Origin of the sequence: Collimonas sp. PA-H2, from assembly GCF_002564105.1 — a bacterium.
In the GTDB taxonomy this organism is placed as follows: domain Bacteria; phylum Pseudomonadota; class Gammaproteobacteria; order Burkholderiales; family Burkholderiaceae_D; genus Collimonas.
In genome coordinates this window covers 3153344-3211014 of the sequence record NZ_PDBX01000001.1, presented here as the reverse complement: position 1 = coordinate 3211014, position 57671 = coordinate 3153344, and the positions used below count along the sequence as shown (strand labels likewise).

Below are 57671 nucleotides of genomic sequence, written 5' to 3'. Positions count from 1 at the left end.
ACATGAGTTTGCCAAGGGTGCCGTATTCCACCTGATGGACCCGGATGTGAACCAGGAGGTGTACGGATTGCCGCAGTACCTGTCTGCCTTGCAGTCGGCCTGGCTCAATGAATCGGCCACGCTGTTCCGTCGCAAGTATTACAAGAACGGCTCTCACGCTGGTTTCATCCTCTACATGACCGACGCGGCCCAGAACATCAAGGATGTGGACAACATGCGCAATGCTTTGAAGGACAGCAAGGGGCCGGGCAATTTTCGTAACGTCTTCATGTACGCACCAGGTGGCAAGAAAGACGGCATCCAGATCCTGCCGGTGTCCGAGGTCGCGGCCAAGGATGAGTTTTTCAATATCAAGGGCGTGACCAGGGACGACCTGCTAGCCGCGCACCGCGTGCCGCCGCAGTTGATGGGGATCATGCCGAGCAATGCCGGCGGCTTCGGCGCCGTGGAGCCAGCGGCCCGCGTGTTTGCCCGTAACGAGCTGGTGCCGCTGCAATCGCAATTTTTAATGCTTAACGAATGGATGGGAGAAGAGGTCGTGAAATTTGAAGAATACACATTGGGGAACATGGAAGGGAAGACAGCATGAGCGACGTAGCCGACCGCGCCGAGTGGCGCATCGCCCAGGACATCAAGGCAGCCATGGCGCACGCACGTAAGACGCCCCAGCTGGAGGCGGACGGGCATTGCTTCTATTGCGATGACGCTGTTGCCCACGGGGCGCTGTTCTGCAATACGGATTGCCGGGACGACTACCAGAAGGAACAGGAGGCGCTCAGGCGCGCCGGACGCTGACGGCACACCTGCCCCGCTGCCATGTTGTTACGGCAGCGCCTGCGTCGTCTCAGGCCGCTTTGCGCGGCTTTTTTACGCCCTGGCATTGTTGCCTTGCCATGAAAAAGACCGTCGACCGTGACCTTTCAATCGCAGTCCCCCCACGCCTGCCCTGGAGGTTAAATGCATTGGTTTTAACGCAGTTCGCAAAAACGCCAAGTCTCCAAGCCGTGCGGGGTTCGCGGGGAAATCGGGTGCAACGGGTTAACGCAAAATGACGCATTTTGCTCCGAAATACTGGGCGCTTATAACGTAATCACTGCTTGCCGAGGTTTTTATCCAGAAATTTTTCGACACGTGACCAAAAATCGACGTTGTTTTTCTCTAGTCGCCAGCCATGTCCTTCTTCTGGGTACTCGACCCATTCCACATTCGGATTTGTCGCCTTGACCGCATCACGGAATTTTGTTCCGTGTACCAGAGGAACGCGTTCATCAGAACCACCATAGGCCAGGAGCAAAGGTTGCTTTATACGCGTTGCATTTGTCAGTGGCGATGTAGCTTTTAATTGTGCCGCATCCTTTTCTTGATCACCGACTAGAAGTGGCATGCCGTATTTCAGATATTCGTTCGAAGTATCGTTCCAGTTAACGTCATACATCAGATTGATATCGGTCACGCCAACCCATTCGAATCCGCAGCGATATAGGCTCGGGTCATTGATGAGCCCCATCAAGGTGGCATAACCGCCGTAGCTGGCGCCAGCGATACAAATGCGCTTCGGATCGGCAATTCCTTGCACAATAGCCCACTTGGTGCCATCTGCAATGTCGTCTTGCATAGCAAGTCCCCATTGCCTCCATCCTGCCTTGAAATGTTTCCAGCCGAAGCCGGTACTGCCTCGATATTCAGGTTCAAGTACGACATAGCCACGTGATGCCAGGAACTGCACCTCGCGGTTCCAGTCCCACGAGCCACCGCGCACGTAAGGACCGCCATGCACAAGCACCACCATCGGCAGATTTTTCCTCTCTGTTCCTTTGGGCATGGTCAGATAAGCTGGAATTTCCAAGCCATCGCGTGCTTTATAACGCACCATATCCTTGGTCGACATTTGTTCCGCCTTGATCTGCGGCATCGAATTTCCCAGTATCGTCAATTTTTTAGATGCGCTGTCATACAAAAAGGAAACTACAGGTTGCGCATCGGAAAATGACTGTATCAGCACAAAAGGCGTTTCAGGGTGATAGGCAACACTGATCTGATTGACCGTCGATGGCAACAAATCATTCACAGCCTTTTGTATCGCCTGCATTTCTGGGTCGAACCATTTGGTGTCATTGGCGTCGGTTTCAAAACGCACGCCTAGAATTTTCTTATCGTTGGAGACAATAGACCCAGAAAAATCATAATCCTTGAGCGACACCAGAGGCTCAGGATCAATGCTGTTTTTTTTCAGATCGTAGCGATACAAGGAAATTTTATCCGTCCCATTGCGCGAAGTAACGTATAGCGCACCGTCGGGTCCCAAAAAAGACGGCGCAAATCCTGTGCCATCATAGGCATTGAATTCGGCCAGTTTGCGCCATTTTTCCTGGCTTGAACCGCGATAGAAAACAGATTCCATATCACCGTCAATAGTGGTCGCCGCTCGTACTTCTCCCTTGCGATCTATGCCCCATCCTGTGGTCACTCCAGGGCGCTCCACCGTCGTATAGTGACCTGTTTTGGTATTGAGGCGTAGCAAATTTGCTGCCTGAATTTTCTTGTTTTTCACCCCACTATAGTTGATATCAAATTGACAGACATAAATGTCGTCAGAATCATAAATCGACGAGCAAAAAAATGTATTGGCGGGCAAAATGCTATGTACTGTGCTGCTGCGTACCGCTAATAGCTGGAAAGAGCGCTCCACAAGCTGCCGAAACTCTGTGCCGTCGCGATTGATCGCATAGAGACCTGAACCTTGATGCTGATCGCCAACACCTACAGAGCGATCACCTGCTTCAAATACCAATCGGTCATTATTTACCCAATGAAATTGACTGATATCTGCATCATCGAAACTGGCGAGCACTTTAGGCGTAGGCTGAGTAACATCCATTACGCCAAGACGCACATAACCACCTTTGGCTGGAACCAGCATCGCCACATAGCGTCCGTTCGGGGACAACTGAGCGCTGCTGAAAGCAGAATTCTCGAAGAAACTTTGAACACTAGGCGGACTGGCGGCATAAGCCACATTAGCTGTTCCAAAAACAAACACGGAAAATATAATCGCTAACGGAAAACGCCAGCTTTTTTGCATGGTACGAAAAGACATTCGCCATTCCTTTGATGAATTTCTAGTTAAAAATCCGAAATCCTTAACTACCGATTTCGCGTATACAACTAAACACTAACCGCCTCTAAATTCCATCTGTCCGCAATCGTCCCAGACTTGCTGCTAGCCTCAATCTCGCGGTTTGCCAGTTGGTCAGCGACAAGATGCGCTGCTGCTGCGCACTTGCCAGATCGCTCTGCGCCTTGAGCAATTCCAGGATGTTGCCGACGCCGGCCTTGTAGCGTCCCTTTGCCACATCGAAGGATTGGCGGGCGCTACGTAGCAGGATATCAGTGCTTCTCAGGTTCTCGGCTTCAGTGCGTAGCGCCTGATTGCTTTTCCAGACCTCCAGCATGACCTGCTGTTCAACATTCGCCAGTTCGGCTTCCTTGCTTTCGGCTTGAGCCTCCGCGCCGCGTACCTTGTATTTGGTGCTGAAGCCATCAGTCAGCGGTATGTTAAGCCGCAAACCGATGCTGCGACTGGTAATTGTTTGCTGAGACGACACTTGCGTGATCGGAGTATCGCTACGGTCGCCAGTGGCGAACAGCGACAGCGTCGGCCGTCCCTCGGCGCGGGAGGCATCGATCTGTGCTTGTGCTGCCTTCAATTGTGCTTGCGCCGCCAGGATCTTCGGATGGGTGCGCACTGTTTCGGCAATCAGATCGTCCACCGCTTGCTGCAGCAGCGGCGCATCAGCGGCATCTCCGAGCACGGCTAGCGTCAACGGTGTATTGGGGCGCAAGCCCATGACGATTGCCAGGCTGCCCAGCGCATTCTGTAGATCGCCAGCGGCTTGCGCCCGCTTCAGGCTGGCCTGGGCGTAGGACGTCTGCGCTTGCAATTTGTCGGCCAGGGTGCCGGCACCGGCCAGATATTTTGCCTCGCTGGCCTTGAAACTTTCGGCTGCGGCTTGCTCCGCTTCCGTGGTGGCTGCTAACAACGCCTGGCCGGCCTGAGCATCATAAAAACTCTGTACCGTGCTCAGGAACACCGTTTGCAAGGTGTCGTCCTGGGTGGCGTTGGCAGCGTTGAGCAGTTGCCGTGCGTTTTCCAGGTTGGCGGCGCGCAGGCCGAAGTCATACAGCACCCAACTCAGGTTCAAGTTGACGTCGCTGCTGTTGGCCTTGAGCGTTGAATCGGCTTGCGGAAAGTCGGGATACGTCGTGTGGTTGTTGGCCTTGCTCCAGGTGCCGCCGGCAGTCAACGTCGGTAGATAGGCGGCACGACTGACGCCCACGGTGGCTGCCTGCACTTTGACGTTCGCCCAGGCTTGGCGCGTCTGGGGATTGCCGCATAAAGCGCGCTCGACCGCGTCAAGCAGGGTAAGCGGACGTCGCAGTTGCGCCGCCAGTCCGCAACTGTCTATCGTCGCCGGCATTCGCGCTGGGTTGCCTGACACGTCACCCATGGTGCGCAGTGGATCTGACCAAAGTGATTCGGCATGTACTGGTGCGGATACCGTGAATATCGTGCCGAGAATCGCCACGCTCATCAGTTGTCGTATATGCCTGTTCATGCTTCGGCTTCTAGCGATTCCGTAGCCGGCGGCTGTATTGTCTTTGGAATGAGCACATCCTGGACGACCTTGCCGCCTACCAGGACCACGGCGCGGTCGGCGCTGTTGATTGTCTCGGGCCGGTGCGCCACGATCACTCGCGTGATGTTGAGGGATTTGATTGCCGCATTGACCAGATGTTCGCGTTCGATGTCGAGGTGGCTGGTGGCTTCGTCAAGGAACAAGATTCTCGGCTTCTTGTAAAGCGCACGGGCTAGCAGCACGCGCTGTTTCTGGCCACCGGAGAGGATGGTGCCCATGTCACCGACCAGGGTGTTGTAACCCATCGGCATCGCGGCGACATCCTGGTGAATGGCGGCCAGATGGGCACATTGTTGTATCCAGGCGTGATCTGCCAGCGGGTCGAAGAAACTGATATTGTCGGCAATGGAGCCAGCAAACAACACGTCATCCTGCAGCACGGTGCCAACCATCCGGCGGAGGGTATCCAGGCCGACCTGATGGACGCTCTGACCGCCGATCAAGACTTCGCCTTCCGATGGCGGCAGCACCCCCAGTAAGATATTGATCAGAGTGGTCTTGCCGCCGCCAGACGGACCGACAATAGCGACCGATTCGCCGGCGCTGATCTGTACAGAAACGCCGTCCAGTACATAGGGTTCCTGCTCGGCGTAGCGGAAGCGCAAGCCACGCACCTCCAGCGACGGCGCCAGCGACGCATCACGCTCATCCAGGTTGCGGCCATGGGTCGTTTCAGGCTGATGCAGCACGATATCGGCCAGACGCTCCCCCTGCAACTGCAGCATCTTGACGTCGACAAATTTGTCGATCAAGGAACTGACGCGGCTGTCGAACTGGCCTTTGTAGGCATTGAAGGCCATCAGCACGCCCACCGTAAAATTGCCGTCCATGACCAGCCTGGCACCGAGCCAGATAATCAGGATATTTTCGAGGCCGAACAATACGCCGTTGAGCGATTTGTAAAGCAAGCTGAGTTTCTGCGTGCGCAGGTCGGCATTGATCTGGTCCACCAGCAAAGACAGCCAGCTGGAGCGGCGCTCATCCTGGCGCTGAAATAGTTTAATTGTCTTGACGCCGCGTATAGTTTCCAGGAAGTGGCTCTGCTGCTTGGCAGCGTGAATGATCTGTTCTTCAGTGGCATGCCGCAACGGTGCGAACCAGGCCCAGCGCCCAAGACCGTACAAGGCCATGGCACCAATCGCAATCCATGTCAGCATCGGACTATAAACGAACATCAGCACCAGCGTGACAATGGTCATCACTCCGTCCAGGATCGCCTCAAGGAAGGAGGTCGTCAGGGTGTGCTGGATAATGCCCACTGAGCCAAAGCGCGAGACCACATCGCCCAGATGGCGCTTCTCGAAATAGGCTACCGGCAGCCGCAGCAAGTGCGTAAAAACATTGGCCTGCCATTGCACGTTGAGGGTAGTGCTCATGTACATCAGCACCCAGCTGCGGGCGATACTGATAGCCTGCTGCATCAGCATCAATAGGCCGAAGCCCAGCGCCAAAGTCGTCAGCAGGTCGCGGTCGGCAGACACCAATACGTTATCGATCACCCATTGCAGGAAAAACGGGCTAACGACAGCAAAGATTTCCAGCGCTGCCGACAGCAGCAAGATCTGGCCGAAAGAGCGGTACAAGCCGGTGACGCGTCCCAGCAAGCTACGCAACCGGACGGTCTGCTTTTCTTCCACCTTCTTGAAACCTGGATTCGGCCACAGCTCCAGGGCCACCCCCGTAAAAGCCTTCCCGACTTCCTCCATGGACTGCTTGCGGATGCCGAAGGCAGGATCGTAGATTGTCACCGAGCGCGTACCGACTTCTTGCAGCACGACAAAGTGATTGAAATTCCAATGCAGGATACAAGGCAACTTGAGCTGTCCCAGATCCTCAATATCGAGTTTTAGCGGACGCGTCGCCAGCTCCAACTGAGTGGCAATGCTGATCAGGTTGCCGAGGGTGGCGCCCTTGAGCGAAATGGGGAATCTGCGGCGCAAGGTCGTTAGGTCGGTGCGATAGCCGTGATAACCTGCCACCATACCGAGGCAGGCCAGACCGCATTCGGTGGCCTCGGTTTGCAGCATCAGCGGAAATTTTGCGTTAAAGCCGAACGAGAGTCTATCAAGCATGGTCAGAGTTTGCCGGTGAGGCTGTAAAGCGGCTCCAGTACCCATTCGTAGAGGTGGAGTTTTTCTTGTTGGACGTCGGCGTCGAGCAGCATGCCGGCTTGCAGCGCTTGCGGCCGCCCGTAGGCAGTGACCTGCTGAGAGGCGAGATTCACGGTAATGCGGTACATCGGCTCGGTGTTGTTGCCGCCTGCCGGTGTGCCGATGGCATTCAATTCATTATTGGGCAATGCGGTCCTGGCGACCGATTCGACCACACCTTTTTGATGGCCGAATTTCTGGTAGGGATACGCCTGGTAGCGGATCAGCACTTGGTCGCCGGGACGCACGAAACCGATGGCACGGCTGGGCGCGTATAGCTCTGCGCGTAAGGTGGCGCCAGCAGGCACGATGCTAACCAGGGGGCGATTGCCATCGACCGCCTGACCGGCGTCGGCGATCACGGCGGTGGCGATACCGGCTTCCGGGGCGGTAACGACAATGCGACGCTTGGCTTCACTTTCGGTCAATTCCTGGCCGGTGCTGGTGAGGGTACGGTCGATCTGCGCCAGCTGGTTCTGGTGCTTGAGCGACAGACCGCTCAGCTCGGTCTGTTGCGTCGACAATTCGCGCCCGACGCTGATGCGGTCGCGCTCCAGGCTCTGCTGGCGGTTTTTCTGGTCGAGCAGATCTTCTTGCTTTTGCTGAAATTGCTCTTTGGAGATGTAGTCTTGCTGCAGCAGACCCTCATAGCGTTGTAAAGTTTCCACAGCCAGCCTGACGCGGTCCTGCTGGCCGGCGATCTGATTATCCAACTTGGCGAGTTCATTAGCCAGGCCGCCAATTTTATTGTTAAGTCCGCTACGTTCTTCCAATTGCAATTGCCGGGTCTTCTGCAGTTCGTCGCGCAGGCTGGCCTGGCGCTGTTCGACTTGGCTGCTGATGGCGGCTTGTGTCGCACCTTGTGTGCTGCTTTGTCGTTCGCTCGACAGCACATACAACACGTCGCCGGCCTTGACCTGCTGGCCCTCTTTAACGTGTTGTTCGATGATGATACCGGTCTGCGGCACATAGATTTTGATCAAACCAGTATTCGGGATCAGTTGTCCGCTGACCGTACTGTGTTTGGTATAGCTGCCCCATGCCAGAAATGCGCAGACAATCGACGCCAACATAACGGCGAATGTCGTCAGGAGTGTGAAGGAAATTGGGCGTATCAGAATGATATCGCCGAGCCACTTGGTCTGTTGAGCGGCAAGAGCCTGTTCGCGGAATAAAGACATTCTTGTTTTGATCTTGGCGATGAACTTTTGCCGGGAGGCATAAAAGCCATAACGGAGCAGTCAAAACGAAATTCTCGAAATTTTCCTGAACTGACAGCCATCAAAATAGATTGATGCACTGTCAGTACCATCAATTTAACTGGCAATACACGTCAAGTGTTCAATTCAATGTGTTATCGAATTTTGACAATATTTGCTTACCAGACACCTAATTGATTATTGCAGCAGATGGAAAGTCATGCCGCCACCCAAGCAACCGCCAAACGCTCCGAGACCCATTCCCGCAAAGCCACCGAGGGAACCTGCGATTGCACCACCAATTGCGCCACTCAAACAACCGCTTCCGCTAAAACTTACGCCAACACCACCAATTAAACCACCAGATACCATTTCAACTTCTTGTGCTGTCATTGTTTGCATTTTTATTCCCTTTTAAAGTAAAAAAGACTGCCATTACAACAAAAAAAACAACTGATGAAGTAACCACATGCGACCAACCCAAAAATTGGACTTGGAAGAAATAGTTAAGAACGGATGCAATCACTGCAAAAATCACTGTAGAGATTAGAGCTTGTCGGACTATCATTTTTACCACCTATTAAAAATGTTACATCAATGACTACAAATCTCATCGAAAGAGATCTGCATACGCATTGCATGCCCAATTACATTTCCACTGTAGAACGGACCATTAACAGCGCGAGCCGATAAATATTATCGCAATTCATTATGGGCAGTAATTGCATTTTCTAAAAAATACATGTTCTCAGACGAGGTAAGCCACCTTGCTAATCAAACCATTAAAGCCCAATTAGTAAAATAAAAAATCTAACTCCGAGTGTTAAATCTCATGCTCAAACTGTAAATTTCGATGCCATTACAACATGCATTTTTAATTTTTGCACCTGTTAATTTTGACAGGTGCAATTTACTTGACTAACAGCAATTAAATGTGGAAATTTCGCTTTAATGACAAGCAAAATGAAGTACTTTCTAGAGCCAAGAGTTGGCAACAATTGGTAGTTGCAAGGTAACCCCGCTGTCAAAATCGTTTTCCCCTTATTTTCCAAGTCGGGTTATACTTTTTGCCGGTTACAAGTACAACCTGTTGTATTTCCCCACCGACAGATGAAAATATCCTGCCTCATTGCCAACTTCAACCAGCTTGCGACACCGCAGCTGCGATGGCGTCCCTAATCTAAGGTTCGTGGCACCAAGACCACACTTTGCGCCCTGTATAATCCAGGGCTAAATTAGTGTTGTCCCTCATTTTTGACCAGCGCCTAATAAACCGGATAAGTTACCGGATAAAAAACCAGGACTCGGGACGCACTACCCAACAAAATCAATGGGTTAGAACCAATATGCTACTAATGATCGACAACTACGATTCCTTCACCTATAACCTGGTGCAATACTTCGGGGAACTTGGCGAAGATGTCCGTACTTTCCGCAATGACGAAATCACACTCGATGAAATCAATGCCCTGAGACCTGATCGCATCTGCCTGTCGCCCGGCCCCTGCAGCCCGAAGGAAGCGGGGATCTGCGTCGATCTGCTGCAGCAGTTCGCCGGCAAGCTGCCCATCCTCGGCGTCTGCCTCGGCCACCAGGCCATCGGCGAAGCATTCGGCGGCAAGGTGATCCGCGCCCAGCAAGTCATGCATGGCAAGACCTCGCCGATCAACCATACCGGCGTCGGCGTCTTCAAGGATTTGCCTAACCCGTTTACCGTGATCCGCTACCACTCGCTGGCGATCGAGCGCGCTTCGATCCCTGCTTGCCTGGAAATCACCGCCTGGACCGAAGACGGCGAAATCATGGGCGTGCGCCACAAGGATTACGATATCGAGGGTGTGCAGTTTCACCCGGAATCGATCTTGTCGGAACATGGCCATGCGCTGCTGCGCAACTTCGTCCAGCGCACAGCCTGAAGCGGCGCTAGCCGCTCGCCGGCGCCTGCTCTGGCGGCGCCGTCTTTCTCATTCCCGGTAAGGACATCATGCCAATCACCGACCAAGAAGCGCTCTTGCGCTGCATCGAACACCGCGAAATCTTCCACGACGAAATGCTGTCGCTGTTCCGCCGCATCATGAAGGGCGAAATGTCGCCGCTGATGATTGCGGCGCTGACCATGGGCTTGCGCGTCAAGAAGGAAACCATAGGCGAAATCGCCGCCGCCGCGCAAGTCATGCGCGAGTTCGCCACGCCTGTACCCTGCCGCGACACCAGCAACCTGGTGGATATCGTCGGCACCGGCGGCGACGGCGCGCAAACCTTCAATATCTCCACCGCCTCCATGTTCGTGGCCGCCGCCGCCGGCGCGCGCGTCGCCAAGCATGGCGGGCGCAGCGTCTCCTCCTCGTCCGGCAGCGCCGACGTGCTGGAATCGTTCGGCGCCAATATCAACCTGACGCCGGCCCAGGTGGCGCAATCGATAGAACAGACCGGCATCGGCTTCATGTTCGCGCCCAACCACCATGCGGCGATGAAACACGCGGCACCGGTGCGCAAGGAGCTGGGCGTGCGCACCATTTTCAATATCCTGGGACCGCTCACCAACCCGGCCGGCGCGCCGAATATCCTGATGGGCGTATTCCATGCCGACTTGGTCGGTATCCAGGTGCGGGTCCTGCAGCGGCTCGGCGCGCAGCATGCAATCGTGGTCTGGGGCCGCGACAACATGGATGAAGTCTCGCTTGGCGCCGGCACCATGGTCGGCGAACTGGTCAACGGCGAAATCCGCGAATATGAAATCCATCCGGAAGATTTCGGCCTGCAGATGATCGCCAGCCGCAACCTGAAAGTATCCAACTCGGCCGAATCGAAAGAAAAAGTGCTGGAAGCGCTACAAGACCAGCCGGGCGCGGCGCGCGATATCGTCGCCATCAATGCCGGCGCCGCTTTGTATGCGGCCGGCGTCGCCAGTTCGATCGCCGATGGCCTGGAGAAAGCCCGCGCGGTAATCGCTTCCGGCGCCGCCAAAGCCAAACTCGATCAGTTCGTGCAAGCCACGCAAACCATCGCCGCCGCCGGCTGATCGTCATCATCAACAACAAGACCGTAGCAAGGGATAGGACCATGTCTGATATTTTGAACAAAATTCTCGACGTCAAAGCGGATGAAGTCGCTGCGGCAAAAAAACAGCAAGACTTCGCCAGCCTGCGGCGTGAAGTGGAATCCGACGCCGAGGCGCGCGCCGCCCTGCGCGGCTACGAAGCCGCGCTGCGTGCAAAAATCACGGCAGGACACGCCGGCGTGATCGCCGAAGTCAAGAAGGCCTCGCCTTCCAAGGGCGTGATCCGCGCCGACTTCCACCCGGCCGAGATCGCCGTCGACTACGCTGCCCATGGCGCGGCCTGCTTGTCAGTGCTTACCGACATCCAGTTTTTCCAGGGCGCGCCGGCTTACCTGCAGCAAGCACGCGCCGCCTGCAGCTTGCCGGCGCTGCGCAAGGATTTCATGATCGATCCGTATCAGGTCTACCAGGCGCGTTCCTGGGGCGCCGACGCCATCCTGCTGATTGTGGCCGCGCTGGACCATGGCTTGATGGCGGAGTTGGAAGCGGTCGCGCATGAGCTGGGCATGAGCGTGCTGGTGGAAGTGCACAACGCCGAAGAGCTGAATGCGGCCTTGAAACTGAAGACCAATCTGCTCGGCATCAACAACCGTAATCTGCGCACGTTTGAAACCTCGCTGCAGACCACGCTGGACCTGCTGCCGCACATTACCCCGGACAAGCTGGTGGTCACCGAATCCGGCATCCACAGCAAAGACGACGTCAAGCGCATGCGCGACGCCAATGTCCACGCCTTCCTGGTGGGCGAAGCCTTCATGCGGGCGGAACACCCGGGCGTCGAACTGGCTCGTCTGTTCGATAACTGAAGCTGCAAGACCAGCACTTAGAACGCCGGAATCAAGGATCCCTTGAATTCGGCTTCAATGAATTTTCGCACTTCTTCTGACTGATAAGCCTTGACCAGTTTTTTCACCCAAGGCTTATCCTTGTCTTCCGCCCGCGTGACGATCAGGTTGGCATACGGCCCCTTGGCATCTTCCACTGCAATCGCATCGCGCTGCAGCGACAGCCCCGCCTTCACCGCATAGTCGTTATTCACCGAAGCCGCAGCCAGATCGTCCAGCGAGCGCGGCAGCTGCGCCGCGTCCAGTTCCACCAGCTTGAGTTTCTTCGGATTGGCAATCACATCCAGCGGCGTCGCGTTGACGCCGTTCTCGCCGACGCCCGGCTTCAGTTTGATCAGACCGGCTTTCTGCAACAGCAGCAGCGCCCGGTTGCCGTTGGAGGGATCGTTCTGGATGCCGATGCTGGCGCCCGCCGGCAACTGATCGACCGTCTTGTATTTCTTCGAATAGATGCCCAGCGGCGCCGTGATGGTCAGGCCGACCGGCACGATCTTGTAGCCGCGCGCCTTGATCTGGCTGTCGAGGAAAGGCTTGTGCTGGAAGGCGTTGGCGTCCAGGTCGCCGGCCGCCAGCGCTTCATTCGGCTGCAGATAGTCACTAAAGGTGATCAGCTGGATCTCCAGGCCCTCGCGCGCCGCCACCTTCTTTACCACTTCAAAAGTCTGCTCGGCGTTGCCGACCGAAACGCCGATCTTGATCCTGCTCTTGTCCTGTGCATGGGCGGCGATGGCGCTGGCCGCCAGTAGTAAAACCGGTAATGTCTTGACGATGAAACGACGCATTTTTTCTCCGTAGCGATGTGGCGGCAACAAACTGAATGACGATCTTCACACATCCGCGGGCGATCGCTAAGGAACGATTTTGCATGTCGATATATCTCAACTATCGATTGATTGATACCTATTCCTGTTTGCGGCATATAATAATTTTGCCAATCAAGCAAGCCGGATCAGGCCTGCCGGCCTAAACGACAGTTACGAGCGAAGTACTTTTGGAGGTTTTCGATGCGCGCTATATACAAAGTGGTTACCGCAACCTGCTTCAGTTTGTCCATCGTAGGCGGAGGGGCAATGGCCGCCGACCCGCCCAAGCAATATTCCGTGCGCGATTTCTTCAGGAATCCCGAACAAGCCGGTTTCCAGCTTTCCCCTAACGGCAAATACGTCAGCTTCATGCAGCCGTGGCAAGGCCGCATGAACATCTTTATCAGGACCGTCGGCTCGGAGGCGCCGCCGCTGCGCATCACTTCCGAAAAAGACCGCGACATCAGCGGCTATTTCTGGAAGGGCGACGATCGCATCCTGTTCGCCAAGGATTTCGGCGGTGACGAGAATTTCCACGTGGTGTCGGTCGGCCGTGACGGCAAGGATCTCAAGGACCTGACGCCCTACCCCAAGGTGCGCGCCCAGATCGTCGACGACCTGGAAGACGACAAGGATGAGATCCTGGTCAGCCACAACAAGCGCAACGCCGAGGTGTTCGACGTCTACCGCATCAACGTCAAGACCGGCGCCGAAAAGCTGGTGGCCAAGAATCCCGGCACCATCCAGGCCTGGATCACCGACCACGACGGCAAGGTGCGCGCCGCCACCACTTCCGACGGCGTCAACACCAGCCTGCTGTACCGCGCCAGCGAAAGCGCGCCGTTCAAGACCATCCTGACCACCTCGTTCAAGGATTCGGTCAGCCCGCTGTTTTTCACCTTCGACAACAAGAAACTGTACGTCTCCTCGAACCTGGGCCGCGACAAGCAAGCCATCGTGATCTTCAATCCGGAAACCGCCAAGGAAGAAGAACTGCTGTATGAAAACCCGGAAGTCGATGTCGACGGCCTGTCCTATTCGAAGAAACGCAAGGTGCTGACGGAAATCAGCTACACCACCTGGAAGGCCGAGCAGAAATTCCTCGATCCGCAAAGTGAAGCCTTGCACAAGACCCTGCAGGAAAAACTGCCTGGCTACGAAGTCATCACGCAGTCGCACACCAAGGATGAGTCGAAGTGGATCGTAGCCGCCTACAACGACCGCACCCAGGGCAGCCGCTATCTGTTCGACAGCAAGAGCGGCAAGTTGACCAAGCTGGCCGACATCAATCCGGCCATCGCGGAAAAGGACATGGCGGAAATGAAAGCGGTGCAGTACAAGGCGCGCGACGGCTTGCTGATCAACGGCTACCTGACCCTGCCTCAGGGCAAGGATCCTAAGAACCTGCCTGTGATCATCAACCCGCACGGCGGCCCTTGGGCGCGCGATGTGTGGGGCTACAACCCGGAAGTGCAGCTGCTCGCCAACCGCGGCTATGCGGTATTACAGGTCAACTACCGCGGCTCCACCGGCTACGGCCGCAAGTTCTGGGAAGCGTCTTTCAAGCAATGGGGCAAGACCATGCAGGATGACCTTAGCGATGGCGTGCAATGGCTGGTCACGCAAGGCATAGCCGATCCCAAGCGGGTGGCGATCTATGGCGGCTCCTACGGCGGCTATGCGACGCTGGCGGGCGTCACCTTTACGCCGGAGCTGTATGCGGCGGCGGTCGACTATGTCGGCGTCTCCAACCTGTTCACTTTCATGAACACCATCCCGCCTTACTGGAAGCCCTTCCTCGACCAGATGCATGAGATGGTCGGCGATCCTGAGAAAGACAAAGCCTTGCTGAGCTCGGCCTCGCCGGCATTGCATACCGACCGCATCAAGACGCCGCTATTCGTTGCGCAAGGCGCCAACGATCCGCGCGTCAACAAGGCTGAATCGGACCAGATCGTGGAGAGCCTGCGCAAGCGCGGCGTGCCGGTGGAATACATGGTGAAGGACAATGAAGGCCACGGCTTCCACAACGAAGAAAACCGCTTCGACTTTTATACAGCGATGGAAGGCTTCCTGGCCAAGCACCTGACGCCGCAATAAACGTCAACGCATTACTTTACTTGATATGGAAAGCGCGGGCGCCGGCAGCGGCGGCCCGCTTTTTTTTCGCCACACAAGGTAACAATCAAAGCGCTGCAACATCCCCGGCAAGAATCGATACCCCGACAGACTTTAGATACTGTTTCTTCGCATATACCTATTTATAGAGCGCGGAATGACTAAGGTTTAGTACGTTTACTAAACAAATAAATCTAACAAATGTAAAATAAATCCTTATATATCAGCTAGTTATGCAAGTTTATTTAAGGAATATTTGTAAATTTCATTTTTTTACTATACATTAATACTCACAAAACATCCTTGAGCTCCGGCGGCATGAAGCACGACAGCGCGATCAGCTGGATCTCAAGCAAATGCAGGCGCCGCAGCGGCAGCCTGCAAACAAGGAGGAGAGAATGCGAGCAACGATCCGCGATATCGCACTGGCTGCCAATGTATCCATCGGCACCGTGTCGCGCGCCCTGAAAAAACAATCGGGCCTGACCGAGCAGACCCGCATCCATGTACAAAGGATCGCGTCCCAGCTTGGCTACAACGAAGCCAACCTGCGTCAGGGAAAAATCCGCCGCCTGACTTTCCTGCTGCATCGCCAGCACAATAATTTTGTTGCCAGCCCGTTTTTTTCGCATGTGCTGCACGGTGTGGAAACCGCCTGCCGCGAGCGCAGCATCGTGCCGACCGTGCTGTCGATAGGTCCGGCCGACAATGTGATGGAACAGATCCGCCTGCACGAACCCGATGCGCTGGCGGTGGCCGGCTTCATGGAACCGGAAGTGCTGGAATGGCTGACCAAGACCGGCAAGCCGGTAGTGCTGATCGATTTGTGGGCGCCCGGCTTCCGCTCCGTGAACATCGACAATCTCGGCGGCGCCCTGGCGGCGACCCGCCATCTGATGGAGCTCGGCCGCCAGCGGCTGGCCTTCATTTCCGGTCCGCTGTCGCATTACAGTATTGCGCAACGCGCGCTGGGCTACCGCCAGGCGCTGTTCGAAGCCGGCCGCTTGTTCGACCCGCGCCTGGAAATCACTTTGCAGCCAGGCCAGGAACTGCAGCAGCAGGCCGCCGCCGCAATACACACCCTGCTGCAATCGGGACCGCCGCCGGACGCCATATTCTGCTACAACGACGCCACCGCGCTGGCCGTCATGAATGCATGCCAGGCGCGCGGCTTGCGGATTCCGGAAGATATCGCGCTTGTCGGCTTCGATAATATCGATGGCGCTACCAGCGCCGCGCCGCCGCTCACTACGCTGGCGGTCGACAAGGAAGCGCTGGGGCGGATGGGCATGCAGCTATTGCTGGACGATGCGCCGGCGCAAACCGAAGTGGTGCTGCCGGTGGAGCTGATCCAGCGCGCCAGCACGCTGGGCAACGGGGCGCTCGCATGAACATGCTCGAACCGACCGCCATGCCCAAGAACGAATTCCGCCAGCCGTCCTTTCTGCTGCAGCACGTGCGCGACACCATGCGCTTCTATCATCCGCGCGCCATCGATGCCGCGGGCGGCTTCTATCACTTCTTCAAGGATGACGGCAGCGTCTACGACAGCGAAACCCGGCATCTGGTGAGCAGCACGCGCTTCATCTTCAACTATGCGATGGCCTACCGCCAGTTCGGCGACCCCACCTATCTGGATGCGGTCCGGCATGGCGTGGCCTTCCTGCGCGAAGTGCATTGGGATGCCCAGCTGCAGGGCTATGATTGGACCTTGTCCTGGAAAGACGGCCGCAAGCAAGTGCTCGATCCGACCCGCCATTGCTACGGCCTGGCGTTCGTCCTGCTGGCTTACGCCCACGCCATGATGGCGGGCGTGGCCGACGCCAAAGAATGGCTGTATCAAACCTACGACCTCCTGGAACAGCGTTTCTGGGAACCGCACGCCGGCCTGTATGCCGACGAGGCCAGCGCCGACTGGCAGCTGCAAACCTATCGCGGCCAGAACGCCAACATGCACATGACCGAGGCGCTGCTGGCGGCCTATGAAGCCAGCGGCGATAAGCTGTTCCTGGACCGCGCCGAAATGGTGGCGCGCCATATCACGGTGCGCCAGGCAGCCCTGAGCAATGGCTTGATCTGGGAACATTACCATCCGGACTGGTCGGTCGACTGGGACCACAACAAGGAAGACAGCAGCAACATCTTCCGGCCCTGGGGCTTCCAGCCCGGCCATCACACCGAATGGGCCAAGCTACTGCTGATACTGGAACGGCACCGGCCGCTGGAATGGCTGCTGCCGCGCGCCATCGAACTGTTCGACGCCGGCATGGATGCGGCCTGGGACATGGAGTGCGGCGGCATCTACTACGGCTTCGCGCCGGACGGCGTGATCTGCGACCAGGACAAATATTTCTGGGTGCAGGCAGAGAGCTTTGCCGCCGCCGCCCTGCTGGCCCAGCGCACCGGCAAGCATCGCTTCTGGGACTGGTACGACCATATCTGGCAATACAGCTGGCGGCATTTCATCGATCACCAGCATGGCGCCTGGTTCCGCATCCTGACCCGCGACAACCGCAAGTACAGCGATGAAAAGAGCCCGGCCGGCAAGACCGATTACCACACCATGGGCGCTTGTTATGAAGTGCTCGGCGTCTTGAAATAGCACAGCCGATGATGCGAATCCCGTCGAATATATCACCTGAATGCTTGTACTGAATATCTCTTGACCCGCGGCGCCGTCATGGCCCGCCCTGTCGCCAGCCGCTCTCCCGGATCTGGCCACACCAGCAAATACTGAAATGCGAATCGACTTCGTAGTGGGTAGGTGTTTCCGATTACTTTGCATAAGCAAGTAACGATTATAAGGAGGAACAATGAATAAGCAGACATGCAGGAAACTTGCAGCGAGCGCACTCGCGCTCATGTTGTTCGGCTGCGGAGATGGTTCAAATGGCATCGATGGGAAAACCGGCAGCGCCGGTGCAGCCGGCGCCAGCGGCGCAACCGGAATTGCCGGCACTAACGGCATCCCCGGCCAACCGGGAGCGACTGGCGCGACAGGAGCCGCTGGCGCAACCGGGGCCATCGGTCAGTCAGGTCCACCGGGAACCAGTACCGCGGCGCCAGTGGCCGACGCCGACAGCGCGCTCAAGCCGCTGCCCGAACTGGCGCTGACCAAGTACATCAATCCCTTCCTCGGCACCAGACAGCAACCCGGTGGCACCCATCCCGGCAACACCAGCCCGGCGGCAACCCTGCCGTTCGGCATGGTCTCCTTCGGCCCCGATACCGACATCGATCATCAGTATTATTCCAGCGGGTCCGGCTACAACTACGACAGCAACATGATCAACTATTTCAGCATGACCCGCATCAGCGGGCCGGGTTGCCGCAGCGGCGGCACCTTGCCGATCATGCCGACCATGCTGACCAGCCAGCTCGCCAGCAGCACCAATCAGGTCATGCGCAATAGCAGCAATACCTTCGACCATAAAGACGAAAGCGCCGCGCCCGGCTACTACAAGGTGAAGACCAAGGACGGTATCGTCACCGAGTTGACCGCAACCGCACGCAGCGGCTTTGCCCGCTTCACCTATCCGGATAAAACCAAGGCCATCCTGGTGATCGATGCTACCCAGAACAATTCGCAGACCGGCGTCAGCGCCCAGATCTGGCAAGATCCAGTCGACGCTAGCGGCTTCTACGGCAAGACCAGCAACAAGTTCAACTGCGGCGGCTCTTACGACGTGTATTTCTACATACAGTCCAATTCCGCCTACGCCACGGCGCCGCGTTTCATCAACAACACCGGCACCCTGATCCTGAATTTCGATCTGTCCAAGTCGGCCGGCAGCAGCGCGGCGGTCAAGGTTGGCCTGTCCTATGTCAGCCCGGCCAATGCCTTGCGCAACCTGAAAAAAGAAAACGCCGGCTTCGATTTCGACAAGACCAAAAGCCAGGCGGATGCTATATGGAACACCCGGCTCAACACCATCCAGGTGGATGCGGCCGGCGCCAGCAGCGATTCCCTGACGCAGTTCTATACAGCCTTCTACCACGCCATGTCCGGCCCGACCTTGTTCAGCGATGTCGACGGCAGCTACATCGGCCTGGACAAGCAGCGTCACCAGACCGATACCTACAAGGACAAGAACGGCGTACTGGTGCGCCGCAACCACTACACCACCTTCTCCATCTGGGATACCTACCGCTCGCTCGGCGCCATGCATGCCTGGCTGTTCCGCGACGAAGCGGCCGATATGGCGCAATCGCTGGTAAGCGACGCCACGCAATGCGGCGCCTTCCCGCACTGGGCCGACGCCAACGTCGATGATGTGCCGATGGAGGGCGACCACGCGCCTATGCTGCTAGCCAGCCTGCAAGCCTTCGGCGCCACCCGCTTCGACAGCGCCACCGCCCTGACCTACATGAAGCGCGCCGCCTTCGGCCCCAGCCCGGACTGGCCGCAATGGCCTGCTTGCAACGGCAATCCGGCTTTCGGCAGGAATGTGGCCGGCACCGCGCAAGGCAATATGCCGGATTACCTCAAACTGGGCTATGTCGCCGAGGGCAGCGACGCCAGCGGCATCCATACCGGCTCGCTGACGATCGAAGGCGCCAACCGCGATTTCGCCATCGGACGCTTCATCAGCAACCTGAACCCGGGCGACGTCTCCGCCGACGACAAGAAGAGTGCCGCCACCCTGCTCCTGCGCGGCGAGAACTGGAAGAACATTTTCAATCCAAGCACCAAAGTACTGGCGGTCAAAGACTTAGCCGGCAACTGGGCTTCGCCCTCGCAAGACGACGGTTATCACGAAGGCACGGCGGCCCAGTACCTGTGGGCGATTCCGCATGACCTGGGCAAGATCGTCACCGCCCTCGGCGGCAACGCAGCGGCCATTCAGCGCCTCGACACCTTGTTTTCCATCAGCGCCAAAGCGGGAACGCCGTCCGGGCTGACGCTGGACAGCAGCCGGCTCAATGGCGGTGAGAACTCGGATGACTTCTACATGGGCAACGAGCCCGGCTTCGCCTCGCCATGGGCCTATAACTGGACCGGCACGCCTTCGCGCGCGCAGTTCGTGCTGCCGCAGATCATGGCCGCCACCTTCTCCAGCAAACCCGAGGGCTTGCCGGGCAATGACGATGTCGGCGCCACGTCAGGCTGGTATGTGTGGGCTGCGCTGGGCTTGTATCCGATGATTCCCGGCGTGCCGGGATTGACGATGGCGACGCCGCAATTCTCCAGCGTCACGATCCAACTGGCGGACGGCAAACGCTTGCTCATCAAGCGCGACAAGAATGCCGCCTTTGTCAAAGCCCTGAAAGTGAATGGCCAGGACTGGCCCAGCACCTGGCTGCCGCTGAGCAAAGTGCAGGCCGGCGGCACGCTGGATTTCAGCGTCTCCGACAAGCCGACTTCGTGGGGCCAGGCCAGCGCGCCGCCGTCCGGCGCCGCCGGCAATTTTTCCCAGTCTCCCTGACGCAATTCAAAGGATGTGGATCGGCCATGCGGCCGGTTCGCCGGCGTTCGCCTGCCGCTGGCGCGGACCGCGTTCGCCTTTATGCAAGCACGCCAGCCTGATCCAGAAACTTGGACTTTCAAAAATAACGCAATTGGAGGAACAATGAATCTGCACTTGAATAGAAATCTTGCCATCGGAATGGCTGTCGCTGCACTTTTTGGCTGCGGCGACGGTTCGGATCAATCGTTCGCAAGCGCCAACCCTGGTACGGCTGCCGCCCCCAACAGCGTGCCCGGCAACGCCGCTCCAGTCGTTGCGCCGGCCAACGCCAGCACTCCAGCCCCAAGCAGCACGCCGGGAAATCTGACTGCTAGCACCGATACTGCTTCGAATCCCAGTCCGAATCCGGCTCCGAATACCACCCCGGCCAGCACACCCGCAGCGACCGCCGATGTCTTTGTCAAGACTGCACTGACCCAGTACGTCAATCCCTTCATCGGCACCGCGGATTCATCGGCGCCGGCCACCGACCCTGTGCCGGCTGGCGCCAGGGGCGGCACCTTCCCCGGCGCCACGACGCCGTTCGGCATGGTGCAATGGACGCCCATGACCCCCAGCAACGGCGGCCAGGACCATCCGGTGGGTTACATCTACAAGGAAAAGACCATCACCGGTTTCCCGCTGACGCAGATGAGCGGCTCCGGTTGCGACGGCAACGAAGGCGAGCTGCCGATCATGCCGACCTTCGACACCAGCTCAGTCGGCGTCAACGCCAAGGAAAATTTCGATCACAAGAATGAAACAGCGCGGCCCGGTTATTACCAGGTGACTTTGAACGACGGCATCAGCACCGAGCTGACAGCGACCACCAGAAGCGGTTTCGGCCGCTTTACCTTCCCGGCCAGGTCAGCCATCGCCAGCGCCAACAAGACTCCTTACCTGGTGTTCGACGCCACCCGCAGCAACACCATCTCGTCGACCACCGGCGTCATCAAGGCCGAGGGCAAGGATGGCTTGTCCGGTTCCACCGTGGGCGGCAAGTTTTGCGGCGCGCGGACTTATACCCTGTACTTCTACGCCAAGTTCGACCGCGACATCACGACCACCATCAGCAACGGCAAGGCTGACGTGAGCTTCGACGCCGGCAGCAAGCCGGCGGTGCTGATGAAAATCGGCCTGTCCTATGTCAGCAGCGACAATGCCCGCAAGAACCTGGAACAGGAAAACCCGAACTGGGATTTCAACGCCGTGCGCGATGCCGCCGCCGATGCCTGGAACAATCGTCTCAACGCGATCCAGGTCACCGGCGGCAGCGAGACCGAAAAACGCAAGTTCTATACCGCGCTATATCACTCGCTGCTGTCGCCCAACACCAATAGCGACGTCACCGGCGACTATCTCGGCTTCGACCAGAAAACTCACAAGGTGCAGGCCGGCCGCACCCAGTATGTCAACTATTCCAACTGGGACGTGTACCGCAGCCTGATCCCCTTGAACAGTATGCTGTTTCCCAAGGAAACCAGCGACATGATGCAATCGCTGGTCAACGACGCCGACCAGTGCGGCGCCATCCCGCGCTGGGCGCCGATCAATGTCGACGCCGGCATCATGCCGGGCGATTCCGGCGTGCCTACCATCATGGGCGGTTACGCTTTCGGCGCCACCAACTTCGATGCAAAAAAGGCGCTGGACTACATGACCCTGGTCGGCAACAAGGCCGATGTGCAATGTACCGGCGATCACGTGCGCGACAGCGTCGACCGCATGAACGACTATCTGGTGCATGGCTATGCCGCCATGGACAATGGCTGGTGGGCCGGCTCGCTGACGTTTGAATTCGGTACTGCGGACTTCGCCACCGCGCAGCTGGCCAAGGCCCTGGGCGACAACATGAACTACCAGCTATTCCTGAGCCGTTCCGCCAACTGGAAAAACCAATTCAACCCGACGCAAAAACAACTGCTGCCGCGCTATCGCAATGGCAGCTGGCTGCTGAATCCGCAGCCGAACGCCGACATGGTGGAAGGCAACGCCGAGCAATATACCTGGATGTCGGCCTACGACGCGCGCGGCCTGTTCAAGCTGGTAGGCGGCAACGCGGCCACTATAAAGCGCCTCGACGCCTTCTTCCAGAATCTCAACGCCGGCATGAACCTGCCCAACTTCTACATGGGCAATGAACCGAGCTTCGCCACGCCCTGGCTGTACAACTGGAGCGGCGCACCATGGCGCACCCAGAAGGTGGTGCGGGATGTGGCCAACACGGTGTTCTCGGACGATCCGGGCGGCTTGCCGGGCAATGACGATCTCGGTGCGGTCTCGTCCTGGTACGTGTGGGCGGCAATCGGCTTGTATCCGGAAATCCAGGCGGTCAGCGGCTTGACTGTCGGCAGCCCGATGTTCGACAAGGTGGTGATCCGCTGGGCCGACGGCAGCAAGAAACTGGTAATCAACGCCAAAGGCGCCGCCAGCAACTCGCCGTATATCCAGACCTTGGCGCTGAATGGCCAGGCGCTCGACATGCCCTGGCTGTGGCTGAAGGATTTGAAGGATAGCGCCACGCTGGACTTCACGCTGGCAGCCAGCCAGTCGCAATGGGGCCAGGATTCATCGGCCAAGATGCCGTCGTTCGGCCTCGACAGCTTTACCAGCCTGGCCGACGCCTTGAATAATCACGGCATAGGCACTGATGGCCAGAAAACCACACGCGGGCTGGAGGGCTATACCTATGACATGGGCGGCTGGAGCTATTCGTCGCAGGCGCTGGCGACAGCCGGAGTGAAGCCAGGCGGCAGCTTCAGCTTCAACGGCATCCAGTTCACCTGGCCCGACGGCAAGTCAGGACTGGACAATATGGTCAGCCAGGGGCAAACCATTACCCTGGCCAAGCCACAGGGAGCAGGCACACTCGCCTTGCTGGGCAGTTCCACCAATGCCTCCAGTGCGCCCACCGGCAAGCTGACCGTGACCTATACCGACAATACCCAGGCCAGTTTCGACCTGCGCTTCGACGACTGGACCCTGGGCGGCGGCTCCGCCAAGGTCGGCAGCTACAACCAGATTGCCCTGACCAGCGCCCATCGTGTCGATCAGAACGGCAACACCGACAACACCAAGGCTTATGTCTATTACTGGGACGCCAAGCTGGACCAGCAACGCCAGGTAAAGAGCATCACCTTGCCGTATCAGACCGACAATGGCGCAGTGATGCATGTGCTTGCGATGGAACTGAAGTAAGGTGAAAGACGCTTACGGCTCAGGCGTGCTGTAAGCGCAAGCTGCTCCCTGCGATGCGCCTAGAATTCCGCGTGCAGGCGCAGGGAGCCCACTGTCACCGGTCCGCGGTCGGCGTTGTAGGCAGGATTGTAGAAGCGCTGCACATCCGCCGTCAACGCAACCGCTTTCGACAGGCTGTAGCTGTAATAGGCTTCCATGATGCGTTCCGGCCGGTAGTTCAGCTGGCCGTCACCGATGAACACGCCCAGCCCGCCGGCCGCCAGGTATTCCTGATGCGCCTTGCTCAAACCGTTTTGTATCAGGGTGAAACCGAAGGTGTCATTGTCGCGATGCCAGCTGCTGCCCTTCACGGAAACACCCGCGGTCACAGAACGTTCGATTTCGGAGAATGAATAGGTTTCGGTCTTGCCGTCGTTGCGGCTGACACGCGCAAAGACGCCGACATCGCTGCCCAGGCTCTGCTCGAGGTTAATCCCGTAGCCGTACTTGATCCGGTCCTTGCGCACCTGCGCCACGTCTGGCGTGCCGCCGTTGAGAGCGGCATACGCCAGCGCATCGGAAAAGCTGCCCATGATCTCCTTGCTGCGGAAAGCCAGCAGGCGCACTTTGCCGGGCTGGCCGCCGATCACGTGATCGTGTTCAAGCTCGATCTGGTCGCTGTGATATTTGGTGATGCGGGTATCCAGGCGCTGGCCGTTCGACTCCAGCGGCACCATGAACCTGCCGGCGCGCACCACCCAGTCGTCATAATAATATTCCACCGCCCCGCCCCAGGTGTAGCCGCGGGTATCGCCAGCATAATCATAGGGGCCATAGGTCGACAAGGCCCAGTTCAGGAATTGCGTGCGGCCGTCATGGGCATAGGCATTGTTGTCGAAGATATCGATGATGCTGACATTGCCTAGCGTGACCACCAGGCGCCGCTTGTCGACCATGCCGGCCAGCTGGTTGGGCGCCGACTCCACTGCCTGTTTGCCGCCATCAAAGCCCCAGGTTTGCCGCAGGAACAAGCGCGCCCGATAAAAAGTAGGGTTGGGACTGCTGCCCTTCTGCTGCTCCGAATCCATCATTCCGCCCAGGCCGGTCAGGCCTGACATGGGCACGGCTTGCACCACCTCAGGATTGAAGTACAGTTCGCCGCCGGTCCAGGGCCGCAGGCCGAGGAACAAGGTGCCGGAGAAGGAATAGCCTTTTTCAGCCGCGGTGCCCAAGCTGTTGGTTCCTGAATACGCGGCGTCAAATGAGGGCTTCTTTTGCCAGACATAGGTAGCCTGTCCGTGCACGCCCCAGGTTTCTTCCGCGGTATCGTCCGCATGCGCGGCGAGCGGCGCAGTTGCCGCGGCCGTCAGCATCAGACCCAGCCAAACCCGGTTGCCCGGACTGAAGGTGAGACGATCGTTGAATATGCGCACTAGTTGTTTACGTAACATGGATTTTCAACACAGGCGCAATGCCGTGCGGGCGAGCTTGACGGAATGATGAGGATATTACAGCATCGTCGCAACGGATCCGTGGTTTAGCGCTTGGCCTTGCCCGCCTCGACCAGCGTCGCCATGGCTAGCGATTCATCGTCAGCCTGCGCACTCAACCCGGCAATCACGGTCTCCTGGTTCTGCGCCGGCTGGTTCTGGCTGACCTTCCACTTGCCGGACAAACGGGTAATCACGATTTCGATGCCGACGATGGCGCCCATCAGTTTCTCCGTGTAGTCAGGCGGCGCATCAGAGAACTGCCAGGGGGCCTCGAAAGCAGCCTCGTTATGCGCGGTCAGCGCCGCCAGGTGCGCCGGCAGCCAGCTGGCGTCGTCGATGATGCGCAGCGTGCCGTAGGCATGGGCAACGGCGTAATTCCAGGTCGGCACCACCTTGCCGGTCTCGGCCTTGGTCGCATACCAGGACGGCGTGATGTACGCTTCCGGGCCGTGGAATATCGCCAGCACTTCCACCTCCTTGCGGAAATCCTGCCAGACCGGATTGGCGCGCGCCACATGTCCGTGCAAGGTGCCGAAAGGGCCGGCTTGCGCAGACAGCAGCAAGGGGATGTGGTTGGCGTTGAGCCCGTCCGAGGACAGCGTCACCAGCGTAGACAGGGGACGTGCACGTATCAGTTCGTGCAGGACTTCGATTCTCGGCTCGTCAAAGTGCTTGGGGATATACATGGTGTGCTCGCGTGTAGTGGTGTCAGGCGATCTAAGAATTGCGCAAGGAATTACCGCTGATGTATGGCAGCAATCAGCCCGGAGCAGCGTAGGCATTCGGCGCAAAGCGTTCCATCAGCGTCTGCGGCCGGGCCGGCGCCGTGAAACCAAACCTGGCGTACAGCCCATGCGCTGTGCTGGTCGCCAGCATGAACCGCCGCAGCCCCTGCAGCCTTGGATGCGCCATGATCGCCGCCATCAGCTCGGCGCTGTGGCCTTGGCCGCGATGTTCCGCCAGCACGAAGACATCGACCAGGTAGGCAAACGTCGAATAATCGGTAACGACCCGCGCATAAGCCACTTGTGCGCTACCGGCAAACAAGCCGAAATTCAGCGAATGGCGGATAGCTTCTTCCACCATCGCCAGGGGAATGCCGCGAGCCCATGCCGATTCTTCAGACAGGAAGCGATGAATCAGCGGAACATCCAGTTCAGCCGCTTCGGTGGTGATACGCAGTTGTTCCATCGGGGATGCTTTCAGATTATTTACAGAAAACCACAGGCCTGTAAATTAGCATACTCCCGAATGAAAAACAGCGCCCTGGCGGCGCTGTATCTCAAATGCTACTCTTCAGTTTTCTCAAGCATCGCTTGCCAGGGCCTTGCGGCCGGCATCTTCATCCAGCTCGCCTTCCCACTTGGCGATCACCGAGGTCGCAATGCCGTTGCCGATCACGTTGGTGGCGGTACGGCCCATGTCGAGGAACTGGTCGATGCCGATGATCAGCAGGATGCCGGCTTCCGGCAGATGGAACATCGGCAAGATGGCGGCCACCACCACCAGCGAACCGCGCGGCACGCCAGCCATGCCCTTGCTGCTGACCATCAGCACCAGCAGCATGGTGAGCTGCTGGGCAAACGACATTTCGATGTTGTAAGCCTGGGCCACGAACAAGGCGGCGAACGCCTGGTACATCATGGAGCCATCGAGATTGAAGGAGTAGCCGAGCGGCAGCACAAAGCCAGTGATCTTGTTGTTGACGCCGAATTTCTCTAGCTGCTCCATGGTCTTCGGATAGGCGGCTTCGCTGCTGGCGGTGGAAAACGCCAGCATGATCGGCTCTTTCAGGAGGCGTAGCAAGGTGAAGATCCCGCCGCGCAGGAAGACATAGCCCATCCCGATCAGCAAGGCCCACAGCGTAGCCAGGCCGACATAGAAACCGCCGAGGAACTTGGCGTAGGTTGCCAGCACGCCAAACCCCTGCACTGTAATCACGGCGGCGATGGAAGCAAACACGCCAAGCGGAGCGAAGCGCATCACGTAATCGGTGACCTTCAGCATGACGTGCACCAGGCCATCAATCGCCGTGGTCACTGCCTTTGCCGACTCGCCTTTGACCGAAGCCAGGCCGAACCCGAAAAACAGCGAGAACACCAGAATCTGCAAGATTTCATTCTTCGCCATGGCGTCAACGAAACTGCTCGGGAACACGTGGGAAACAAAATCCTTCAGATTGAAGCCACTGGTATTCAGCTTGGTTTCGGCGCCCAGGGCCGGCAGCGGCAGGTTGAGCGCGTGACCGACCTGGAGCACGTTGACGAACAACATGCCCAGCGCCAACGACAACAGGGAGGCGATCACGAACCAGCCCAGCGCCCGGATGCCGATACGGCCGACCGAGCTGCTGTCCTTCATGCCGGCAATGCCGGAGACCAGCGTGCCGAACACCAGAGGCGCGATGATCATCTTGATCAGCCGCAAAAACACATCGGTGATGATGGAGAAATAGGCGGCGATTTCCTTCGCCGCCGCTTCGTCCGGCGCCAGATTGTGGCAGATGTAACCGACCACTATGCCTAGGACCATGCCGACCATGATCCAAGTCGTTGCCTTAATTTTCTTCATTTGCGTATCCTGCCGTTAACCATACAAAAAATACTCTTAAGCCGAGCCGGGCTCTGCAAAGGATTTGCCGCCCGTCATCTGCGCTTGTTCAGGCTGTGTTGTTTTGTGTCGACCCGCGTTTGCAGAATTGCCAAGAAGAAAGTAGCAACCCAGATTTTGCGCAAATGGCAATATCCTGCGAGTCCAAATAACCAGGCCCTCATGGCGGAGCCCTTACGAAACCTGACGTCGGCGGCAGGCTTGAAACCACCGTTGCCGTCCGCAAACAGGCCCGCATGTTACCTTACAAAACATAACGCAATCAACCAAAAACGACGGCCCTGGGAGCGAGAAGCGCTGAACATGCGCAAGCTGCGGGCAGGCTTGCCGCAAGCCGCGTTTTATCAGTGCAAAAATGAGACAAACTGGCCTCTCGGCGCCTCCCTGCAGCCTGAACCAGCACCGGCTTTTCTGTGCCTGCTGTATCCCTATCCAGCTGTAGCGAGCAGGTCGCCGTTATATTTTGAGTTTAGTGCCCTAAAAACCCGCGTTTAGCATCGCCCTGATGTATATTTCTCAACGGAAACTATAACAGTGATTCATCCAGGAGATCGCAATGCAAAACCGTAGCATGAGCAGCGTCATTTTTTGCCTTACAACATTAGGATTCAGCGCAAGCGCATTCGCTGAACTGCCGACCATTAAAATCGGCGTCATCGGCCCGATCACCGGCCCCTCGGAAGACATGGGACAAAGCATGATCGGCGGCGCCAGGGTGTTCCTGGCCGACATCAACCAGGTGGGCGGCGTCCTTGGCCGCAAGATTGAACTGGTCGAGCGCGACGATCACGCCAAGCCGGACGTCGGGGCCGCCATGGCCAAGGAAATGATCGAGAAGGACGGCGTGGTCGCGGTAGTCGGCTTCGGCAATACCGGCGTCGCCCTGCCTGCAGCGAAACTGTTCCAGGAAGCCAAGATCCCGCTGATCGTCACAGGCGCCACCGGCGCCACCATCACCAAATCCTTCATGCCGCCGGCCTATCCGGTCAGCTACATTTTCCGCACATCCGCCAGCGACGCGCTGCAGCCGATCGTGATCCTCAACGATGTGATCGACCGCCGCAAGATCGACAAGATCGCGCTGCTGCATGATGAGAGCCCCTACGGCCAGTTCGGCAAGCAAAGCATGCTGACTGAGCTGGGACGGCGCAATATCAAACCGGTCCTGGTGGAAGGCTTCAAGGTCGGCGACCAGGACATGACAGCGCAGCTGCAACACGCCCGCGACAGCGGCGCCCAGGCTGTCGTGATGTATTGCCTGGCCCCCGAAGGCGCGATGGTGGTGAAAAGCGCGGAAAAGCTGAAACTGCGGTTGCCGATCGTCGGACCGTGGGGCATGTCGCAGCAAACCTTCATCGACAAGGCCGGCCCGGGAGCGGAAGGCGTGCGCAGCTCGGTGACCTTCATCGAAAACGAACTGAGCTCGGTCAGCAACCAGTTCTCGCTGACCTATCGCAATGTGAACAAGACCAACCACATTCCTTCCGCCGTGGCCGCGGCGCAAACCTATGACGCCTTGCGCCTGATTACGCTGGCGATATTCCAGGCCAACTCGGTGGACGGCGCCAAGGTCAAGGATGCGCTGGAGAACCTGCAGGTGCACACTACCTCTACCGTGGTTTCGCGTTATTTCAAGCCGTTCTCGCCGACCGACCACGAAGCCATTGACCTGAACATGATCGTCATGGGTGAAATCCGCAACGGCAAGGTAGCGTATGCGTACAAGGAAGATGCCAGCAGCGGATCGATTGCGCGCACCAAGAAAGCCAGTAACTAAATTGCAGGCGCCGGACAGTTAGCGTTACCAGTCCGGCGCCTGCATCCCGAAGCGGTTGAAAAACCCCAGGCTAGCTGGTCCGGGATTCAGGCATCGCAGCAGAGCGAAGGCGCGAACGCCGATCTTCTTGGCGCGACTCTTGTCAATTCTTGGCAATATATCGCCGGCGCCAAGACCTCCTGACATAGGCGGCAGCTATGTTAAATTGGTCGTTTTACTGCCTACACATAGCTCATGCCACGCAATATAGAAATCAAGGCGCGCGTCGATAGCATTGAAGCGCTCGCCGCCATAGCAACTGCCCTCGGCAGCGACGGCCCCTATCACATCGAGCAGAACGACACCTTCTTCAGCTGCGCAACTGGACGCCTGAAACTGCGCTCCTTTACCGACGGCACAGGCGAGCTGATCTATTACAGCCGCGCCGATCTGCAAGGGCCGAAAGAATCGTTTTACGTAATCTCGCCAACTGCCGCGCCAGACACTTTGCGGGAATGCCTGACGCTGGCCTGCGGTCAGACCGGCCGTGTGCGGAAGCTGCGCACCTTGTTCCTGTCGGGCAGAAGCCGCATCCATCTGGATCAGGTTGCCGGTCTCGGGAATTTCATGGAGATCGAGGTGATGCTGGCAGACCACGAAGCACCCGCGGCCGGCATGCAGGAAGCGCATGAATTGATGAGCCGGCTCGGGATTCGAGCAGCACAACTGATCGAGGGCGCCTATATCGATCTTCTTTCTGCCATTCCTGACAACGAGTGACGAGATGAGCGTCAATAACACGACAAACGCAGCCGATCTGCGCCGCCAGATACGCGCTGAATTTTCTTCCATCCAGCCACTCGACACATTGGAGCAAACGCATATCGCCGAGGCCCTGGAATGGCTTGATTCTGGCGCCGAGTTATGCCGCCAGGCCAAGCCGGCAACACCGCCGCAACACCTCGTATCGTACTTTGTCGTGGTGGACGATGGCCACGCGCTGCTGGTCGATCATCGGAATGCCCAACTCTGGCTGCCGCCGGGCGGCCATGTCGAACCGGGCGAACATCCACGCACCACCGTGCTGCGCGAGCTGGAAGAAGAGCTTGGCTTCAGCGCTTCACACGCGATTCAAGCCCCTGTCCTGCTGACCGCCACCACAACCGTCGGACTCACCGCTGGCCACACTGACGTCTCGCTTTGGTATGTGGTGCGCGCCAGCCGCGCTCAGAAAATCACTTTCGACGAAAAAGAATTCAATGCTGTGCGCTGGTTCCCGTTTGCCGAGCTTCCGTTGGAGCGGAGCGATCCGCATATGGATCGCTTTCTCAGGAAATTATGCGGCGCCGAATCCGCTACTGCGTAGCGCAACTGAAACTCACAGCCAGGTTGATATCGCCCGCGCCCTTGTATTTCGGCCACGCCGGAAATTCGCACAGCGGCCGGGTGCGGCCCGGGATTCCAGCCGTATCCAAGACGATCTGCGCTACCGGCGCACTGCCCTGCTCCACCCAGCTCTCCAGAGCCGTCAGCGAATCCCAGGCGGCGTTGAAGACCGTCGACAGCGAATGGCCGTAGCCGGGGATTTCGTAGTAGCGGACGAAGCTGTCAACCGCAGCGCTGCCCATGGTCGACTGCAGGCGGCGGAAATAATCCTCGCTGGAACGGGTGCTGACCAAGGCATCCGACATGCCGTGCGCCATCAGGATTTTTCCGCCTTTGGCCATGAATGCCGACAAATCGGTCTTGTTGATGTCTTGCATGACTGTGAGCTGATCGATGCGCGCTTGCCACGCGCCAGCATGCTGCGGATCTAGCGACAGCGAATCAAATGCCGGATCACGCGTGATGAAATGCTTCGCCCATTGATCCCAGAACGTTGCCCAGTATGGCGCATCGGCCGGCATGGGTTGCGCCGGCTGGCTATCGCCCATGGCCAGCAGCCTTACCGTCTTCTGCGCCACCGAGTCGCCGGCCAGGCCGAGATCGGCACCCCATACATTGAAGCCGGGGAATTGCGTTTCGCCGCTGCCGAGAGGATGGTCGAATGTGATTGCAGTGCTATAGATCTTCAACGCGGCGATCTGCGCATCGGACAAACAATTGTCGCCCGTATCTGCGCCGCCGGCACAGCGCAATGGCGCGCCGTTCAGCATCGCACTGGCGGGATCGAAGCGGCTATTGCACGCCTGCATGTTGCTGATCAAGCCGTCCTTGACGCCATCCAGCGCATCGCAGGCTTCCATCGCCGCGTCATACAGGGTTTTGCGCTTTGCCAGGTTCAGGTAGGCATTCGGCATGGCAAAAGCGCGCGTGATGCGGCCGAACTGCAGGTCCAGGCTGGCCGCGGCCCAGGCCGGATAAAGCGCGATCACGCCGTCCCAGTCCTGCGGCCAGCGCTGCACCACAGCCAATGCTTCACGGCCGCCGGTCGACCCGCCGGCGAAGTAGGATTTTTGCGGCAGCCCGCTGGCGTAATACTGCCTGATCAGATGGATCGCCACATCACGTGTTTTCTTGAGTGCGTCGCCGGAAAAATTCTGCAAGGCTTCGTCGTTCTGTCCGAACGAACCGTCGCGGCTTCCCGTCTGGTTGGCCTGGTGCCCGGAATCACTGGCAAAGGTCGCGTAGCCTCGCGCCAGCGGCCTGGCCTTGTCGAGCGGGCCGGCGGGAACATTGCCGCTGACATCGGGAACGGTGCCGTTATACCCGCCGCCGCCGAACATCAGCGCCTTGTGATTCCAGGCGGTCGGCAGATCGAGCTGGAACTTGATTTTCGGCGCTGCTGGATCGACCGGACTGATCTCGCCCTTCACCAGGCAATACTCACCTGTCGCCGTCGCACCGCTGCCGGAGGGTGGCACGCTGTGCGCATCGGTCACGATTGCGCCGGTAGTCGGCAAGCCGATGGTTTGAGCAGAGATTGCCATGCCGTTCAACTGGGTACAGCTGAGCGGTTCAGCACCGGTTTGCAACCCGCTGCTGCATCCGGCGGATAGCAGCACCATTCCCAACAGAGCGGAACCAAGGACCTTGGAGGTCCTCAGGAATTTTCCTTCGTTCATCATGAATGATCTTCCTTTCTTTTGTTGTGGCTGCCGACTATTTTTTTGCAACGTCGATGAAACAGTAACATTTAAAGATAGAATTTTCGACATGAGTTTGAAATGCATGTTTCCAATGCGCAGATACATGAACCGCTGTAGGCGCTTTTACCCAAGAACTGAAGAACGTTGCACTTGAGCCGTCCCATAGTCCGTTTAATTAACTGACCGCCCCGATAATGAAAACACTCTTTCAATATCTCGTCATTTTTAGCACCTTGTCCTATGCCGCTACCGGTGTAGCCGTAGCCGGCGAACGCATTGTTTTCAAAGGAATGCTGGGGAAAAATACGGAAGTCGTGCTGGAACTTGAAAAAGTACCTGACGGTTATGACGGCCGTTATTTCTATATGCGTCATGGCGTCGATATTCCCCTGCACGGCATACTCGCATCGCTCACGGAAGCACTCCCCCGATATGAACACGGAGAGCCCCTGGCAGCCGACGACAACAGCGATAAGGCAATATTCATCGACCCTGCAACGGACAAGCCGCGCAGCGTCTGGCACGGAAAAATAAATGACGATACATACCGGGGCACCTGGCATGACGCCAAGACAAACAAAGATCTCGCCTTTGAATTGCAACAGGTCGGTCGCTACAATCCCGAGGCCGTTACTGCTGCAGTTACGCCAGGCATAGGCAGCAAAATCGCGCTCAAGAATGCTCCCTACGATTATCTGAAAATGCAATTCCCCTTGCAGCTTGGACCTGAAATCCTGCGCAAGAACGTCGGCTACCGCATGGCGACAGATCCGCGAACCAAGTTCGCCTACCCGCGGCTGACCCGCCATCCCAATCCCCAGATACTTGCAAGCGTCAATCAGATTCTTGAGCAGCGCCACTGGCAGATGAGCCTTGCCGCGCTAGAGTGCAAGGCAACGCTCTACACCATGGACGGACCTGCCGCCGGAACCTTGGGAGACTATGACTCGGAAGCAATCGGGGTGCGCTATTTGTCGGACACATTGATGAGCGTCGTCGAATCGGGAAGCACCTTTTGCGGGGGAGCGCATCCGAACAACCATTACGATCCGTTTACGCTTGACCTGATTCAGGGTGGCTATCTGGACTTTAACCGCCTGTTCCCGGTCCGGAGAAGAGACAAAGACCGGTCCGACATCGATCCTGTTCTTGCAAACTTTATCAGCAAGAAAGTGAAGTCGGCAAACAAGCGCGCCGATTCTGATTCTGACACTGACTGCAGCGATGTATTACCGCAATACCTGGATTTCGAATTTGATGAACCGGACAAGATTTCCTTTGTCGTTTCCGGCATCGGCCACGCCATGGGCGTATGCCTGGGGCCTCAGCTCGTTATGCCGATACGCGCGTTGCAGCCGATCCTCAAGCCGGCAGCAAAGGCGTATTTCTGATTTGATAAAGATTGCGGCCACGCAAGCCGCAATCCTCAAATACACACTTGGCCGCATGCAGTGCTGCCTGCTATTGCGCACTTACCTTCTGCACAGTGCGGTCATCGTCGCTGTGGAAAAATTCCTTCAGCAGACCGAAATACGCATCCGTTTCTTCCACCCATGGCCGGTGTCCGCTGCGTTCAAAGACCATCATCCTGCTGCTGGCGGCAGGCAGCGCTGCCTTGATTTCACTGGCGATCTTGGGCGTGCCGACGCGGTCGTAACGTCCTGCGGCGACCAGGGTCGGGACCGTGAACGCTTGCATGCGCGCACGCGGATCGTAACGCTTCATGGTGCCGCCCACCAGCCACTCCGGATCCTGGCCGATGAAACTGAGGTAGACATCGGAATTGGCGGCGTCGGCCGGATCGCCTGAACTATACAACTTGCTTTCCATATCCGGATCGCGCCAGTAGATGTCCAGCTCTGTCTCTCCATACAGCTTTCCATATTCAGGTGCGCTCGAGTTGACGCCGTGTGCGCGCAGCTGCATCAGTTGCTGCCATATCTCGGGAAACTGGTTACGCGCAGTGAAATTGACGCTGTCGATATTCTGCTGCCAGCTGTGGGCATTAAGCATCGTGCTGGACAGCACAAGCTTGGCGACATGCTGCGGATACTTCAGCGCATAGGCGAGCGCAGGCATGCCGCCGTATGAATGGCCGAGCAGCGAGATGCGCTCGTAGCCCAGCGCGATGCGCAATGCTTCGATGTCTTCGGCATCGCGTTCCACCGTATATTCCGAAGCGCGCTTCGGATCCAGCCTGTCCGAGCGGCCTCTGCCGATATTATCCAGGTAGACGACGGTATGTTCCGCGGCGAGCCTGGAAAACCACGGATGGAACGACGCATGGCTTGAGCCCGGGCCGCCGGCGATCAGGAAGACCGGCGAACCGGAGCCCTCGGTTTCATAATAGATTTTGCCGTACCTTGAGGGAGCAAACTGCCCTTTGCCATGCATCTCTATACCTGTCTTGGCGGACGCCTCGGGGCTGGCCTGTGTCTGCGCGCTGGCGGGAAGCCAAGAAAACATCGCGGCGGTCAATGCAAGTGCAGCGATTTTTTTAACACCGAACTGGTTGAATCTGGCTTTCATTTTCTTCTCTCTCTTATCAGAATTTGTCGAAGCGAAGCGATATTGGCGCATCACATGCAACCTGCCGCTCGTGGCAGGCCGCATGAAGGCAATTACCTTGTTAGCGTTGCGCGAGTCTCGATGAAGCTGGTGACGCGGCTGGCAATCTCTGCCGAGTCTTCTTCCAGCGCGAAGTGGCCGCTATCGAGAAGGTGCAGCTCGGCGTTCTTGATGTCCCGCAGATAAGCCTTGGCGCCGGCTTCCACGAACAAGGGGTCGTTCTTGCCCCAGACGATCAGCGTCGGCGGCTGGCTCTTGCGAAAATAAGCATGCCAGGCAGGATATTGTTCTACGTTCGTATGGTAGTCGACCAGCAGACCCATCTGGATCTTACGATTCAATGCGTTTTGCAAGCCGTCCTGGTCATGCATCCATGCATCGGGACTCAGCTGCTCGGGATTACGGGCGCCGGTCTTGTACATGAATTGCACGCCTTGCGGACTCAGCACCTGCGACATGGCTTGCTCGGTCTCGGCATTGATGCCGACGCTGAGCTGCTTGATGTCGCTTGCCACCTGGGCGGACAAGCCTTCCTTGTAGGCATTGGCGTTCTGGATGACCAGGGAGGAAATCCACTCAGGGTGTTTAGCCGCGATGCGGAAGCCAACCGGTCCGCCGAAATCCTGGACATACAGCGCAAATTTCGTGAGCCCCTTCTTTTCCACGAAACGCGTCATGACATCGGCGAGGCCGTCAAACGTCGGCGTGAACGACACACCCTCCGGCACTTCGCTGTAGCCGCTGCCCGGATAGTCAGGCGCAATCACGTGGAATTTTCCCATCAGCGCAGGAATCAAATTCCGGTACATATGCGATGACGATGGAAAGCCGTGCAGCAGCAGAATGGTCGGATTGGCCGGATTGCCTGCCTCGCGATAGAAAATCTTGATGCCATCCACGTCCTGGGTACGGTAAGCCACCTGTGTTGCTGCCTGCGCCTCAAGCGAGGAAAACAGCGCGATGCATAGTCCGATTATTGTCGATTTCATGAATCTCTCCTGAGGGAAATGAGTGTGGAGCGGCAGTTTTTCACTTCTTTTAAATATTCCATGGGAGAAATATACCTGCATCCACTAGCACTGATAAGATGGGTAATTACTGAAACAATGTCCATCATTAGTGGACAATAAACAGGTACCCAATATGGCGGATATTTCCTCAGTCAATCTCAATCGTCTGCTGGTCTTTGTCACGGTGGTGGAAGCCGGCTCGCTCACTGCCGCCGCCAATCGGCTGGGTCTGACCAAAACCATGGTCAGCACCCACATGCAGCGCCTGGAGAGCGAAATCGGCGCCAGCCTGCTGGTGCGCACCACGCGCCGCCTTAACCTGACCGACGCCGGCGAAGCCTTTTATGAAGCCAGCCGCCGCATCGTCAGCGACGCCGAGACCGCGATCTCCGCCGCCGGACACGATACGGAGGAGCCGCGCGGCACCCTGCGCATCACCGCGCCGATCGACTATGGCGCGACGGTAGTCGCGCCGGTGGCTGTCGCCCTGCAGCTGCGCTACCCGCGTCTCAAAATAGAATTGCTGGCCGGCGATCGTTTCTTCGACCTGGTCGCGGACGGCATCGACGTGGCGATACGTATAGGACGGCTGGCCGACTCAGGCCACCAGGCAGTCCGCATCGGCAACTTCGAGCACTGGCTGGTGGCTAGTCCGCAGTTTCTTGAACGGGTTGGCGTGCCGCGGACGCTGGATGATTTGAAAGACCTGCCGTTTGTGGCGCTGTCGGTATTGCCGCAGCCGCTGACCTGGACCTTCAAGAAGCAAGACGCGACCGAACAAACTGTACGCTTCAATTCGACGTTTTCCGCGAACACCGCTTATGCCGCCGGCATCACCGCGCTGGCGGGAGCCGGACTGGCGGTCTTGACGGATTTTGCGGTGGCTGAGCATGTTGCTGCTGGTCGCCTGCTGCGTGTGCTGCCGGAGTGGGAATTATCGGACGGCGGGATTCATGCGGTGTTTCCGGCGGCGCGGCATCGGCCGAAGAAGACGCGGGTGTTCATCGATGAACTAAGGAATCATGTCAACAAATCGGAAGGAACAGCCTCAAATCCAGGATGAAAGTATGTGGCCATCGAGGCGCATTGTTGCGAGCCTTTCAGATATCGGTGCTGGCAGCAGGACTTGAAGTCGCTCCCGTGATTACAAGCCCATGCCAAAAATAAACAAAATCAATGACTTGATTGTAAATTTTCTCCGCAAATCGAGAACGCACACACCGTTACAGCCTGACGCCGGTGCAGCACCACGTATTTTTGTGGAGCATAGCCAATCATTCCGTCAGCCTCGACCCAAAACGGACAGTTCCTGAATGCAACTAGATTAGTTCGAAATAACGGGTGGCTAAATTGACCAGTAAACCTACAATGAAAAGGCTTTACAGGAGTGTATCAATATCTTTGGCAGGGAAGTCATTCAAATCTCTAAGGAGACAATCGTGCGGATGCTATTGAACGTCAAATTTCCTAACACCGAATTTAACACTGCAATCAGGGACGGCTCTGCCAGCAAGAAAATGGGCCAGATTCTGGAGGAGTTAAAACCGGAGGCGGCCTATTTCACCGAACAGCATGGGCAGCGAACAGCCATCCTGATCGTCAACCTCGATGAGCCCTCGAAAATTCCTATGCTTGCCGAGCCATGGTTTCTGACTTTTAATGCCAGTGTGGAGTTAAGAGTGGTCATGACGCCAGAGGACTTAAAGAAAGCCGGACTTGAAGAGCTGGGTAGAAAATGGGCATTTTAGGGTGCCTGAAACGACTGCGTGCGCAACGCAATCCGTGAGTAGCGATACTCGCCGGGAAAAGTGGGATCAGGTCTTGCAATTGCACATATGCGAAAATCATATGGTCATTTATTTGACTCCTACGCACCCTCCCTCCTGTTGATATCAGTGTGTCATTGCAAGACCTGACCCTGACTCTCTTGCGTTCGCCTTACCTGACACCGGCTCTGCTTCGATCTGCGTGTCATCGCATTAATCGCTGGCTTGTTGAGTTTCTCGCAGAATTGCCTCACTGTTGGCTTGCATCTAAAGCTACCCCCACTTAATCAGTCAGACAGCGTCAGTTCCGCGAGCAAAGGAATTATTTTCGCTAAGACCACATAGCCGGATCACAAAAGTGGTATTTCATAGATTCAATGCGGCGGTTTTGTCTTCGTTTGGCAGTGCGTTGATTTTTACCGTAGGCGCGCAAAGGGAAAGAAAATCTCGAGTTGAATTTCATTGCCACATTGAATTAATTTGCGCTTAAAAATCCCCCTTCCGTTTTTCAAACTCCTCTTTTTTTCAAATTGGCATTCCGGATGTTTTGCAAGTGGTCTGGTTGTGCAAGAAAAAAATTTAAACCACTTGACTATCATTTTTGATGATCTCATCCTCAGTCCGGCTGCAAGTCTAAAAATGACATAAACGTATAACGAACACGACTTAGGGAATGCGTAGACGCTTGTCGGATTACGGAAAATTGACAACAGTGCAGTAGGAGACAGAAATTACAGAACAAGTTACCGCTTGTCCGCATGATGACAGCGTTAACTATCCTAGTTACGGCAAAATGCTTGCAAGTCCGCTTGCCGGAGGAAATTCTGCTTCCGTTCCGCATATTCGTTTTCATTCTTACATCCTGACTCGCCTCTCGTACATCATCATTTGATCGAGAAGAGAGGAAGTATGAAAACAAAAATATGCAGCACCGTCGTGCTGGGGCTGATCGGCGGCATGCTGGCCGGTTGCGGCAGCGGCGATTCGTCAGACGCTACGAGCGCCAGCCAGAAACAGATTGTCGCCAGCGCGAAGGCCAGCGCAGCACCAGCTTGCGCCGCCGCGTGGGACGCCACCATCGCCTATGTTGGGTCCAACATAGCCAGTTACGGTAGCGTCAATTACACGGCAAACTGGTGGACGCAAGGGAACAATCCTTCCACCAACAACGGCGCCAGCGGCAGTGGACAGCCGTGGACTTCCGACGGCACTTGCGGCACTCCTACTCCTACACCTACACCTACACCTACACCTACACCTACACCTACGCCAACACCTACTCCAACGCCAGGCGCATCCGTCCCCGGCTGGCCAGCCTACGTAGCAATGGGCGCCATCGGTGGTCCTGATACGACGACAGCCACCGCTACGTCCACCGGCGGCAACGACGACTTTGGCGGCAAGCCGGTCGATGTTGTTTTCAAATACGCTGGCGTCAACGGCAACGGCGATCCGGGCATGATCGATCCGCCGACCAATGCCTATCGCATGACGGCCGATTTCAATTCGCTGAGCACGACCAACAAGCGCGCCATACGCGTCGCCATCGTTGAATACACGGCGCAGATGAGCGGTGGCCAGAATTTCGACGACTTCACCAACGGCGCGGCCGGCCTCAGCTCTTCCAATCCGGCCGCCACCTATGTCATGGGCCGGCACTTCTCTAGCCTGGCAGCGGACGCCATCATGCTGGCGTCGAATCCGGTGCGCTACAATTCGCAGAACTACTACGGCTCGCTGCTGATGAATCCTGATTTGCTCGGCGCCATCCAGCAAAACGGCTACATCGGTTCAGTCAATGCCGCACTGCCTGCCGGCACAGTGAACAAGGCCGTGGCGCAGGCAATGTGTCTCATGACCACGTCGCGCAGCTACACCAACACGTCCAACCCGAACGGCCTCGGCTCGGCCCCCTACCTCAACAAGACCTACAGCGGCACACCCGTGCAGATCCTGACAGCGCTGCTGGCCGACGGTTACCCGGAGTGGAGCATTGACGGCCAAGGCGATCCGTTCTGGAACACCAGCGTCAACAACAGCACCGGCAGTGCCTACAGCCAGGTCGGCGCATGGTTCAATGCCTGCGTCAGCAACCCGACCTACAACACCACGACCTATCCGACGCCGACCTTCCCGGCCGGTTTCGCCGGCTGGGTCCAGGCCAACAACTGGTTGATCCGCACTTTCGCGCCGAAGGGCACCGTCACGTTCGGCTGGCAAGACAACATGTGGGCCATCGGATCGGGTTTCTGGCTACACCAGAACCTGACTAGCGCGCAAATCGCTTCGACCTTTTCGACGCCGGTATCGACCTGGTTAAACACCAATGCGCCAGGCACCATATCGACGACCGGCACAAGCGCGCCCGACTTCTTCCTGTTCGACCGTTATGAAATGGACGACAGCGCCTCGCCGGGCGCCGCCACGCTATACAACGCCCGTTCGTGGGACAACTTCCTGTCGGCAATCGGCCAACTAAGCAAGGCCAACAACAACATCCCGATGATGCTGTGGCAGATCCCTGGTTCGCACATCCCGAACACCAAGGAAACCATGCCAGAGCTATTCCAAGGCACTGCCGGCTCTTACGTGTTCAGCACCGCGCCGGTGTACTTCTTAGGCGACAGCAACCTGACCTCGAACCTCTCCAATATGATCGCCGGTACGGCCAGTTCCACCAACACCAATACCGCAGTCGGCAGCTTCGCCGTGGCATGCGGCGCCACGGCCTACAACTGCCTGACGCCGAACTCCACCTACAAGCAGTATTTGACGGAGTACAACAACCTCTCCAACAACTACAACTGGAGCATCGACAACGGCAAGTTGGCCCTGGCGGCCAACAACAACGTGTTCGCGATTCTATGGGGTGGAGGCAATACCACCAACGTCATCAAGAACTTCAGCAACACCGACGACCACGGCTGGCTTGCCAACAAGCTGATCCAGTACTACACGAGCCCGACACCGGTGATCAAGCACTGAAGGGCAACTTGCCCCGCCCCTATGATTTGATCCGTAGGGGCGGACATTTACCTGTACTTCCGAAGCTGGTTTCGACACTTTTAAAGAGGAAATTGATGGGATTCCTGCTGCACAAGGCCAGTTGAGACACACGACCGCGACAACGACTGCCTGCTATGTTCGCCATCGCAGAGGGAAGCTTGTAAAACCTACAAAATAACTTTTTTCGGAACAAAAGAAAAAGGCCCATCGAACGGTGTAATGCTGTTCAGTTAGGGCAGAACGACATGGCGTAGGGTGGGCACTCCGTGCCCACGCAGTATCATGGATATTCGTGTCCCTGACATTCGTGCCCCGGCCCGTCCGCGTGGGCACGGAGTGCCCACCCTACGAGTTCCGCAAATAAAAATGCCGTTCAGTCTTAACTGAACGGCATTACACCGAACGGTGGGCCTTTTAGATATTGGTGCTGGCTGCAGGACTTGAACCCGCCGCCCCCTGATTACAAGTCCGAACCAAATCTCAATAAAAACAACTAGTTAAATTGATTTTCACTCCGCAATTCCTATTCAGCACGCGCCTGCAAAGCTCAATGCAGTGGCGAGGCGATTGAATGAGCGGCCTAGAAAGACGTTAAACTATAAAACGCCGGCTGAAATTTTTTATCAATCTGTTGCATCCACCAGTTGAATCCGCCGTCGGAAGCTGTCATTGGGCGCGTATGCGCTTTAGAACTTGCTCCGCAAAAAAAAAAGGTTCTTCACGGATTATCGGGAAGTAATCTAGAAATGGGAAAGCGGTGAAGTAAGTTTAAACTTGTTGTGCGACCAACAGTTTCTACCCAACCCCACCGCTTTCAATGACGGATAATAATCTTGACCTCCCATTCTGGGAAGGCTTTCGCGTCTGGAATTTTGACCGACGCGACGACGGCACTTGGATCAGCCTTGTGCCCACTGACGGCGCGCCAATGATTTGCTCCGGCTGTGAGCAATCTTGTTCCCAAGTTCACGAGACCTACTGGCGCACCATACGTGACATGCCGATGCTCGGCGATTCTGTGTGGCTGCAGGTGAATCTTCGGCGGCTGCGCTGCGATTCCTGTGGCACACGCACCGAGCGTGTGAAGTGGCTGGATCGGCACGCACGCATTACTCAGCGTCTGGCCCAATTCGTTGGTCTATGGTGCGAGAAGCTACCTGCGGCTCACGTCTGCAAGCTGTCCGGGCTGCACTGGGAAACGGTGCGCAAGATCGACCGACAACGCCTGGAGGGTAAATTGGCTGAGCTGCCTGACGCCCAGCCAACCAGGCTAGTGATGGATGAATTCGCGCTGTTCAAAGGACATCGCTATGCCACGGTTGTCCTCGATGCCGACACGCGCCGCGTTCTCTGGGTTGGCGAGGGTCGTAGCAGAGAGGCAATTCGCGTGTTCTTTGAATGGCTAGGGCCGGCGCGTTGCGCCGATATAAAGGCAGTGGCCATGGACATGAATACGGCTTTCGACCTCGAAGTCCAGCTGCATTGCCCGCAAGCCAGAGTGGTCTACGACCTGTTTCATGTGATTGCCAAATACGGTCGGGAGGTGATCGACAGGGTGCGCGTGGACGAGGCCAATCGCCTTAAAGGCGATCTCCCTATGAGGCGTGTCGTCAAGCGCGCCCGATGGCTGTTGTTGCGCAATCGCAGCAACGTGCCGTCCGAGCAGCAGCCGAAATTGGACGAACTGCTAGCTGCAAACAAAGCATTGATGACGGTCTACATTATGAAGGCCAGTCTGAAGGAACTATGGCAGGCCACTAGCGCTTGGCATTGGCGCAACGCCTGGCGCGCCTGGCTAAAGATGGCCCATGACAGTAGCATCGAGCCACTACAGAAATTTGCCAAAAAGCTCAAAATCTACTGGCGTGGAATCATAGCCAGGGTACGCTGGCCGATGCACACAGGGCAGCTCGAAGGAATTAACAATCGCATCAAAGTGATGAAGCGCATGGCATACGGATACCGGGATAGCGCCTTCTTCTTCCTGAAGATTAAAGCCGCCTATCCCGGTAATCCGTGAAGAACCAAAAAAAAGCCCACCGAACGGTGGGCCTTTTAGATATTGGTGCTGGCTGCAGGACTTGAACCCGCCACCCCCTGATTACAAGTCAGGTGCTCTACCAGATGAGCTAAGCCAGCTAAACTGCGAAGACCGCAATTATACCTATTTAATTCGCGTTAGGGTAGGTCTTCCACCTTTTTTTGGTGGTTCCGGATCTTTTTCCGGGTCTGTTTCAGGCGAATTCTGTTTGACATCGCTGCTTGGCGACGGTACGGAAGTCAAAATCGGCGTCACCGTGGCTAACGACTCGGCGCTGAGTTCGGGTTCGGGCGCCACGCCGCTGATATCGGACTCGGCCGGGGCCGATGGTTCGAAGGCCATACCCTGGCCGTTTTCGCGGGCATAGATGGCGATCACATTCTCGACCGGCACGGAGATGTCGCGCGATACGCCGCCGAAACGGGCGCTGAAATTGACGAACTCGTTATCCATTTTCAAGCCGCTGGTGGCTTCGAAACTGATGTTCAATACAATCTCGCCATTCTTGACGAACTGCATCGGCACGCGCGTGTGCGCATCTACCCTGGCCGCCAGATAGGGGGTGTAGCCATTGTCGGTGCACCACTCATAAATGGCGCGCAACAGATACGGTTTGGTAGAGGTTTCGGACATGGCAGCTACTTGGTTCGGTACAAATGATTGAGAAACAACTGAGCAAGGGCTGTCCTGTACCGCCAGCGGCGATACAGGACAGCGAACAGCAACATCTTAACGACGCATGACTTTTTCCGACGGCGTCAGCGCTTCGATGTAGGCCGGGCGCGAGAAAATACGCTCAGCATACTTCATCAGCGGCGCAGCCGTCTTCGACAGTTCGATGCCGTAGTGATCCAGACGCCACAGCAATGGCGCAATCGCCACGTCCAGCATCGAGAACTCGTCGCCCAGCATGTATTTGTTCTTCAGGAACAAAGGCGCCAGCGTGGTCAGACGGTCGCGGATTTCCGAGCGTGCCTTGTCATGGCTCTTTTCTGCTGCTTTGGTTTTCTCGTTTTCCAGCGTGTGCACGTGGATAAACAATTCTTTCTCAAAGTTGAACAGCATCAAACGCGCGCGGGCGCGCATCAGCGGATCGGCCGGCATCAGCTGCGGATGCGGGAAACGTTCGTCGATGTACTCATTGATGATATTGGACTCGTACAGAATCAGGTCGCGCTCGACCAGGATCGGCACTTGACCATAAGGATTCATGGTCGAGATGTCTTCCGGCTTGTTGAACAAGTCGACATCGCGAATTTCAAAGTCCATGCCTTTCTCGAACAGAACGAGACGGCAGCGTTGTGAAAATGGGCAGGTTGTACCCGAATAGAGAACCATCATTTTTATAGTTCCTTAGAAACAAAAGGGTGAGACCCATACGGCTCACCCCAAAACGCATATCCGCAAAATCGCGGATATGAACTACTTAACGTCTTTCCAGTATGACGCGTTGAGACGCCATGCCAGAACAAAGAACATGCCGAGGAACAGCAGTACCCAGACGCCCAGGCGCTTGCGGGTATTCTGAGCGGGTTCGCCCATCCATTCAAGATAGGAAACCAGGTCGGCGACTGCAACATCGTATTCGACCTTGTTCATCTTGCCTGGCTTGAGCTGCTCGAAACCGACAAACTTGTGCTCCATCTTGCCTTCTTCATGAGGATCTTTTACGTCTTCGTATTTGGCAGTACGAATGCCTTCCAGTTCCCACAGTACGTGCGGCATGCCGACGTTAGGGAAAACCATGTTGTTCCAGCCGCTTGGACGGGTGTCATCCTTGTAGAAGGTACGCAGATAAGTATACAGCCAGTCCGGACCGCTGCCGGCGCCGGATGCCTTGGCGCGGGCGATCACCGACAAATCAGGCGGTGTGGCGCCGAACCATTCCTTGCCGTCTTTCGGCGCCATGGCGATGGTCATCAGGCCGCCGACCTTGTCGCTGGTGAACAGCAGGTTGTCCTTGATCTGCTCTTCTGTCAGGCCGATATCGCGCAGGCGGTTGTAGCGCATGGATGAAGCGGAGTGGCAGTTGAGGCAGTAATTCACAAACAGCTTGGCGCCGTTCTGCAGCGCCGACAGGTTGTTGCCCTGCGGCGGCGCGGTATCCAGCGGATAACCGCCCTCTTCACTGGCAAAGGCAAGCGCCGGCAGCAGCACTAGAGTCGCCATTAATTTTTTTACCAATGCGCTTTTAAGCAATGTCATGTTCTTATCCTCTGGCTTAGTGCAGGTGCTTAGTGTGGATGATAGACAACACGGTCCGGCACCGGCTTGAAGGTACCCGCGGCGCTCCACCATGGCATCAGCAGGAAGAAGCCGAAGTAGATGAAGGTGCAGACCTTCGATACATAGCCGCCGATTGCCGATGGCGGCTGCACGCCAAGGTAACCGAGCACCACGAAGGTGATCGCAAACAGGATGTAGACATATTTATGCCAGCTCGGACGATAGCGGATCGACTTGACCTTGGAGTGGTCCAGCCAAGGCAGGCCGGCCAGGATCATGACCGAAACGCCCATCAGGACGACGCCGAAGAACTTGGCGTCGAAGATGAACATGGCGCCGATGATGGCTACGCCGACGACGGTGGCGGCAATCTTGATCATGCTGCTCAGCTTCGACTTGAACCACAGCAGCGCGACAAAGGCAACAACGCCGGCTTGCAGATAAATGATGAAGTCCGAAGTCACTGCGCGCAGGATCGAATAGTAAGGCGTGAAATACCAGACCGGTGCGATATGCGGCGGCGTCTTCAGCGAATCGGCCGGGACGAAGTTGTTGTACTCGAGGAAGTAGCCGCCCATTTCCGGGCCGAAGAACACCACGGCGCTGAAGACGATCAGGAAGACCGCAACCGCCATCACGTCATGCACCGAGTAGTATGGGTGGAAAGGCACGCCGTCCAGCGGTATACCCTTGGCATCCAGCTTTTCCTTGATTTCAACGCCGTCGGGATTGTTCGAGCCGACTTCGTGCAGGGCGATGATGTGGGCCACGACCAGGCCGATCAGCACCAGCGGGATCGCGATCACGTGGAACGAGAAGAAGCGGTTCAGGGTAGCATCCGACACCACATAGTCGCCGCGTATCCACAACGACAGATCAGGCCCGATGAATGGAATCGCACCGAACAGGTTGACGATCACCTGCGCGCCCCAATACGACATCTGGCCCCATGGCAGCAGATAGCCCATGAAGGCTTCGCCCATCAGGCACAGGAAAATGCCGACGCCGAACAACCATACCAGTTCGCGCGGTTTGCGGTAAGAGCCGTACAGCAGGCCGCGCACCATATGCAGGTAGACCACGATGAAGAAGGCCGAAGCACCAGTCGAGTGCATGTAGCGCACCAGCCAGCCCCAAGGGACGTCGCGCATGATGTATTCGACCGAGGCAAACGCCAGGGCGGCATCAGGCTTGTAATGCATGACCAGGAAAATCCCGGTGACGATCTGGATCACCAACACCAGCAGCGCCAGCGAACCGAACGCGTACCAGAAGTTGAAGTTCTTTGGCGCGTAGTATTCCGACAGATGCGCCTTCCAGGTGGAAGTCACGGGGAAACGCGCATCGACCCAGTTCAAGGCTTTCTCGGCGATGGGGGCATCGGCCGGCAGCTGTTTTTCGTGGAATGCCATGGTTTAAGCCTCACCTTTCTCGTCTTTACCAATGACGATCTTGGTATCGGACAGGTACATGTAGCGTGGCACATCGAGATTGTTTGGCGCTGGCTTGTTCTTGAAGACACGGCCGGCCAGGTCGAAGGTGGAGCCATGGCAAGGGCAGAGGAAGCCGCCTTGCCAGTCATCCGGCAGCGAAGCCTGTGCGCCTGGTGCGAATTTCGAGGATGGGGAGCAGCCCAGATGCGGACAGATACCGACCAGCACCAGGGTTTCTTCGTGGCCGACGTGGCCGCGGTTGTTCGACTTGTTCTTGCAATAGTCGGGCAAGTCCATGGTGTAGGGCTTGAGCGACTCGGGATCGGCAATTTCAGAGACTGTATGTTCCAGCCCCTTCATTTGCTCGGGGGTACGTTTCATGATCCAGACGGGCTTACCGCGCCACTCGAACACTTGCATCTCGCCTGGTTTAATGCCGGAAATATCCACTTCCACTGGCGCTCCTGCTGCTTTCGCGCGCTCGGACGGCTGGAACGTGGACACAAAAGCCCCCGCCGTGGCCAGACCGGCCACGCCACCCGCCGCGCATGTAGCGACGAGCAAACCACGCCGACCGGAATCGACCTGCTTTTCGATACTCATACCAACCCCAATCAGTCAAAATACGAAAATTGCACGGAACTTCTAGCAACCCTAGATTATATCGAAGCCGGAGACTGTTTTAAAGGAAATACGTACAGTCAAGTACAAAATCAGCTAATTGTGTGGAATCTGCCGTTAAATCTGGCACAATTCCCGTCAGAGCCTCATTCTTGCACCGCAGCAAGTCTAAACGATCGGGAAAAGATGGTGGAAAATAACAAGAATTGACAATTTTGTCCTTTTAATCCGGTCGCGATCGCAGTATCTTCCCGACTGTCAACATTAGTATGGAGAGTAAGCGATATGAGCATGATGCAAGAATTCAAGACCTTTGCACTCAAAGGCAATGTGATGGATCTGGCGGTCGGCGTCATCATCGGCGGCGCCTTCGGCAAGATCGTCGATTCATTGGTGCAGGACATCATCATGCCGGTGGTCGGCAAGATTTTCGGCGGCCTCGACTTCGCCAACCACTACTTTCCGCTGAATGGCCAGGCGGCCGGCCTGACCCTGGCCGAAGCGAAAAAGGCCGGCGCCGTGCTGGCCTATGGCAACTTCCTCACTATCGCGCTGAATTTCGTCATCCTGGCCTTCGTGATTTTCCAGATGGTGCGCATCATCAACAAGCTGCGCGGTGAAGCACCGCCCGCACCGGCGGCCGACCCCGAAAATACCGTGCTGCTGCGCGAGATCCGCGATTCCCTGAAAAAATAGCCCCGCCCTGCAGCAAGCAGCACAGCCTCAGCCAACAGCCCGCTTCCAGACAGCGGGCTTTTTTACGGTCGCCGCCTAAACCAATTGAGCAAGAAGGAATGCGATCGCCGCTTGCCGGTTGCGCCACAAGTTCCCATGCGCTAATCTGCAGATAGCGATGCTTGGTTACGCAACAACAAAATCAGGCCTCGCCAGTAATGCGAACGCAGTCCACATCAAAAGGAAGCCGAATTGCCTGCTACCGACCTGCAACCGGAACAATTGAAAATCTGGCTTGCAGCCGTCGTGCGCAAGGACGCCGCCGCTTTCCGCGCTCTGTATGACGCGACTTCTCCGAAACTGTTTGGCTTCGCGCTGCGTATACTAGTTAAGCGCGAATGGGCGGAAGAGGTGCTGCAGGAAAGCTTCATCAACATCTGGAACAACGCCGACAGCTACCAGGCCAGCCTGGCGGCGCCGATGACCTGGATGACCACTATCGTGCGCAACAAGGCCTTCGACTTCCTGCGCCGCACCGACAGCGCCGTCGAGATCGATGCCGATACATTTGACAAGGAAGTCATGAACGCAATGGAAAGCGCCGATCCGACACCGATAGAAGCGCTGCAGCTCACCGACGATGCAAAGGCGCTGGCGACATGCATGGGGCGCCTGGAGGGATTGCATCGACAGGCCATTGCCCTGTCCTTCTATCATGACCTGTCGCATAGCGAAGTCGCAGAGCAGATGCAACTGCCGATAGGCACCATCAAGACGTGGATACGGCGCGGCCTGGAGCGCCTCAAAGCCTGCCTCGGCACGCTGGGGAGCGCCTGATGGACATCCAGACCAACCCTGCCCTGGTAGACAAGCTGGCGGCCGAATATGTATTGGGTACGCTCAAGGGCGGCGCACGGCGCCGTTTCGAGAGTCTGCTGCGGCGCCACGATGTGCTGCGCCTGGCGGTAGCCGAATGGCAGGACCGGCTGCATCCGATGGCCGAGCTGGCGCCGGCAGTGCCGCCGTCGGCAGCAACCTGGCCCGCCATCGAAGCCAAACTGGGCCTGTCCACCAAGCAGCAACACAAACGCCCCTTCTGGTTCGAGCTGCGCGAAGACATCAGCTTCTGGCGCGGACTGGGCATGTTCTCGACCACCGCCGCCCTGATTCTGACCTCGCTGCTATTGACCAGGCAATTGCAGCCGCTGCCAGCGCCTGCGGCAAGCTCGTATATCGCCATGCTGAGCAACGATCAGGCGCAGCCGATTGCCGTAGTGACCGGCGATGCGCCTGGCGGCCGCCTGACCGTCAAGCTGGTGGCGCCGCAAACGATCGCCGCCGACAAGAGCCTGGAACTGTGGGCCGTGCCGAAAGAAGGCCCGCCACGTTCGCTCGGCCTGCTGGCCGCCGACGGCAGCGTCAGCCTGGCCTTGCCGGCCAACGCTACGCCGCAGTCGATACCGCTGCTGGCGGTGACGCTGGAACCGAAGGGTGGATCGCCGAATCCTGACGGCCCGACCGGACCTATCGTCTTCAAGGGCGCCTGGGTGCAAATCTAGCCGCTGACGGTTGCTGCCGATACGGGCCGCTGCAGATGATGCCGCGGCCCGTTTCATTTCCCCTGTATTATCCGGCCCACTCAAGCAGCCTTTATTCGCGGTTGCCGGTGGCGATCACCCGCATCAGCAAGCGATACAGGAAAAACGCCACGCCGTGCCAGGCGCGCGCCTGCCACGACAGATTGTCAAAGGCGTCGGCCGCAACGGCATCGCCGTCGGCAATGCCGATTTCTATCTGCCGCCGCAGCGCGCGCGAAAAATCGGCATCCCTGATCACTACGTTGGCCTCCTGGTTCACCAGCAGGCTCAAGCCGTCGAAATTGCTAGAGCCGACCGTGGCCCAATCGTCGTCGATGACAGCAACTTTGGCGTGCAAGGTCGTTTTGCGATACTCGACAATCCTGACCCCTGCCTTCATCAGTTTCGGATAGTAGGACTGGCTGACCGCGTCCTGCAGGCGATAATGGCCGACTCCCAGCAGCAAGGTGACCTGGACGCCGCGCCGTGCTGCCTCCTCCAGGCCGCGCCGCAATTTCCTGCCTGGCGCGAAATATGGGCTGGTCAGCAAGGCGCTCTGGCGCGCATGTCCCAGCGCCTGCAGGTAGGCGCGCTGGATGGTGCGGCGGTTGCGCAGGTTATCGCGCAGCACCAGGCCGGCCAGCGCCGGTCCGTGCGCGCTGCCCGGGCGGCGCGCACGGCTGCGCTTGAACTGCTGCAAGCGCGCCAGCAGTTTCATTTCGCCCAGCCGCATCCATTGCGCTTCCAGTTCGAGATGGATGGTGACCACCAGCGGGCCGCTGATGCTCACCGCGAAATCCCAGCGCGGCGCCGACAAGGGCAGGCGCAAATCGTCGTCGGAAACCATGTCGTCGATGATGTTCAAGCCGCCAATAAAGCTGATATCGCGATCGACCACGCACATCTTCCGATGCATTCTTGCCACGCCGCGCTGGAACCAGGGATTGAAAGCGCGATACATGACGCCGCCGGCCTCGAACTCCTGTTGCAGCGAGAGCGAGCGCCGGTGGCCGCTGCCGAGCCAGTCGGCGATCACGCGCACGGTGACGCCGCGCTGCGCCGCGCGCGTCAAGGCCTGCTGCACCGAGGACGCGGTGGCGTCGGCGGCGAAGATATAGGTTTCCAGGTAGATTTCGGCACGGGCGGCATCGATGGCGGCAATCAACGCCGGAAAAAAGGCAGCGCCGTTGTGCAACAGCGTGATGTGGTTGTCTGCGCTAAAGCTTACCGCGCGCATGTACTGAACAAAGCAGACAAAACGGACAAGAGGAGAAACGGCATCCTGACGGTCTTTCTGAAATCATGGTTGAAGCTGGCGCCGCCAGCCGCTTTTATTGCAATCTGAGGGTAGCCACGATAGGCGCATGATCCGACAATTTTGCCCATTCCGCGCCATGCAGGACTTCCGCTGATTCTACCGTAAAGCCACGCAGATAAATCCGGTCCAGGCGCAGCCAGGGAAAGGCGGCGGGAAAAGTGCGCGCCGGCTTCAGCTTGGGCGTACGCCCTATCAACTGCTGCAGGTAGGAACCGACGCCTTGCATCATGCCGGTGCTGGCGATGCGTTCGTCGAATATCTCGGCCACATCCAGCCGCACCCTGAGGAAATCGCTCAGGCGATTGCCCCAGTCGTTGAAATCGCCGGCGATGATCAGCGGCGCATCCGGCGGCGAAGAGCTGCGCACCGCTTCGATCAGGGCCGCGGTCTGGCGGCGGCGGCCGCCGCCGAACAAGCCCAGATGCACCACATAGCAGTGAACATCGGCGGTCGGGGTTTTCAGGACGCAGTGCAGGATGCCGCGCGCCTCGTAAGCATGGTCGGACACATCCTGGTTGCTTTGCGAGGCGATTTCGAAGCGGCTCAGCAAGGCGTTGCCATGGTGGCCATGGTCGTAGACGGCGTTCATGCCGTAGGCTGCATGATGCGAATCGCCGGCCAGGAAATCGTGCTGCGGCTGGTCCGGCCAATGCGCCGCGTGGCGCGCCGCCAGCAAGTCGTGCCGCCCCTGCACTTCCTGCAGGAAGAAGACGTCCGCCTGCATCCGCGCCAGCGCCTGCTTCAGGGCATGCACGCGCGGCCGGCTGCCGAGCGAGGAAACGCCCTTGTGTATGTTGTAGGTGGCAATGCGCAGTTTCATGGAGGGTACGGCTTACTGTCGTTTAAAGTGATGCGGCAACTGCAGGATCGCCTCGGCATTCGACGGCGAAAAGCAGGCATCGGCAGCCTCGCGGTAAGGCAGCCACTTGTATTGCAAATGCTCGCGCGGCGCCAGCGTGACCGGGACGCCGGCCGGCACCAGCAGGCCGAACACGTGCTCGGTGTTCTTTGTAATCCCCGGTGCATAGCGATGGCGCCACACCGGATAAATCTCGTAGACGTTAGCCACCCGCCAGTCGTTCAGATTGGAGGGCGGCACGCTGCCGCCCTCGGCGGCGACCACGATGCCGGTTTCCTCCTGCACTTCACGCATCGCCGTTACTTCCAGCGCTTCGTCAGGAAAGTCCTTGGAACCGGTCACCGATTGCCAGTAATCGGGTTTATCGGCACGCTCCATCAACAACACCTGCAAGTCTTCCGTGTAAATAACCACCAATACCGATTCGGGAATTTTATACATGCAAATAAGCAAAAAATGAGGTTGCGTTAGCGTAATCCGGCAAGCGCAAGATCAGGTAAACCATGCTACACCATCAGCGGCCGGAACTGAGCGGGCAGCCGTACTTAGCTTGCCGGGCGAGATTGCGCCGTACTGAGCCCGACTACGCAAAGCACTACTATAAACCGGTTTCGACGGGCGTAAAAAAAGCGCGGAAAACCGCGCTTTTTTGATTGCTGCTTTTTATCTGAATTTTATCTAAAATCAGACGACTTTCGCTTCCGGCATGCGCAGGCGGATATGCAATTCTTTCAATTGCTTTTCGTCGACTTCCGACGGCGCCTGCGTCAGCAGACATTGCGCGCGCTGGGTTTTCGGGAAGGCGATGACGTCGCGGATCGACTCGGCGCCGCACATCATGGTGACGATGCGATCCAGGCCGAAAGCCAGGCCGCCGTGCGGAGGCGCGCCGTATTGCAGGGCGTCGAGCAGGAAGCCGAACTTGAGTTGCGCTTCTTCGGCGTCGATCTTCAGAGCACGGAACACCTTGCTCTGTACTTCCGCGCGGTGGATACGGATCGAACCGCCGCCCAGTTCCCAACCGTTGAGAACCATGTCGTAGGCCTTGGCGATGGCCTTGCCTGGATCAGTCTCGATGAAATCTTCGTGGCCGTCTTTCGGCGATGTGAACGGATGATGCAAGGCGTTCCAGCGGTCGCCGTCTTCATCGTATTCGAACATCGGGAAGTCAACCACCCACAGCGGACGCCAAGTGTCGTCGAACAAGCCAGCCTTCTTGCCGAACTCGCTGTGGCCGATCTTGACGCGCAGGGCGCCGATGGCATCGTTGACGACCTTGGCCTTGTCGGCGCCGAAGAAAATCAGGTCGCCGTCTTGCGCGCCGGTCTGTTCCAGGATCTGCGCCAGCGCTGCATCGTGCAGGTTCTTGACGATAGGCGATTGCAAACCGTCGCGGCCGCTGGCCTTTTCGTTGACCTTGATGTAAGCCAAGCCCTTGGCGCCGTAGATGGCGACAAACTGGGTGTAGGCATCGATTTCCGAACGCGGCATGGCGGCGCCGCCAGGTACGCGCAAGCCGACCACGCGGCCGTTGTCCATGTTGGCGGCGCCGGCGAAGACCTTGAAGTCGACGTCTTTCATGACCGCGGTGAGGTCGGTGAAGGCCAGCTTGACGCGCATGTCCGGCTTGTCCGAACCGTACAGCGCCATCGCGGTAGCGAAGTCCATCACAGGGAACGGGTTAGGCAGGTCGATGTCCAGCGCGTTCTTGAACACCAGGCGGATCATGCCTTCGAACATGTCGCGGATTTCCTGTTCCGACATGAAGGAAGTTTCGCAGTCGATCTGGGTGAATTCCGGCTGGCGGTCGGCGCGCAGGTCTTCGTCGCGGAAGCATTTGGTGATCTGGTAGTAACGGTCGAAGTTGGCCACCATCAGCAGCTGCTTGAACAATTGCGGCGATTGCGGCAGTGCGAAGAAGTGACCGGCGTTGACACGCGACGGCACCAGGTAGTCGCGCGCGCCTTCCGGGGTCGACTTGGTCAGCATCGGTGTTTCGATATCGATGAAGCCGTTGGCGTCCAGGAACTTGCGCACTTCCATCGTCACCTTGTAGCGCAGGCGCAGGTTGTTTTGCATCTGCGGACGGCGCAGGTCCAGCACGCGATGCGTCAGGCGGGTGGTTTCCGACAGGTTGTCGTCATCCAGCTGGAACGGCGGCGTGATCGATGGGTTCAGCACTTCCAGGTCGTGCGCCAGCACTTCGATCTTGCCGGACTTCAGGTTGCTGTTGCCGGTGCCGTCAGGGCGCAGGCGCACCACGCCGGTGATGCGCAGGCAGAATTCATTGCGTACCGCTTCTGCGTTCTTGAATACTTCGGCGCGGTCCGGATCGCACACGACCTGCACCAGGCCTTCGCGGTCGCGCAGGTCGATGAAAATGACGCCGCCATGATCGCGACGACGATGCACCCAGCCGCACAGGCTGACGGTTTGGCCGAGAAGTACCTCAGTAGTGAGGCCGCAGTATTGGGTTCGCATGGACATATTCAGTTTTTCGCAGTTCAGATGTTGTACGGATGTTTTAAATTAGTGTTGCTGCTTGCAGCACGGAGATCGCTGGCGCGCTGGCGGCCGCCGTCTTTCTTATGCGCCGGGCCTATTATCGCTGCCCGGCGGCGTATCGATGATCAGCTTCTTGCCGGCCAGCTGCTCCGGCGCCACCACGCCCATTGAAACAATATACTTCAGCGCCTCGTCGACGCTCATGTCGAGTTCGATAGTGTCTTCGCGCGGCAGCATCAGGAAAAAGCCCGAGGTCGGGTTCGGCGTCGTCGGCACATATACGCTGACGTAATCGCCGGCCAGATGATTCTTGACGTCGCCGCCCGGAATCCCGGTCAGGAACGCGATGGTCCACGATCCCTGGCGCGGATACTGCACCAGCAAGGCTTTGCGGAAGGCATTGCCGGAGGACGAGAACAAGGTGTCCGAGACTTGCTTGACGCTGGAATAGATCGAGCTGACCACCGGAATCCGCGTCAGCACCGCTTCCCATACCTGGACGATCTGGCGGCCGATGAAATTGCGCGTCGCCAGGCCGGTCAGGAAGATCACCAGCAAGGTCAGGATGGTGCCGAGGCCGGGAATGTCGTGCCCCAGCAAAGCCTTGGGCCGCCATTGCTCAGGCAGCAGCAGCAGCGACTGGTCCATCGTGCCAATGATCAGGTTCAGCACCCATAGCGTGATTGCCAGGGGCACTAAAACCAGTAGACCGGTGATGAAATATTTACGCATGGCTTTCTTTGTCGGACGTCAGCTGCCGTGCAGCTGCGCCGGGTTCAACTCGTTGACTAAGCGACGACCTTAGCTTGCCGCTGCCGTGCCGCCCGCGCTGGTGCTGGCTGGCGCCGGGCTGCTGGCTGCTGCCGCCGCCGGTGCTGCCGGCGTCGCCGGCGCAGTGACGACAGTACCCGCCGGCGCCGCCGCTTCTGCTGCGCCTGCCGGCGGCACTGTCGCCCCGGCGCCGCCACGGAAATCGGTGACATACCAGCCGCTGCCTTTCAGCTGGAAACCAGCTGCGGTAACCTGCTTCTTGAACGCGGCTGTGCTGCAGGACGGGCAAACCGTCAGCGGCTCATCGGACATCTTTTGCAGCACATCTTTGGCAAAACCACAGGCTTCGCAGCGATACGCATAAATCGGCATGGTGAAACTCCGCAAATATCTTACAAAACCCTGAATTATAAAGGTTTTTTTCAGTATATACGGGTCTGGCCAGTGGCTTGTGGCGGCGGCGCCATGATTTGGCGCCATTGTTATCAATTTTACATCAATAAAATCAGCGCGCGCGGATCTCTGTCCAGATGCGGTTGACGGCGCGCCGCTGCTTGCTGTTCAGGTCTTTCAGCATTTCCAGCTTGGCAAAACCGGCCTTGTCCGGAAAAATCGCCTGGTTGTTGGCGATCTCCGGCTTGATGTACTTGGCGGCATCGGCGTTAGGATTGCCGGAACCGATCAGGTTGCTCAGCTCGGCGGCATTCTTGCCATCCAGCATGAAATTGATGAATTTCAGCGCCAGGTCCGGCCGCGGCGCTGCCTTGTGGATCACCATGCTATCGAGAGCCAGAACCGCGCCCTCTTTCGGCATGCCGTGGCGGATGCGGAACTTGCGGCCGGCTTTCTGGGCATCGACATCGGCCTGGAAAATATCATTCGAATAACCCTGCACCAGCCAGATATTACCTACAGTCAATTCCTTGATGTAGCTGCTGCCATTGAATGCCGCCCAGTAAGGCTTGGCCTTGAGGATGACGTCCTTGGCTTCCTGCCAATGCTTCTCATCGGTATCGTTGGCGGAATAGCCCAGGTATTTCAGGGCAGCACCCATCAATTCGTTGGCCGAATCCAGCACCGTGACCTTACCCTTGATCTTGGCCAGGATCTTCGGATCGAAAATCGCTGCCCAGCTATCCACCGGAATGCCTAGCTCCTTCATCTTCTGGTCGTTATAGCCCATCAGGGTAACCGTGTAGGCGTAAGGCACTGAATACTTGTTGCCCTTGTCGAAATCCGTGTTCAGGTAGGCTGGATTGGCGTTTTTCAGGTTCGGCAACTGTGCCTTGTCGAGCGGCAGCAAGGCTTGCTGCTTGATCAAGGCGTCCAGCGCGTTACCGGTCGGCACGATGATGTCGTAGCCCTTGGCGCCGGCCGCCAGCTTGGCCAGCATTTCCTCATTGTCGCCGTAATAAGTCTGCACCACCTTGCATTTGCACAAAGCCTCGAAGCGCCCCACCGTCTCCGGCGCAATGTAATTGTTCCAGTTGTACAGGTGCAGTTCGTCGGCGGCGTGGGCCGAGACGCTGGCAAACAGAAGTGAAGCAATGGCGAGCAGTTTTTTCATGGCTGTCCTGATAGGCGATTAGGAGGAACGTAAGGCGTTAGGCGCAAGCTTGGACGCAATGATTATAAGCAGCAGCGTCAGCCCCATCAACAAGGTCGAGACTGCATTTACTTCTGGCGTGACGGCAATCTTGATCATCGAATAGATCTGCAGCGGCAAGGTGGATGCATTGGCGCCGGCGGTGAAGAAGGTGATCACGAAATCGTCGATCGACAGGGTGAACGCCATCAAAGCCCCCGCCACCACGCCTGGCATGATCAGCGGCAAGGTCACCAGCCGGAATGCCTGCATGGGCGTAGCGCCGCAGTCGCGCGCCGCTTCGGTCAGGCTTTCATCCATGCCCGACAAGCGCGAGCGCACCACGATGGCGACAAAGCCGATGCAGAACGCGATGTGCGCCAAGGTGATCGACAGCAGTCCCAGCGTGATGTTCAACATGACGAAGAAAATCAGCAGGGACACGCCGACCAGGATTTCCGGAATCGCAATCGGCGTCAGCACCAGTAAAGGCAGCAGCTTGAGCTTGTAGCGATGCATGGCGAAGCCGGCCATGGTGCCCAGCAAGGTGGAGGCGGCGCTGGCCACCAGCGCGATCATCAGCGAATTACCAGCGGCGCGCAGCATCTCTTCGTTATGGAACAGCTTGCGATACCAGTCCAGCGTAAAGCCGACCCACTCGGCATTCAGCTGCGAGTCGTTGAAGGAATACACCACCACGATAATCAGCGGCACGTACAAAAACGCATACACGAACAGCGCCACCAGCCACAGGCCAAGCGGACGCCGCATCCGGTTCAGATTAGCCATGGGTTTCTCTCCTTGGCCTTGCCACCAGCACGGCGATGCCGGCGGCGATCAGCGCCGCTACCGTGAGGACGATAGACAGTACGCTGCCGAACGGCCAGTCGCGGGTTTCCAGGAATTGCTGTTTGATGACATTACCGATCATGTCGCTGCCGGTGCCGCCCAGGATGTCGGAGACCGCAAAAATCCCCAGCGCCGGAATGAATACCAGCGCCGCGCCGGCATACACGCCGGGCAAGGACAGCGGGAAAGTGATGCGCCAGAAGCGTTGCCAGGCCGATGCGCCCAGGTCCTGGGCGGCGTCGACCAGCGCCGGGTCATGCTTTTCCAGGTTGGCGTAGAGCGGCAAAACCATGAACGGCAGATGCACGTAGACCAGGCCGACAATCACCGAAAACGCGGTAAACAACAGGCGCACCGGTTCGATCCCAACCAGCCCCAGCACATAGTTGACCGCCTGCGTCAAACCGGATTGCGGA

Annotated in this window: 48 protein-coding genes and 1 tRNA gene (2 of these 49 running past the window's edge); 21 read left to right on the top strand and 28 right to left on the bottom strand. The window is 57.6% G+C overall.

All coding sequences use genetic code 11. The features are described from left to right. Positions 1-589 carry the 3' portion of a phage portal protein gene (locus tag BCF11_RS14665; RefSeq protein ID WP_098495379.1) on the top strand. The gene continues 476 nt to the left of window position 1, outside the view, so only the last 589 of its 1065 coding nucleotides appear in the window; the start codon falls outside the window, past its left edge; it ends in the stop codon at positions 587-589. After that, entirely contained in the window at positions 586-795 is a 210-nt protein-coding gene (locus tag BCF11_RS14660; protein WP_098495378.1) for a DUF2116 family Zn-ribbon domain-containing protein, read from the top strand. The genes BCF11_RS14665 and BCF11_RS14660 overlap by 4 nt, the downstream gene beginning before the upstream one ends. Positions 796-1090: 295 nt before the next feature. Here BCF11_RS14660 and BCF11_RS14655 read toward each other — a convergent pair whose 3' ends face one another. The 5 genes from BCF11_RS14655 to BCF11_RS27590 all read right to left on the bottom strand — a co-directional run bounded on the left by BCF11_RS14655 (position 1091) and on the right by BCF11_RS27590 (position 8448). Further along, positions 1091-3097: a S9 family peptidase gene (locus BCF11_RS14655; RefSeq protein WP_098495377.1), complete on the bottom strand. Its 2007-nt coding sequence runs from the start codon at positions 3095-3097 to the stop codon at positions 1091-1093. Between the two features lie 85 nt (positions 3098-3182). Then, positions 3183-4616 carry a TolC family protein gene (locus BCF11_RS14650; protein ID WP_098495376.1) on the bottom strand — a complete coding sequence of 478 codons (1434 nt, stop codon included), beginning with the start codon at positions 4614-4616 and terminating at the stop codon, positions 3183-3185. Then, the gene (locus BCF11_RS14645) at positions 4613-6775 is read right to left on the bottom strand and encodes a peptidase domain-containing ABC transporter (RefSeq protein ID WP_199111143.1); all 2163 of its coding nucleotides are present in this window, start codon (positions 6773-6775) and stop codon (positions 4613-4615) included. Before BCF11_RS14645 ends, BCF11_RS14650 begins: the two co-directional genes overlap by 4 nt. Beyond that, complete coding sequence (locus BCF11_RS14640; RefSeq protein WP_369827856.1) at positions 6772-8040, bottom strand: HlyD family secretion protein; 1269 nt, start codon at positions 8038-8040, stop codon at positions 6772-6774. The genes BCF11_RS14645 and BCF11_RS14640 overlap by 4 nt, the downstream gene beginning before the upstream one ends. 204 nt (positions 8041-8244) lie before the next feature. Then, positions 8245-8448, bottom strand: coding sequence for a hypothetical protein (locus BCF11_RS27590; RefSeq protein ID WP_199110869.1), 204 nt, complete (start codon positions 8446-8448; stop codon positions 8245-8247). Positions 8449-9392: 944 nt separating this feature from the next. Between BCF11_RS27590 and BCF11_RS14635 the strand changes: the two genes are divergently transcribed. The 3 genes from BCF11_RS14635 to trpC all read left to right on the top strand — a co-directional run bounded on the left by BCF11_RS14635 (position 9393) and on the right by trpC (position 11913). Beyond that, entirely contained in the window at positions 9393-9962 is a 570-nt protein-coding gene (locus BCF11_RS14635; protein WP_098495373.1) for an aminodeoxychorismate/anthranilate synthase component II, read from the top strand. Positions 9963-10030: 68 nt separating this feature from the next. After that, a complete protein-coding gene (trpD, locus tag BCF11_RS14630) occupies positions 10031-11068 on the top strand; it encodes an anthranilate phosphoribosyltransferase (RefSeq protein ID WP_098495372.1) in 1038 nt (345 codons plus the stop codon). 41 nt (positions 11069-11109) lie between these two features. After that, positions 11110-11913: an indole-3-glycerol phosphate synthase TrpC gene (gene trpC, locus BCF11_RS14625; protein ID WP_098495371.1), complete on the top strand. Its 804-nt coding sequence runs from the start codon at positions 11110-11112 to the stop codon at positions 11911-11913. A gap of 17 nt (positions 11914-11930) precedes the next feature. Here trpC and BCF11_RS14620 read toward each other — a convergent pair whose 3' ends face one another. Further along, positions 11931-12734 (bottom strand): MetQ/NlpA family ABC transporter substrate-binding protein, encoded by an 804-nt coding sequence (locus BCF11_RS14620; RefSeq protein ID WP_098495370.1) that lies wholly within the window; start codon positions 12732-12734, stop codon positions 11931-11933. A 231-nt stretch (positions 12735-12965) separates the two neighbouring features. Here BCF11_RS14620 and BCF11_RS14615 point away from each other — a divergent pair, with 231 nt between their 5' ends. From BCF11_RS14615 to BCF11_RS14595, 5 genes are all read left to right on the top strand, one after another. Beyond that, entirely contained in the window at positions 12966-14855 is a 1890-nt protein-coding gene (locus BCF11_RS14615; protein ID WP_369827855.1) for a prolyl oligopeptidase family serine peptidase, read from the top strand. Positions 14856-15271: 416 nt separating this feature from the next. Then, entirely contained in the window at positions 15272-16264 is a 993-nt protein-coding gene (locus tag BCF11_RS14610) for a LacI family DNA-binding transcriptional regulator (protein ID WP_098495368.1), read from the top strand. After that, positions 16261-17475, top strand: a complete 1215-nt coding sequence (locus BCF11_RS14605; RefSeq protein ID WP_098495367.1) for an AGE family epimerase/isomerase — start codon at positions 16261-16263, stop codon at positions 17473-17475. The genes BCF11_RS14610 and BCF11_RS14605 overlap by 4 nt, the downstream gene beginning before the upstream one ends. A gap of 211 nt (positions 17476-17686) precedes the next feature. Continuing rightward, positions 17687-20299 carry a GH92 family glycosyl hydrolase gene (locus BCF11_RS14600; protein WP_098495366.1) on the top strand — a complete coding sequence of 871 codons (2613 nt, stop codon included), beginning with the start codon at positions 17687-17689 and terminating at the stop codon, positions 20297-20299. A 156-nt stretch (positions 20300-20455) separates the two neighbouring features. Then, positions 20456-23518: a GH92 family glycosyl hydrolase gene (locus BCF11_RS14595; RefSeq protein WP_233212491.1), complete on the top strand. Its 3063-nt coding sequence runs from the start codon at positions 20456-20458 to the stop codon at positions 23516-23518. Positions 23519-23577: 59 nt separating this feature from the next. Here BCF11_RS14595 and BCF11_RS14590 read toward each other — a convergent pair whose 3' ends face one another. From BCF11_RS14590 to BCF11_RS14575, 4 genes are all read right to left on the bottom strand, one after another. Continuing rightward, positions 23578-24948: a carbohydrate porin gene (locus BCF11_RS14590; RefSeq protein WP_233212490.1), complete on the bottom strand. Its 1371-nt coding sequence runs from the start codon at positions 24946-24948 to the stop codon at positions 23578-23580. An 86-nt stretch (positions 24949-25034) separates the two neighbouring features. Then, the gene (locus BCF11_RS14585; RefSeq protein WP_098495365.1) at positions 25035-25676 is read right to left on the bottom strand and encodes an FMN-binding negative transcriptional regulator; all 642 of its coding nucleotides are present in this window, start codon (positions 25674-25676) and stop codon (positions 25035-25037) included. Between the two features lie 73 nt (positions 25677-25749). Next, complete coding sequence (locus tag BCF11_RS14580) at positions 25750-26181, bottom strand: GNAT family N-acetyltransferase (protein ID WP_098495364.1); 432 nt, start codon at positions 26179-26181, stop codon at positions 25750-25752. A gap of 114 nt (positions 26182-26295) precedes the next feature. Beyond that, on the bottom strand, positions 26296-27561 hold the full coding sequence (locus BCF11_RS14575) for a dicarboxylate/amino acid:cation symporter (RefSeq protein WP_098495363.1): 1266 nt from the start codon (positions 27559-27561) through the stop codon (positions 26296-26298). Between the two features lie 595 nt (positions 27562-28156). On the opposite strand from BCF11_RS14575, the gene BCF11_RS14570 reads away from it, so the two are divergent. The 3 genes from BCF11_RS14570 (at position 28157) to BCF11_RS14560 (ending at position 30722) form a co-directional block, all read left to right on the top strand. Next, complete coding sequence (locus tag BCF11_RS14570; protein ID WP_233212489.1) at positions 28157-29377, top strand: ABC transporter substrate-binding protein; 1221 nt, start codon at positions 28157-28159, stop codon at positions 29375-29377. Between the two features lie 234 nt (positions 29378-29611). After that, a complete protein-coding gene (locus tag BCF11_RS14565) occupies positions 29612-30136 on the top strand; it encodes a class IV adenylate cyclase (RefSeq protein WP_098495361.1) in 525 nt (174 codons plus the stop codon). A gap of 4 nt (positions 30137-30140) precedes the next feature. Beyond that, positions 30141-30722 carry an NUDIX hydrolase gene (locus BCF11_RS14560; protein ID WP_098495360.1) on the top strand — a complete coding sequence of 194 codons (582 nt, stop codon included), beginning with the start codon at positions 30141-30143 and terminating at the stop codon, positions 30720-30722. Here BCF11_RS14560 and BCF11_RS14555 read toward each other — a convergent pair. After that, positions 30712-32424, bottom strand: a complete 1713-nt coding sequence (locus tag BCF11_RS14555; RefSeq protein WP_098495359.1) for a tannase/feruloyl esterase family alpha/beta hydrolase — start codon at positions 32422-32424, stop codon at positions 30712-30714. The genes BCF11_RS14560 and BCF11_RS14555 overlap by 11 nt on opposite strands. Before the next feature lie 215 nt (positions 32425-32639). Here BCF11_RS14555 and BCF11_RS14550 point away from each other — a divergent pair, with 215 nt between their 5' ends. Further along, positions 32640-33836, top strand: coding sequence for a hypothetical protein (locus tag BCF11_RS14550; protein WP_233212488.1), 1197 nt, complete (start codon positions 32640-32642; stop codon positions 33834-33836). 70 nt (positions 33837-33906) lie between these two features. Here BCF11_RS14550 and BCF11_RS14545 read toward each other — a convergent pair whose 3' ends face one another. Together BCF11_RS14545 and BCF11_RS14540 are read right to left on the bottom strand one after the other, a co-directional pair. Next, on the bottom strand, positions 33907-34974 hold the full coding sequence (locus tag BCF11_RS14545; protein ID WP_158229201.1) for an alpha/beta fold hydrolase: 1068 nt from the start codon (positions 34972-34974) through the stop codon (positions 33907-33909). A 92-nt stretch (positions 34975-35066) separates the two neighbouring features. Beyond that, entirely contained in the window at positions 35067-36002 is a 936-nt protein-coding gene (locus BCF11_RS14540; protein WP_098495357.1) for an alpha/beta fold hydrolase, read from the bottom strand. A gap of 154 nt (positions 36003-36156) precedes the next feature. Between BCF11_RS14540 and BCF11_RS14535 the strand changes: the two genes are divergently transcribed. The 4 genes from BCF11_RS14535 to BCF11_RS14515 all read left to right on the top strand — a co-directional run bounded on the left by BCF11_RS14535 (position 36157) and on the right by BCF11_RS14515 (position 42815). Next, positions 36157-37086: a LysR family transcriptional regulator gene (locus BCF11_RS14535; RefSeq protein WP_098495356.1), complete on the top strand. Its 930-nt coding sequence runs from the start codon at positions 36157-36159 to the stop codon at positions 37084-37086. Between the two features lie 376 nt (positions 37087-37462). Then, positions 37463-37771 (top strand): panthothenate synthetase, encoded by a 309-nt coding sequence (locus BCF11_RS14530; RefSeq protein ID WP_098495355.1) that lies wholly within the window; start codon positions 37463-37465, stop codon positions 37769-37771. A 927-nt stretch (positions 37772-38698) separates the two neighbouring features. Then, positions 38699-40774: a hypothetical protein gene (locus tag BCF11_RS28325; protein WP_158229200.1), complete on the top strand. Its 2076-nt coding sequence runs from the start codon at positions 38699-38701 to the stop codon at positions 40772-40774. 838 nt (positions 40775-41612) lie between these two features. After that, entirely contained in the window at positions 41613-42815 is a 1203-nt protein-coding gene (locus tag BCF11_RS14515) for an ISL3 family transposase (RefSeq protein WP_098495354.1), read from the top strand. Between the two features lie 43 nt (positions 42816-42858). Here BCF11_RS14515 and BCF11_RS14510 read toward each other — a convergent pair. From BCF11_RS14510 to petA, 6 genes are all read right to left on the bottom strand, one after another. Further along, positions 42859-42934: transfer RNA gene (locus tag BCF11_RS14510), tRNA-Thr, on the bottom strand. A gap of 25 nt (positions 42935-42959) precedes the next feature. Next, positions 42960-43469: a ClpXP protease specificity-enhancing factor gene (locus tag BCF11_RS14505; RefSeq protein ID WP_098495353.1), complete on the bottom strand. Its 510-nt coding sequence runs from the start codon at positions 43467-43469 to the stop codon at positions 42960-42962. A gap of 96 nt (positions 43470-43565) precedes the next feature. Continuing rightward, on the bottom strand, positions 43566-44177 hold the full coding sequence (locus BCF11_RS14500; RefSeq protein ID WP_038485359.1) for a glutathione S-transferase N-terminal domain-containing protein: 612 nt from the start codon (positions 44175-44177) through the stop codon (positions 43566-43568). Positions 44178-44258: 81 nt separating this feature from the next. After that, positions 44259-45041, bottom strand: a complete 783-nt coding sequence (locus BCF11_RS14495; protein WP_098495352.1) for a cytochrome c1 — start codon at positions 45039-45041, stop codon at positions 44259-44261. Positions 45042-45070: 29 nt separating this feature from the next. After that, positions 45071-46474, bottom strand: coding sequence for a cytochrome bc complex cytochrome b subunit (locus tag BCF11_RS14490; RefSeq protein WP_098495351.1), 1404 nt, complete (start codon positions 46472-46474; stop codon positions 45071-45073). A gap of 3 nt (positions 46475-46477) precedes the next feature. Further along, entirely contained in the window at positions 46478-47098 is a 621-nt protein-coding gene (gene petA / locus BCF11_RS14485) for a ubiquinol-cytochrome c reductase iron-sulfur subunit (RefSeq protein ID WP_098495350.1), read from the bottom strand. 303 nt (positions 47099-47401) lie between these two features. On the opposite strand from petA, the gene mscL reads away from it, so the two are divergent. The 3 genes from mscL (at position 47402) to BCF11_RS14470 (ending at position 49350) form a co-directional block, all read left to right on the top strand. After that, positions 47402-47812: a large conductance mechanosensitive channel protein MscL gene (gene mscL, locus BCF11_RS14480; protein WP_098495349.1), complete on the top strand. Its 411-nt coding sequence runs from the start codon at positions 47402-47404 to the stop codon at positions 47810-47812. A 231-nt stretch (positions 47813-48043) separates the two neighbouring features. Beyond that, positions 48044-48628, top strand: coding sequence for an RNA polymerase sigma factor (locus BCF11_RS14475; protein WP_098495348.1), 585 nt, complete (start codon positions 48044-48046; stop codon positions 48626-48628). Beyond that, a complete protein-coding gene (locus tag BCF11_RS14470; protein ID WP_098495347.1) occupies positions 48628-49350 on the top strand; it encodes an anti-sigma factor domain-containing protein in 723 nt (240 codons plus the stop codon). Before BCF11_RS14475 ends, BCF11_RS14470 begins: the two co-directional genes overlap by 1 nt. Before the next feature lie 91 nt (positions 49351-49441). Here BCF11_RS14470 and BCF11_RS14465 read toward each other — a convergent pair whose 3' ends face one another. From BCF11_RS14465 to BCF11_RS14425, 9 genes are all read right to left on the bottom strand, one after another. Further along, positions 49442-50605 carry a phosphatidylserine/phosphatidylglycerophosphate/cardiolipin synthase family protein gene (locus BCF11_RS14465; RefSeq protein ID WP_098495346.1) on the bottom strand — a complete coding sequence of 388 codons (1164 nt, stop codon included), beginning with the start codon at positions 50603-50605 and terminating at the stop codon, positions 49442-49444. A 94-nt stretch (positions 50606-50699) separates the two neighbouring features. Beyond that, positions 50700-51506, bottom strand: a complete 807-nt coding sequence (locus BCF11_RS14460; protein ID WP_098495345.1) for an endonuclease/exonuclease/phosphatase family protein — start codon at positions 51504-51506, stop codon at positions 50700-50702. Positions 51507-51518: 12 nt separating this feature from the next. After that, complete coding sequence (nudB, locus tag BCF11_RS14455; RefSeq protein ID WP_098495344.1) at positions 51519-51986, bottom strand: dihydroneopterin triphosphate diphosphatase; 468 nt, start codon at positions 51984-51986, stop codon at positions 51519-51521. A gap of 243 nt (positions 51987-52229) precedes the next feature. Further along, complete coding sequence (gene aspS / locus BCF11_RS14450; RefSeq protein ID WP_098495343.1) at positions 52230-54032, bottom strand: aspartate--tRNA ligase; 1803 nt, start codon at positions 54030-54032, stop codon at positions 52230-52232. A 99-nt stretch (positions 54033-54131) separates the two neighbouring features. Beyond that, on the bottom strand, positions 54132-54782 hold the full coding sequence (locus BCF11_RS14445) for a DUF502 domain-containing protein (protein WP_098495342.1): 651 nt from the start codon (positions 54780-54782) through the stop codon (positions 54132-54134). Between the two features lie 69 nt (positions 54783-54851). Then, a complete protein-coding gene (locus tag BCF11_RS14440) occupies positions 54852-55193 on the bottom strand; it encodes an FmdB family zinc ribbon protein (RefSeq protein ID WP_098495341.1) in 342 nt (113 codons plus the stop codon). Between the two features lie 133 nt (positions 55194-55326). After that, on the bottom strand, positions 55327-56388 hold the full coding sequence (locus BCF11_RS14435) for a PotD/PotF family extracellular solute-binding protein (RefSeq protein ID WP_098495340.1): 1062 nt from the start codon (positions 56386-56388) through the stop codon (positions 55327-55329). A gap of 18 nt (positions 56389-56406) precedes the next feature. After that, entirely contained in the window at positions 56407-57195 is a 789-nt protein-coding gene (locus tag BCF11_RS14430; RefSeq protein ID WP_231880034.1) for an ABC transporter permease, read from the bottom strand. Next, positions 57188-57671 carry the 3' portion of an ABC transporter permease gene (locus BCF11_RS14425; RefSeq protein WP_098495339.1) on the bottom strand. The gene runs 425 nt beyond the window's last position, so the window shows 484 of its 909 coding nt (coding positions 426-909); the start codon falls outside the window, past its right edge; its stop codon occupies positions 57188-57190. The genes BCF11_RS14430 and BCF11_RS14425 overlap by 8 nt, the downstream gene beginning before the upstream one ends.

Coding starts and splice junctions, on each gene's coding strand:
- BCF11_RS14660 (WP_098495378.1), top strand. CDS start 586: ATGAGCGACGTAGCCGACCGCGCCGAGTGGCGCATCGCCCAGGACATC.
- BCF11_RS14655 (WP_098495377.1), bottom strand. CDS start 3,097: ATGTCTTTTCGTACCATGCAAAAAAGCTGGCGTTTTCCGTTAGCGATT.
- BCF11_RS14650 (WP_098495376.1), bottom strand. CDS start 4,616: ATGAACAGGCATATACGACAACTGATGAGCGTGGCGATTCTCGGCACG.
- BCF11_RS27590 (WP_199110869.1), bottom strand. CDS start 8,448: ATGCAAACAATGACAGCACAAGAAGTTGAAATGGTATCTGGTGGTTTA.
- BCF11_RS14635 (WP_098495373.1), top strand. CDS start 9,393: ATGCTACTAATGATCGACAACTACGATTCCTTCACCTATAACCTGGTG.
- trpD (WP_098495372.1), top strand. CDS start 10,031: ATGCCAATCACCGACCAAGAAGCGCTCTTGCGCTGCATCGAACACCGC.
- trpC (WP_098495371.1), top strand. CDS start 11,110: ATGTCTGATATTTTGAACAAAATTCTCGACGTCAAAGCGGATGAAGTC.
- BCF11_RS14620 (WP_098495370.1), bottom strand. CDS start 12,734: ATGCGTCGTTTCATCGTCAAGACATTACCGGTTTTACTACTGGCGGCC.
- BCF11_RS14610 (WP_098495368.1), top strand. CDS start 15,272: ATGCGAGCAACGATCCGCGATATCGCACTGGCTGCCAATGTATCCATC.
- BCF11_RS14605 (WP_098495367.1), top strand. CDS start 16,261: ATGAACATGCTCGAACCGACCGCCATGCCCAAGAACGAATTCCGCCAG.
- BCF11_RS14600 (WP_098495366.1), top strand. CDS start 17,687: ATGAATAAGCAGACATGCAGGAAACTTGCAGCGAGCGCACTCGCGCTC.
- BCF11_RS14590 (WP_233212490.1), bottom strand. CDS start 24,948: ATGTTACGTAAACAACTAGTGCGCATATTCAACGATCGTCTCACCTTC.
- BCF11_RS14585 (WP_098495365.1), bottom strand. CDS start 25,676: ATGTATATCCCCAAGCACTTTGACGAGCCGAGAATCGAAGTCCTGCAC.
- BCF11_RS14580 (WP_098495364.1), bottom strand. CDS start 26,181: ATGGAACAACTGCGTATCACCACCGAAGCGGCTGAACTGGATGTTCCG.
- BCF11_RS14575 (WP_098495363.1), bottom strand. CDS start 27,561: ATGAAGAAAATTAAGGCAACGACTTGGATCATGGTCGGCATGGTCCTA.
- BCF11_RS14570 (WP_233212489.1), top strand. CDS start 28,157: ATGCAAAACCGTAGCATGAGCAGCGTCATTTTTTGCCTTACAACATTA.
- BCF11_RS14565 (WP_098495361.1), top strand. CDS start 29,612: ATGCCACGCAATATAGAAATCAAGGCGCGCGTCGATAGCATTGAAGCG.
- BCF11_RS14560 (WP_098495360.1), top strand. CDS start 30,141: ATGAGCGTCAATAACACGACAAACGCAGCCGATCTGCGCCGCCAGATA.
- BCF11_RS14555 (WP_098495359.1), bottom strand. CDS start 32,424: ATGATGAACGAAGGAAAATTCCTGAGGACCTCCAAGGTCCTTGGTTCC.
- BCF11_RS14550 (WP_233212488.1), top strand. CDS start 32,640: ATGAAAACACTCTTTCAATATCTCGTCATTTTTAGCACCTTGTCCTAT.
- BCF11_RS14545 (WP_158229201.1), bottom strand. CDS start 34,974: ATGAAAGCCAGATTCAACCAGTTCGGTGTTAAAAAAATCGCTGCACTT.
- BCF11_RS14540 (WP_098495357.1), bottom strand. CDS start 36,002: ATGAAATCGACAATAATCGGACTATGCATCGCGCTGTTTTCCTCGCTT.
- BCF11_RS14535 (WP_098495356.1), top strand. CDS start 36,157: ATGGCGGATATTTCCTCAGTCAATCTCAATCGTCTGCTGGTCTTTGTC.
- BCF11_RS28325 (WP_158229200.1), top strand. CDS start 38,699: ATGAAAACAAAAATATGCAGCACCGTCGTGCTGGGGCTGATCGGCGGC.
- BCF11_RS14515 (WP_098495354.1), top strand. CDS start 41,613: ATGACGGATAATAATCTTGACCTCCCATTCTGGGAAGGCTTTCGCGTC.
- BCF11_RS14505 (WP_098495353.1), bottom strand. CDS start 43,469: ATGTCCGAAACCTCTACCAAACCGTATCTGTTGCGCGCCATTTATGAG.
- BCF11_RS14500 (WP_038485359.1), bottom strand. CDS start 44,177: ATGATGGTTCTCTATTCGGGTACAACCTGCCCATTTTCACAACGCTGC.
- BCF11_RS14495 (WP_098495352.1), bottom strand. CDS start 45,041: ATGACATTGCTTAAAAGCGCATTGGTAAAAAAATTAATGGCGACTCTA.
- BCF11_RS14490 (WP_098495351.1), bottom strand. CDS start 46,474: ATGGCATTCCACGAAAAACAGCTGCCGGCCGATGCCCCCATCGCCGAG.
- petA (WP_098495350.1), bottom strand. CDS start 47,098: ATGAGTATCGAAAAGCAGGTCGATTCCGGTCGGCGTGGTTTGCTCGTC.
- mscL (WP_098495349.1), top strand. CDS start 47,402: ATGAGCATGATGCAAGAATTCAAGACCTTTGCACTCAAAGGCAATGTG.
- BCF11_RS14470 (WP_098495347.1), top strand. CDS start 48,628: ATGGACATCCAGACCAACCCTGCCCTGGTAGACAAGCTGGCGGCCGAA.
- BCF11_RS14465 (WP_098495346.1), bottom strand. CDS start 50,605: ATGCGCGCGGTAAGCTTTAGCGCAGACAACCACATCACGCTGTTGCAC.
- BCF11_RS14460 (WP_098495345.1), bottom strand. CDS start 51,506: ATGAAACTGCGCATTGCCACCTACAACATACACAAGGGCGTTTCCTCG.
- nudB (WP_098495344.1), bottom strand. CDS start 51,986: ATGTATAAAATTCCCGAATCGGTATTGGTGGTTATTTACACGGAAGAC.
- aspS (WP_098495343.1), bottom strand. CDS start 54,032: ATGTCCATGCGAACCCAATACTGCGGCCTCACTACTGAGGTACTTCTC.
- BCF11_RS14445 (WP_098495342.1), bottom strand. CDS start 54,782: ATGCGTAAATATTTCATCACCGGTCTACTGGTTTTAGTGCCCCTGGCA.
- BCF11_RS14440 (WP_098495341.1), bottom strand. CDS start 55,193: ATGCCGATTTATGCGTATCGCTGCGAAGCCTGTGGTTTTGCCAAAGAT.
- BCF11_RS14435 (WP_098495340.1), bottom strand. CDS start 56,388: ATGAAAAAACTGCTCGCCATTGCTTCACTTCTGTTTGCCAGCGTCTCG.
- BCF11_RS14430 (WP_231880034.1), bottom strand. CDS start 57,195: ATGGCTAATCTGAACCGGATGCGGCGTCCGCTTGGCCTGTGGCTGGTG.